This window comes from Herbaspirillum sp. NPDC101396, from assembly GCF_044767365.1.
GTDB lineage: Bacteria > Pseudomonadota > Gammaproteobacteria > Burkholderiales > Burkholderiaceae_D > Herbaspirillum.
The window spans coordinates 962,312-1,015,662 of sequence record NZ_JBIWNT010000002.1; the positions used below are offsets into that span (position 1 = coordinate 962,312).

The window sequence follows — 53,351 nt, forward strand, 5'->3', positions numbered from 1 at the left end:
AGAAAACGCTCGTCCGCGTTCACGCGATTGCTGTTCCCGGAATTCTTGCCGTCCTTGCTGCCGTCCACGCCGGCGGAACCGCAACCGCAGCCCAACGAGCCGTCGCGCCCCGGACCGCGCAAGACGCTGACCTTGCCCAAACAGCGCGAACGCCTGATGCACATCACGGTGACGCGCGAAGAGGTGACGCACTTGCGCGAAGTGGTGATGCAGAGTTGCGGGCATTGCGTCTGCTTCATGCGCATGTCGCCGCTGGACCATGCGCGCCGCATGTGTCTGTGTCTGTGCGTACAGGCGGAGGCGGTGCCGATGGTGATGGATGCGGTGATGTGGGCGTTGCCGCAAGCCGAGTTCGGCTTGCGGCAAGCGTAGGTCATGCAAACCGAGTTCGGCTTGCGGCAAGCTTGAAAATTACGGTCAGTAGACGTCGCGGCGATAGCGGCCCTGGGCGATGAGGTCTTCCAGTGCCGCTTCGCCGAGCAGGTCGGTCAGCGCGGCGTCGACGCCGGCGGCCATGCCTTCCAGGCTGCCGCAGACATACAGCACCGCGCCTTCGTCGAGCCAGGCCTTGAGCGTATCGGCGGCCTGGCGTAACTTGTCCTGCACGTAGACGCGCTCGGCCTGGTCGCGCGAGAACGCGATGTCGACGCGGCTGAGCATGTCGTCCTGCATCCATTGTTCGATCTCTTCGCGATAGAGGAAATCGTGGGCGCGGTGACGTTCGCCGAACAGCAGCCAGTTGCGGCGCTGGCCGCCGGCGATGCGGGCGCGCAGATGGCCGCGCAAACCGGCCAGGCCGGAACCGTTGCCGATGAAGATGGCCGGGGTCGGTTCGGGCGCCAGCGCGAAGTTGCTGTTTTCCAGCAGGCGCATGTCGATGGCGCCGCCCAGCGGCGCGTATTCCGTCAGCCAGCCCGAGGCCAGGCCGAAGCCGTCTTCGTGCGCGACCTGGCGCACCAGCAGGTGGACACGTTCGTCATCCTGCACCGAGGCCACCGAATAGCGTCGCGACGCCAACGGCTGCAGGCTGTCGGCCAGGGCTTGCGGCGTCAGGCCGGGAGCGGATTTTGCAACCGGCAGCACGCTGCACGAGAGCGCTTCGGCCAGCGTGCGCGTGATGTCCTGATGACGAACCACGACGTCGCCGTCGAGGCCGGTGCGGCTGAGGAACAGCGCGACGCGGTCGGACGCATGGCGCGGCAGGATTTCCGCCAGCGCACCGGATTGCCATTGCGCGTTGCTGTCGGCGGGCGCGTCGAATTCCAGGTGATAGATGCCCTGGCCTGCGCTGCCCGGATTGAGCAGCTTGCGTTCGCGCAGGATCCAGCCGGCGTAGGACGCCTCGGCCGGTGCGGGTGCGGCTTCTTCCAGCGGTGCGCCGCCGGTCAGCACTGCGAGTTCACGTTGCCAGGCAGCTAGTGCGGCCGGCGCAGTAGGGGCGCCATCGTCGACTTCGATCATTGGGAAGAACGCCTGCGCGCCCTGGCTGCGGAGCCAGTGATCGAGGCTGTGGCCGAAGCCGCAGAATTTTTCATAATGGCGATCACCCAGCGCCAGCAAGCCGAATTGCACGTGGGCCAGGGCGTTGCCCGGCGGTTGCGCAAGTTGCCGCGCGAAGCGACGTGCGCCGTCGGGCGGTTCGCCTTCGCCGAAGGTGCTCACCACGAACAGTGCACGATGGAAGTGGCGCAGGCGTTCCGGATCGAGCGTGGCCAGCGATTGCACGGTGACGGCGACGCCGGCCTTTTGCAGCGCGGCGGCGGTGTGCAGCGCGATGCGTTCGGCTTGACCCGCTTGCGTGGCGTAGGCCAGCAATATTCCTTCCTTGCTTTCCTTGCTGCCGGCGGTGGCGCCGCCGGGGCTGCTGATGACCGCCTCGCGGCTGCGGTCCAGCAGGGCGCGTTCGGCGCGCACCGCACGCTTCTTGCGGCGGCGGTCGAGGTACAGCATCCAGCCGGTGATGCCGAACAGCGGCATGATCAGCGCGGCAATCGTCATCACGATGCGACCCGGCAGGCCGAAGTAGGTGCCCATGTGCAGCGGATAGATCGCGCCGATGAACAGGCCGCCTGCGTCCTTGTCGGCGAAGCGTTCATTGAGTTTGATGTCGCCGGTCTGCGGCAGCACGTTCAGGCGATTGCGGGCGCGCTCATGCGAGGCGTCGGGCAACAGGTAATTGAACTGGACCGGTTGTGTGGTCTTGTCGGACATGCGGATGTTGACCAGCGTGTATGGACCGGCTTCGCGCAGGAACACGTTCCACGCCAGCGTGAGATCGAGCGGCGCGGCTTCAGTCTTGTCGGCTTTCTCTTTTTCTTTCTCTTTATCCATCCCCATGCCTTTGGGCTTTTCGCGTTTGGCTTGCGGCGCACGCACTTCCTGCCCGGCAAGGCTATTGACGCCTGACTTGAACCAATCGAACGCCCAGTACATTCCGGTAGTCGTGAAGATGACGTACATCACCAGCGCCCAGGTGCCGATCACCGAGTGCAGGTTCCACAGGAAGGAGCGGCCGGAGAGGCCGAAATCGAGCTTGAACCAGGCGCGCCAGTTCAGCGCGCGGCGCGGCCAGCGCATGTACAGGCCCGACAGCGCCAGGATCAGCAGGCACATCGACAGGCTGCCGGCGACGATCTTGCCGGCATCGGTCGGCAGCAGCAGCCAGCGGTGGAAACGTTCGGTGAATTCGAAGAATTCGTTACCGGCCAGCGGCGGCAGCAGCGCGCCGGTGTAAGGATCGGCGTAGCGCATTTCACCGCGGCGCACGCCCGGCGGCGGGGCGAAGTTGATGCGCACGGAGGCGCCCGGTTCGACGGATGCGATCAGCACGGCGACGCGCTCATGCGGAACCTCGGCGCGCAGGCGTTCCAGGATCTGCGGCGGCGTCAGCACTGCTTGTTGGCGCACGGCCACATGGACGATGCCGGGATTGAGCCAGTCGGTAATTTCTTCGCGGAAAGACAGGATGGCGCCGGTCACGCCGATGAACATCAGCACGGTGCCCGCGGTGATGCCGATGAACCAGTGCACCTGGAACCAGATTTTCTTGAACATTGTTTTTCTCTTGTGGGCTGGCGGTCGGCGAGCTGGGCAGCGTGGCTTGTCGACGCCAGCGGGCGGCGTTTTCGCTAAAGCGCTCTATTATAGAGGATTGGAGAATGAGAATTATTCCAAGAAGTATCTCATTGTTGCAATATCAACTCTGCGCAGGCTCATCCTTTTGCAACACCATGCTGGCCAGGATCATCGCCGCCACCAGCAAGGCCACCGGCAGCAGTCCGCGATGCAGCAGGAAGCCGGCGATCTGCGTGCCCAGGCCTGAGAGCGTCAGCGCCAGGAACATCAGGAAACCCGAGGCCAGGCTGGTCAGCGACTTCGGCACCGACAGCGCGCGCGTCACGGTGGACGGTCCGCGCAGGCCGAGGCCGGCGCAGAACAGCATCCAGCACACGATCAGCGGCGCCACGTGGCGCTCATCCAGCACCCCCAGCGTGATCAGTCCCGCCACCGAAATCAACTGAACGATGGCGCCGGCGTTCATCAGCTTGAACGTGCCGCAGCGATGCGCGATGGCGCCCGCGCGCGAGGCCGCGACGATGAAGGACGACACGCCGCAGACCTGCATCAGCGCAAAGGCGCCGGGACCGCGGCCGCTCCATTGTTCGATCAGGTGCGGTGCGCTGGCGACGAAGGTGACCAGCGCACCGAAAGTCAGGCCGTACACGGCGGCGTCGCGCAGGTAAACGCGATTCTTCAGCAGCACCGCGTAGCTGACGGTTTCATCGGCGTCGTGCAAGACCTGCTTGCCCGGCACCAGTTTCAGGATGAACGGCAGCAGCGCCAGCGCGAGGATTGCCACCAGCCAGAAATTGCTGCGCCAGCCCGACACCAGCAGGATGCCCGTGCCGATCACCGGCGCGACGGCGGGGATGACCGATTCGGCGATGCTGACCCAGGAAATTGCGCGCATGGCATCCGCATCGGCGAAGCGCCGCCGCAGCAGCACCGGCACCACCACCGTGGCGGCGCCGGCGCCGATGCCTTGCACGGTGCGGTAAACGATCAGTGCGTCGACATCCGTCGCCAGTGCGCACGCCACACCGGTGGCGGCCAGCAAGGCGACCCCGGCGAGCAGCGTGTTGCGCATGCCGAGCTTGTCGGCCAGCGCCCCCCACAGCAACTGCGACAGCGCCAGCGCAATCATGAAGGAAGAAATCGTCGCCTGCACGGCCGGCACGTCGCTGCCAAGATCGTGGGCGAGATGCGGCAACGCAGGCAGGTAGAGATCGGTGGCCAGCATGCCGACGCCGGTGAGTGCGGCCAACGGGATGATTTGCAGCAGAGGAGGACGGGACATCGATAAAGCGTTTCAGGCAGAGGCAGGCGAGGGCTGAGCGGAATCGTTCAGGTGCGTTCAGATGCGGCCCGATTCCGGAGAGGTGTCATGATAACACCGCGATCTCGGGCGACTTCAGTGCTCCCTTCAGAGGTGCCGGCCTCAGGATTGAATCATGGCGATGAGCGCGCGCGCCAGTTCACCGTTGCCGTCGCCCAGCTGATCGATCACGTCGAGATGATGGCCGCCGGCCGGTTTCACATGCCGTACCGAATTTCCGGCGGTCGTCAGGCGCTGCGCATAGGCCGCGAGCTGGCGATGGAATTCGGCCGACTCGATGCCGCCTGCGGTCAGCACCACCGGGATCGGCGAGGGCGGCAGATGGTGCACGGGGCTGAATTCCCGGACCTGCTTTTCATCCAGCTGCATGGTCTCGTTGAGATAAGACAGCCTGATCGGCTCGAGGTCGTACAGCCCGCTGACGCCGCACAAGCCCTTGATTGGATGCGCCGACAGATTGGCGTCGCGCCAGTCGGTGCCGGCCAGCATCGCCGCCAGATGGCCGCCCGCGGAGTGGCCGGCGACATGGATGCGGCGCGTGTCGAAGCCGAACGCGGACGCTTGCCGGTACAGCCAGGCAAAGCCGGCGCGCACGTCGGCGACGATGTCGTCCATGTCGACTTCGGGCGCCAGGCGGTAATTGAACATGGCCACCGCGATGCCGGCCTGCAGGTAAGGCGCGGCGATGTGGCTGAAGTCGTCCTTGTCCAGCGAACGCCAGTAGCCGCCGTGGATGAATACAAGCAGCGGTGCGTTTTGCACGGCAGCCGGGAAATAGTCGAGCGCCTGCAGGCGATGGTCGCCGTAATGCTGGTTGATCAGCACCTTGTGCTGCCGGCGAAACGCCTCTGCATCGCGGCTCCAGCGATCGAAGATATCCTGGAAGCGCGGGATGCCGGCGCGCGCGTTGTACTGGCGATCAAGTTGTTCACGGTCGTATTGCAGATAGTGCATGCGGCGTCTCCTATTGTCTTAGAGCGGCTGACAAAACGCCGTTGGGGGCGTTGCGTCTCCTAGCCGTATTTTCGTACTGTCTTCGTCGGTGCGCCTTGCCAGCGGCGTTTTGTCAGCCGCTCTTATTGCTCCGCAAAGTGCTCGGCAATGAATCCGCGCAGCCACTGATTGCCTTCGTCCTGGTTAAAGCGGCGATGCCAGAAGATATTGGTCTGCAGCGACGGCAGCCGCAAGGGCGGACGAATGTATTGTAGGTTGAATGGTTGCGCCGCGCTCTCGGCGAGTTTCTGCGGCACCGTCACGATCAGGTCGGTGGTGCTGACGATGTAGGGAACGGCGGTGAAATGCGGCACGCGGAAATTGACGTTGGCGCGGATGCCGGCCTTTTCCAGATTCTGGTTGATGCGGTCGTATGGACTCTCCAGCGACGACACCACCAGATGTTGCGCCGCCAGGAAATCCTTCATCGTCACGGTCTTGCCGCTCAGTGGATGGCCCAGGCGAAACATGCTCACATAATTCTGGCGAAACAGCCGGCGCTGGTACAGCGCACCCGACACATTGTCGAAGGCGCCAATGGCCAGATCGACACGACCCGATTCCATCTCGCTCTTGAGGTCAATGGCGCCGGCGCGCACAGTGCTGATCTGGATGCCGGGCGCGAGGCGGGCGCAGGTTTCGATCAGCAGCGGCATGAAATACACCTCGCCGACGTCGGTCATGGCGATGGTGAAATGGCGCGCGCTGCCGGCCGCGGAAAACGCTTCCTGCCGGTTCAGCGCCTTCGATACGTGCATCAGCGCCGCCACCACCGGGTCCGCCAGTTGCTGTGCGAACGGCGTCGGCTGCATGCCTTGCGCGGTGCGCACGAACAGCTCATCGCCGAAGGTGCGGCGCAGGCGCGCCAGCGCATTGCTGACGGCCGGCTGCGACAGGTTCAGGCGGCGCGCCACCGAGGAAATCTGGCGATCCTGGAACACTTCCTGAAACACCACCAGCAGGTTGAGGTCGATATCTTTGGGTTCGATCATGCTCGCGTCATGTGTTCGTTATTTCTCCGACCACTATTCATAATATCAATGGGCTACATTTACCCATTTATATCGTAAAAGCCGGATCATTGCACCACTCATAAAAAAACGCGGCATCGCCCGACATGTTGTCATGCGGGCAAGTCGCGACCGTCCACAACCAATAAGGAGGAGCAAGGATGCAATCCGATGTCATCAATGTCGACCAGGTCGTCGAGCAGAGCCGTTTCGGCGCCTTTCAATTCGGCCTGCTGCTGCTCTGCGGCCTGTGCCTGATCATCGACGGTTTCGACATCCAGGCCATGGGTTACGTCGCCCCCGCCATCATCGGCGACTGGCACGTCAACAAGGCCAGCCTCGGTCCGGTGTTCGGCGCCGGCCTGTTCGGCATGCTGCTCGGCTCGCTGGTGCTCACGCCCGTGGGCGACAAGTACGGCCGCCGTCCGGTGCTGATCGTCTCCACCTTCTTCTTCGCCATCTGCATGCTGCTGACCACGCGCGTGCAGACCATCGACGAGTTGCTGGTCCTGCGCTTCATCACCGGCTTCGGCCTTGGCAGCATCATGCCCAATGCGATGGCGCTGGTCGGCGAATTCAGCCCGAACAGCTCGCGCGTGACGCGCATGATGCTGGTGTCGTGCGGCTTCACGGTCGGCGCGGCGGTGGGCGGCTTCGTCAGTGCGGCGCTGATCCCGGCCTTCGGCTGGCGTTCGGTGTTCTTGGTCGGCGGCCTGATCCCTGCGGTGCTGGGGGTGGCGATGCTGATCTGGCTGCCGGAGTCGATCCAGTTCCTGGTGCTGCGCAAGCGGCCGATGAAGCAGGTCGCACGCTGGCTCAACAAGGTGCAGCCGGGTTTGCAGGTCAATGAAGGCAGCACCGTAGTGGTCAAGGAAGCGCGCAACGACGGCATGCCGGTGGCGGAACTGTTCCGTGAAGGGCGCGCCGGTGTCACGCTGCTGCTGTGGCTGATCAGCTTCATGAACCTGATCAACCTGTATTTCCTGTCCAACTGGCTGCCGACCCTGATCAAGGATGCCGGCTATTCGACCGGCGCCGCGGTGCTGATCGGCACGTCGCTGCAAGTCGGTGGCATCGTCGGCACGCTGACACTGGGCTGGTTCATCAATCGTTTCGGCTTTACCCGCGTGCTGGGCAGCTGCTTCGTGGTGGCGTGCGTCTTCATCGCGCTGATCGGTCATGTCGCCGCGACGCCGGTGCTGCTGTTCATCTGCGTGGTGGTGGCGGGCTTTTGCGTGGTCGGTGGACAACCGGCGGTCAACGCGCTGGCCGGCACGTTCTATCCGACCCAATTGCGTTCCACCGGCATCGGCTGGGCGCTCGGCATCGGCCGCATCGGCTCGGTGCTGGGGCCGGTCATCGGCGGCCAGCTGATCGCCATGCAATGGGCCAACGGTTCGCTGTTCATGGCTGCTGCGGTGCCTGCGATCATCTCTGCGCTGATGGTGGCGCGCCTGCATTGGTATCGCCCGCAATAGTTTCCAGATTTTGTTTTTTGAGAAGGACGCATCATGAATACGCGTGCAGAATCTTTCATCGCCAAAGCGGCGATCAACACGGTTGGTTACCAGACGGGATTTGGCAACGAGTTCGCGACCGAGGCGTTGCCCGGTGCGTTGCCGGCCAACCAGAACTCTCCGCAGCAAGTTGCCTATGGCTTGTATGCCGAGCAGTTGTCCGGCACGGCCTTCACCGCGCCGCGCGGCCACAACCGTCGCTCGTGGCTGTACCGGATTCGTCCGGCGGCGATGCATGAGCCATTCGAACGCATCGATAATGGACTCGTCGGTCGCTTCGACGACGTCGAGACGCCGCCCAACCAGTTCCGTTGGGATCCCCATCCCATGCCGGACGCGCCCACCGATTTCGTCGCGGGCCTGATCACCATGGCCGGCAACGGTTCGCCCGATGCGCAGACCGGTTGTGCGATTCATCTGTACGCGGCCAACCAGTCGATGACCGACAGCTATTTTTATTCCGCCGACGGCGAATTGCTGATCGTGCCGCAAGTCGGCCGCCTGGAACTGCTGACCGAACTGGGCGCCATGGACATCGAGCCGCAGGAGATTGCGGTGATTCCGCGCGGCGTGCGCTTCCAGGTCAAATTGCCCGACGGCAGCGCGCAGGGTTACGTGTGCGAAAACTTCGGCGCGCTGCTGCGCTTGCCCGACCTTGGTCCGCTCGGCTCCAACGGCCTGGCCAATCCACGCGACTTCCTGACGCCGCATGCCTGGTATGAGGACCGTGAAGGCGACTTCAGGCTGATCGCCAAATTCGGCGGCAACCTGTGGCAGGCCAAGATCGGTCACTCGCCGCTGGACGTGGTGGCGTGGCACGGCAACTACGCGCCGTACAAATACGACCTGCGCCACTTCAATACCATCGGCTCGATCAGCTACGACCATCCCGACCCGTCGATTTTCCTCGTGCTGCAGGCGCAGAGCGATACCCCGGGCGTGGACACGCTGGACTTCGTGATTTTCCCGCCGCGCTGGCTGGCGGCGGAAAACACCTTCCGCCCGCCATGGTTCCATCGCAACGTGGCGAGCGAATTCATGGGCCTGATCCACGGCGTGTACGATGCCAAGGCAGAAGGCTTCCGTCCCGGCGGCGCCAGCCTGCACAATTGCATGACCGGCCACGGCCCCGACGCCGCCACATTCGAGAAGGCCAGCCGCAGCGACACCAGCACGCCGAACAAGGTCGGCGACACCATGGCCTTCATGTTCGAGACGCGCAATATCATCAAGCCGACGCGCCACGCGCTGAGTTCGCCGACGCTGCAAAAGAATTATTACCAGTGCTGGATGGATATCAAAAAGAACTTTGACCCGCACTTCAATCCACAACACCGCCCGGAGCAACAATGAGCATCATCCTGAATGAAACCCACGACGCCGGCCTGCGCAGCTGGGTCGCCCCGGCCAATGCCGCCGGCAGTGATTTCCCGGTCCAGAATTTGCCCTACGGCGTGTTCCGCAGGAAGGGAAGCGACGAAGTTTTCCGCGCCGGCGTCGCCATCGGCGACAGCATCCTCGACTTGCGCGCGGCGTTTGAAAGCGGCGCCTTCGCCGGCTTCGGCGAGACCGTGCACAAGGCAATCGTTGCAGCGACTGCGGGAAGCAATCTGAATCCGCTGATGGAGCTCGACGCTGGGGCGTGGTCGGCCTTGCGCCTGGCCTTGTCGACGCTGCTGCGCGAAGGTTCGGTGCACCAGTCGCAACTGCAAGCGGCGCTGGTGCCGCAGGCCGAAGCCGAACACGCCTTGCCGGCGCAGATCGGCGACTACACCGATTTCTATACCTCGATCCATCACGCCACCGCGATCGGCAAGCTGTTCCGCCCGGACAATCCGCTGCTGCCGAACTACAAGTGGGTGCCGATCGGCTATCACGGCCGCTCTTCCTCGATTGCGGTGTCGGGCCAGCAGTTCCGTCGTCCACTCGGCCAGCTCAAGCCGCCGACGTCCGACGTACCGGTGTTCGGCGCGTGTAAACGCCTCGACTATGAAATGGAAGTCGGCGTGTTCATGGGGCAGGGCAACGCCATCGGCGACGCTATCGGCATCGGTGCCGCCGAGTCGCATGTGTTCGGCCTGTGCCTGTTGAACGACTGGTCGGCGCGCGACGTGCAGGCCTGGGAATACCAGCCGCTCGGTCCTTTCCTGGCGAAGAATTTCGCCTCGACGATTTCGCCGTGGATCGTCACGCTTGAAGCGCTGGCGCCGTATCGCGCCGCGTGGACGCGTGACGCCGAAGATCCGCAGCCGCTGGCTTACCTCGATGCACCGGACTTGCGCGAGCACGGCGCCTTCGATGTGCAACTCGAAGTGCTGTTGCAAACCAAGGCCATGCGTGAAGCAGGGACTGCGCCGCAACGACTGTCGCTGGGTAATTTCCGCGACGCTTACTGGACCGTATCGCAACTGGTGGCGCACCACACCGTCGGCGGCTGCAACCTGCGTGCGGGCGACCTGCTCGGTTCGGGAACGTTGTCGGGACCGACGCCGGAATCGGCCGGTTCGCTGCTGGAGCTGACCGCCGGCGGCAAGCAATCGATCAATCTGGACAATGGCGAAACGCGCATCTTCATCGAAGACGGCGACACCGTCATCATGCGCGGTTGGGCCGGACGCGAGGGTTTGCCGCGCATCGGTTTCGGCGAAGTTGCGGGCACCGTGCTGCCGGCGCGCCAGGTTTAATAAAAACAAAAAGGAGACAGCGACCATGACGATTCATCTCTACAGCTATTTCCGCAGCTCTGCGTCGTATCGCGTGCGGATCGCCCTGCATCTCAAGGGCCAGTCCTACGACACCGTGCCGGTGCATCTGCTCAACAACGGCGGCGAGCAATATGCGCCGGCATTCAGCGCGATGAATCCGCAGTCGCTGGTGCCGGTGATGGAAGAAGAAGGGCGTCACATCACGCAGTCGCTGGCGATCCTGGAATATCTGGAAGAGCGCTTCCCAACGCCGGCATTGCTGCCGCCGGGTTTGCTGGACCGCGCCCACGTGCGCGAGATTTCGCTGGCGATCGCCTGCGACATCCATCCGCTCAACAACCTGCGCGTGCTGCGCATGCTCAAGCAGGAGCTTGGCGTGAGCGAAGAGGTCAAGCAGCAGTGGATACAGCACTGGATCGCGCTCGGCTTCGGAGCGCTGGAGAAGCAACTGGCCGCCAGTGCGCAACGCGGCCGCTTCTGTTTTGGCGAGTCACCGACCATGGCGGACTGCTGCCTGATTCCGCAGATCTTCAACGCCCGCCGTTTCAATGTCGACATGACGCTGTATCCGACGCTGGTCGCGATCGAGGAAGCCTGTAGTGCACTCGAGGCCTTCCAGCTCGCGCAGCCGTCGGCGCAGCCCGACGCCGCCTGAATCTCCCTCAGCCTCGCTGGAGGCGCTGCCGGCGGCGCAGCGCCACCGCCGGCAATTTCCGCTTCCCTGATCCGGTCTTGAAACCTTTCGACGCAAAGCGCTTGCCGGGATTTCAAGTAATGCCTGTTGGAAATTTGCCAAAGTCTGCCCTTTGAGCGTACCGCGCATCCCGGAAATGGCGGTGGTGCGGGAGATTGCCGGTATAATTTTCTGCGCTGCCGATAATAAAAAAAGACGCATCATGTCCGATGGCAAAAAAGCAATATTGCAGGCGCTCGCAGCGCCTGCCCATAAAACGATTCAGTCTGACTCAGGGAATCACGTTGTCGTGATGACGGGGAGCGGGAAATGACATCGACCTGACATGCCGCAGGGCCGCGCCGCACAAGATGGCAGTGGCCGGATGCGCGCAATCAGCAGATGTTCATCACCACGTTCACGCATGCGCGGCGCTGTTTCCGGGGGGCGGTTTTTCTTCGCTGGGGTTCAAGTATGCAAGTGGTCAGCCGACCTTATCGCTGGGCGATTTACGGTTTGCTGGTGGTCGTGATCGCCGCCGGCATCGTGCTGTTTTTCGCGATGGCGCGCACGGCCAAGGATATTCGCGCGTCGACCACGCCGCTGCTGCAGGAAAAAATCCCCACGCTGCGCCACCTGTCCGATTTTGAAAGCGCGCTGCTGCGTTACCAGCTGGCGCTGAACAAATACTATGTGGCGTCGATCGGCCGCGACCGCTTCGACACACTGGAAACCCAGGCCGGCGAAGAAATGGCCGACAACTTCGATTACGTGCGGCGCGACTTGCAGCAGGCGGCCCAGATGGGTAGCCTGCGCAGCAACTATGACGCCGTGCTGGCGATGGGACCGGCGCTCGAGAAGATCATGCTGGCGCCGCCGGTCAACCGGGAAAAGGCGCGCCTGCTGCTGGGCGAACTCAACGTCAAGACCAACAACATCCGTGGCCTGCTCGGCACGGCCAAGCACGACGTCGAAGCCGGGATATATGAAGTGGGCGACCTCGCCAACAGCGGCGTCGACGAGATTACCCGATTGGTGCATATCTACAGTGTCGGTATGCTGCTGACCGCCTTGTTCATGATGTATCACGTGTGGGCGCGCTTCCGTTCGGAGAACGTGCTGGCCTTCCAGGCGGCGCATGATCCTCTGACCGGCCTGGCGCACCGTGGCTCGTTCGAGCGTCGGCTCAAGACCATGGCAGATCAGCCGCATACGGTGGTGCTGGGCATGATCGACCGCTTCGAGCGCGTCGTCGGCGGCCTCGGTCACGCCTTCGGTGATCGTCTGATGCAGGAAATGGCGACCCGCATCAAGCGCGCGGCCGAACGTCACGGCGGTGAAGTGTTCCGCCTCAACGGCGCCAATGTGGCGATCCTGTACAAGTCCAACGGCGACAACCTCAGCTTCCAGGAGGCCCTGTCGAGCCTGCAGGAATACATGCGCCAACCGTTCGAGTTCGGCCAGCATGAGATTTTTTCCAGCATGAGCATGGGCGGCGCCGAGTATCCGCGCGACGGCGCCGAACCGGCGCACCTGCTGCAGAACGCCGACGCGGCGCTGCAGGCCGCGCGCGACGCCGGCGGCGATTGCTTCGTGCAGTATTCGAATGCGCTCAACACGCGCGCGCAAGAACGCTTGGCGCTGGAAGCACAACTGCGCCATGCGATCGAACGCAATGAGCTGGAACTGCATTTCCAGCCGCAGCAAGGGCTGGCGGATGATCGCCTGGTCGGCTTCGAGGCGCTGGTGCGCTGGCGCCGCAACGGCGAGTTGATCTCGCCGGCCGACTTCATTCCGCTGGCCGAAGAGTCCGGCCTGATCGTGCCGATCGGCGACTGGGTGCTGGCCGAAGCATGCCGCCAGGCCAAGATCTGGAGCCTGGAGACGCCGCGCAAATTCGTCATCGCAGTGAACATCTCGCCGCGCCAGTTCCATCATCCATCCTTCCTGCGGCGCGTCACCACGACGCTCGCCGAAAGCATGATCGATCCGTCCTTCATCGAACTGGAAATCACCGAAGGCATCGTCATGCGCGATGTCGAACGCACCATCGAGTTGCTGGAAGACCTGCGCAAGCGCGGCCTGACGCTGGCGATCGATGACTTCGGGACGGGTTATTCATCGCTGGCTTACCTCAAGCGTTTCTCGATCGACAAGCTCAAGATCGACCAGTCCTTCATCCGCCACCTGCGCCCCAACAGCGAAGACGCGGCGATCGTGCAGGCAGTCATCAACCTCGGTCACCATCTCGGCTTGTCGGTGATCGCCGAAGGCGTGGAAACCGTGACCCAGCGCGAATTGCTGCGCGCCTGGGGCTGCGATGAAATCCAGGGCTATTTCTACGGCCGGCCGTTGTCGGCTGACAAGGCCACGCAGTTCATCTTCGACAATTAATAATTAAGCCGGCGGACGGCGCGGCACCAGCAGGTTGCCGGTCATGACCAGCAACGGTTGGTTGTCCTGGTTGAAGGTGGTGACGCGGTGCTTGAGGAAGCCCTGTTGCGGTTTCGATTGAGAGAATTTCAGTTCCAGCACTTCCACCTCGATATGCAAGCGGTCGCCCGGACGGGTAGGGCGCGGCCAGCGGAACTCTTCAAAGCCGGCACCGATGATGCCACCATGGATCGGCAGGGTTTTCACCAGCAGGCGCATGGTCAGCGCCGCGGTATGCCAGCCGCTTGCGGCCAGTCCTCCGAAAAAGCTTTGTGCTGCAGCGGCCTCGTCGAGATGGAAAGGTTGCGGATCGTAGCTGGCGGCGAACGCCTTGATGGCATCGGCGCTCAATGCCTCGTCGGCGGCGTGGCTGAATTTTTGACCCGGCGTAAAGTCTTCCAGATACATCAAATTGACAGACATTGGCGGTCTCCCTTGACTTGTTTTATAATGTAGATTGCAAAATGATAGTTAGTTGTTCATCCGAATGATAGCCAGCCAGATGGGACTTGTCCATGGAACGTAAAAGCTTCGGCAACATGCAGTGCCCGGTAGCCCGCACGCTTGAGCGCGTGGGCGAATGGTGGAGCATCCTGATCCTGCGCGATGCGCTGCACGGGCTGACCCGCTTCGACCAGTTCCAGAAGAGCCTGGACATCGCGCCCAACATGCTCACTCGCCGCCTCAACTCGCTGGTCGAATCCGGCCTGCTGGAGCGCCGCCAGTACAGCGAACGGCCGCCGCGCCACGAATACATCCTGACCGACCTGGGACGTGATTTCCGCTCCATTCTGGTCGCGCTCAACACCTGGGGCAACAAGCATTTTGCGCCGGAAGGCCCGAGCGTGCTGCTGATCGATTCGACCACGGGCGAAGTGGCGGAACCAGTGATGATCGACGGCAAGAGCGGCAAGCGCCTGAATTCACCTGATTTCGTGTTTGCGCCGGGGCCGCAGGCCAACGAAGGCATGAAGGCGCGCATCAACTTTGCCCGCGAACGGGCCGCCGAAGCTGCTGCCAACGATGCGGCAGCGACGCCGGAAGCTGCGCCTCCTGCCAAGCCTGCAAAGGCGCCGCGCAAGAAGGCCGCTGCGCGCAGCGCTTGATTCACCTGTTTCGGTTGTCTCCATGGCGTCGTTGTTGCGACGCCATTTTTTTGTCCGGTTTCAACGCACGCGCTTGACAACCCTCTCTTCGCTCATTAGTATGCATATACATTGATGCATATGCATTTATTTGGATCGTTTAAATAGGCCGGAGCTTCATGTTTAACCAGTGCACCTGTACCCGCCTGCGTCGGCTGACGCGGCGGATCACTTCTATATACGACCGTCATCTGCTGCCGGACGAACTCACCATCAGCCAGTATTCGTTGCTGAGCAGGGTGGGCAAGCACGGCTCGATCGCCAATCTGCGTCTGGCCGCGGAAATGGGCATGGATCGCAGCACCTTGAGCCGCAACATCAAACCGCTGATGACGGCCGGCTGGATCGCCACGATCGACATGCCGCCAGACGAACATGTCGACAAGCGCTCGTTCGGACTCGGCCTCAGTGACGCAGGCAAGGCCAAGCTGGCCAAGGCTCGTCCCAACTGGGTGCAGGCGCAGCTGGAGATTGACGGCCTGCTCGGCGAGGATTTGCATGCAGCCCTGTCCGGCATGATCGACGAGGCTTACGACAAATTGCAGGAAGCCTGATCCCGCCAATCGGGCAGACGGTTTCAATACAGTTTTAATACAAGCACCATCAATGCCTTGCCGCATTGATGGTTTTTTATTCACCATTATTTTGAATGAGCGTCATGAATAAAGTCACTCAAGCCATCGCGCAGCGCACCTCGCACCGTTTCAGTTATGCGTGGGTGGTCGTCGCCGTGATCTTCCTCGTCCTGCTGACCTCGGCCGGCATCCGCGCCACGCCGTCGGTCATGATCCTGCCGCTGGAGCATGAATTCGGCTGGAACCGTTCCACCATCTCGCTGGCGATTTCCTTCAACATCGCCTTGTACGGCCTGATCGGCCCGTTCGCCGCAGCCGCGATGCAACGCTTCGGCATTCGCCCCGTCGTGATGGGTGCACTGGTGCTGCTGTCGATCGGCACTGCACTGAGCACGCTGATGCAGATGCCGTGGCACATGGTGATGACGTGGGGTCTGCTGGTCGGCTCTGGTACCGGGGTCGCCGCCAACACCTTGGGCGCAACGATTGTCAGCCGCTGGTTTGAAATGCGCCGCGGCCTGGCGATGGGCTTGCTGACCGCCAGCGCGGCTACCGGCCAGATGGTGTTCCTGCCGCTGATGGCGTCGATGGTCGAGCATTACGGCTGGCGTTCGGTGGCTTTCCTGGTGGCGATCGTCGCTGCCGTGGCGGTGCCGCTGGTGGCGTTGTTCCTGCCGGAGCGTCCATCCGACGTCGGTCTGCGTCGTTACGGCCAGGCGGCCGATGCGCCGGACGATGCTGCGGTGAAGCAACGCAATCCGCTGGCGATCGCGTTCGACGCGTTGCGCCAGGCGATGAAGGTGCGCGATTTCTGGCTGCTGTTCTTCAGCTTCTTCGTCTGTGGCATGAGCACCAACGGCTACATCGGTACGCAGTTCATCGCGATGTGCAACGACTACGGCATTTCCGAAGTCGGCGGCGCCAGCATCCTGGCGGCGATGGGCATGCTCGATCTGGTCGGCACGACCTTGTCCGGCTGGCTGTCGGATCGCTTCAATCCGCGCGTGCTGCTGTTCTGGTACTACGGCTTGCGCGGCATTGCGCTGATCTTTCTGCCGTATGCGTTCGGCCTCGATTATTTCGGCCTGACCGTGTTCGCGATCTTCTACGGTCTTGACTGGATCGCCACCGTGCCGCCGACCGTGCGTCTGGCCAATGATGTATTCGGCCGTCTGGCTGCACCGATCGTGTTCGGCTGGATCGTTGCCGGTCACCAGCTCGGCGCCGCTGCCGCCACCACGATATCGGGCTTCATGCGCGCCAACCTCGGCGACTACACGGCCTCGTCGATGCTGATGGGAGTCGCTTGCCTGGTTGGTGCGGTGATGGTGTTGCGCATCAAGGGGCACCAGCATGACAAGCCGGTGGCGGTTCCTGCATAAACCGCTTTTTCCGTTTCACGCAAAAACGCCCGCTTCACGTTGATGAAGCGGGCGTTTTTGTTTCAGCGATGCTGCCCCATTATTTGGACAGCGCCTTGCGCAGGCTGGAGGTTGCGAGATCGACGGCACTCTTCGCCGCAGGGGTATCACCCAGCGCATTGAGCATGACGAAGTCGTGGATGGTGCCGAGGTAGCGCACCTGCGTCACCGGCACGCCGGCCTTGGCCAGCTTGGCGGCATAGGCTTCGCCTTCGTCGCGCAGCACGTCGTTTTCATCGGTGATGACCAGTGCCGGCGGCAGATCCTTCAACTGTTCCAGCGTCGCGTTCAGTGGTGCGATATGCGGATCCTTGCGGTTGGCGCCGGCCGGCAGGTAGGCGTTCCAGAACCACTTCATCGCTTCCTTGGTCAGCCATGGGCCGTTGGCAAACTGGTTGTACGAACCGTTTTCAAAATTGGTGTCGGTCACTGGATAGAACAGCACCTGGTACTTGATCGCCGGACCCTTGCGTTCCTTGGCCAGCAGGCTCACGACCGCAGTCATGTTGCCGCCCACGCTGTCGCCGGCAATCGCCAGGCGGTTCGCATCGACGTTGAATTCCGCAGCATGTTCGGCGACGTATTTGGTCGCGGCGTAGTCCTGTTCGATGGCGATCGGATAGCGCGCTTCCGGCGAGCGGTCGTAGTCGACGAAGACCACGGCAACCTTGGCGCCGTCGACTATCTGGCGCACCAGGCGATCGTGCGTGTTGACGTCGCCCATCACCCAGCCGGCGCCGTGGAAGTACATCACTACCGGCAGCGTTTCCTTGTTGCCTTGCGGACGCAGGATGCGGATGCGGGTGCTGCCGGTCGGCCCGACCGGGATCACGCGGTCTTCGATGTCGGCAGCCGGCTTGGCGACCTTGCCGGACTGTGCGCCGGCCAGCAGGTTGCGTGCTTGTTCAGGTGTCAGCGTGTAGATCGGAGGACCGCCGGCGGCGGCCAGCGCGTCGAGGAAACCCTGGGTTTGCGGTTCGACGGAGGCGGCCGATGCAGATTGGGCGGCCGAAGCGGCGGCGAGTGCGATGGTGCTGAGGGCAAGCAGTTGTTTGATCGATTTCATGATGTTTCCTTTCGGGGGCGGGGTTTTGTATTCGAGCAATTAAATTGTGTGCAATATATTTGATGCTTTGGCAAATGAAACAAGTCATGCATGCGCTTGCCTCGTTGGGGTGAGGAGCAGTGCATGGAACGAATAATAGATTGATGAAAATTAAATTGCAAGCAATTTAAAATAAAAAATTCCAGAGCGTCGTTTTTGCCGGGCCGGGAATGGGAGGAGGCTTGCGCCACGCAGGCGCAAGCAATGCGTCAAGTCAGCATCAATCCCACTGCGGCGCAAAGTCCGGATTGGCAAGGCGCTCACCCTTGTCCAGCCTTGCGATGGCGGCCATCTCGGCGTCGCTGAGGCGGATGTTTTGCGCTGCCAGGTTGCTTTCCAGATTGACTCGTTTAGTCGACGACGGAATCGTCGCAAAGCCTTGTTGCAGCGACCAGGCCAGTGCAATCTGGGCCGGGTTGGCCTGGTGCGCCTTGGCGATCCCGATGATAGTCGGGTCCGTCATGACCTTCCCGTAAGCTAGCGGCATGTAGGCCGTCAGGTGGATGCCCTGGCTGCGCGCGAAGTCGACCACCTTGCGGTTTTGCAGGAAGGGATGGATCTCGATCTGCAGCGTGGCGATTTCTGCAGCCCCTACGGCGTCAATGGCTTGCTGCAGATGCGCGATGGTGAAGTTCGACACGCCGATCAGCCGGGTCAATCCCTGCGCCTTGGCTTCGGCCAACGCTTCCATGTAGGTCGCGACGGCGATGCTGTCGTTGGGCGCGGGCCAGTGGATCAGCGTCAGGTCGAGCTGGTCCATCTGCAGTTTGGCCAGGCTTTCCTTCAGGCTGGGGATCAATTTGTCCTTGCCGAGGTTGTCGGTCCAGATCTTCGTGGTGACGAACAAGTCCTTGCGCGCAACGCCGGCGGCGGCGATGGCTTGGCCGACCTCGGCTTCGTTGCCGTAGATCTGCGCGGTGTCGATGTGGCGATAACCGAGTTCGAGGCCGTTGGTAACGGAGTCGATGACTTGCTGGTCTTTCAGGCGGAAGGTGCCGAGGCCGAATGCGGGAATGGTGCTCATGGAATTCCTTGGTAAGTGAGATGGGCGCGCGACATGGCCGGCGCGCAAGGGAGGGAGGCTTGCGGTGCTTACTCCATGGACAGCAGTATGCGGGCAAAGTGCTGTTGCAAAAATACGGTGCAAGGCAAAGCTTTATTGCGCCTGAGGCAAATATCGACGGCCCTGAACGCCTCTGTTTCTATTTTCGAATATTTCGATGATTGACTGTCATTCTTTCCGTTTTTCTTTCCCGCATCGTTCGCCCATACTTCGCTCCATGGTGAACGGCACAGACAAAGACGGACACCAACGAAGCACTCACCCTTATCGAATTAATCGTCAATAACCTCAGGAGAACATCATGGCAATCGCAAAAGCACAACCAGGCAAGACACTGTTGAACCCAACCAACCACACGCTGATCATGATCGACCATCAGTCGCAAATGTCGTTTGCGACCCATTCGATCGACATGGTCACGCTGCGCAACAATGTCGCACTGGTCGCCAAGGCCGCCAAGGAATTCAAGGTGTCGACGATTTTGACCACCGTTGCCGAAAAATCCTTCTCCGGCCCGATGTTTGATGAAATCAAATCGGTGTTCCCGAACGAAGAAGTGATCGACCGCACCAGCATGAACACCTGGGAAGACCCGCGCATCGCCGACCGCGTCAACGCCATCGGCAAGGAAAAGATCGTGCTGGCCGGCCTGTGGACCTCGGTATGCATCGTCGGACCTGCGCTGTCGGCGCTGGACCAGGGCTTTGAAGTCTATGTGATCACCGACGCCAGCGGCGACGTGTCGAATGAAGCGCATCAACGCGCCGTCGAACGCATGATCCAGTTGGGCGCACGTCCGATGACGTCGCTGCAATACCTGCTCGAACTGCAACGTGACTGGGCCCGCACCGAGACCTACAATGAAACCGTCACCACCGCGATCGCCAACGGCGGCGCCTACGGCCTCGGCCTGATCTACGCCAAGACCATGTTCAACGCTTCCGAAGGCCATTAATTCTTCGGCACGTATTTCCGGGATCCCGCTTCCCCCACGAACGGGATCCCGTAGTTTTAGACCTCCCCTGACAACACAACGCCAACGAACAATCCCAGGAGTGAACATGAGCGCCGACCTGATTCTGCTGAACGGAAATTTCCACACCATCGACAAAGCACAACCGCTGGCAAGCGCCGTGGCGATCAAGGACGGCAAGTTCCTGGCCGTCGGCGACGCCGAAGCCGCCATGCGCCATCGCGGCAACGCCACCAAAGTGGTGGACCTGAACGGCCGCAGCGTCGTGCCGGGCCTGAACGATTCGCACATCCACCTGATTCGCGGCGGCCTCAACTACAACCTGGAACTGCGCTGGGAAGGCGTGCCTTCGCTGGCCGATGCCTTGCGCATGCTGCGCGAGCAAGCCTTGCGCACACCGCATCCGCAGTGGGTGCGCGTGGTAGGCGGCTGGACCGAGTTCCAGTTTGCCGAGCGCCGCATGCCGACGCTGGAAGAAATCAACGCCGCCGCCCCCGACACCCCGGTGTTCATCCTGCACCTGTACGACCGCGCCTTGCTCAACCAGGCTGCGCTGCGCGCCGTCGGTTACACCAAGGACACCCCGAATCCGCCGGGCGGCGAGATCCAGCGCGACGCCGCCGGCAATCCGACCGGCATGTTGATCGCCCGTCCCAACGCCATGATTCTGTACGCGACGCTGGCCAAGGGCCCGTCGCTGCCGCTCGACCAGCAAGTCAATTCGACGCGCCAGTTCATGCGCGAACTCAATCGCCTCGGCGTCACCAGTGTGATCGACGCCGGCGGCGGCTTCCAGAATTATCCGGAAGACTACGCCATCATCGACCAGCTGGCGCGCGAGCAGCAGCTGACGGTCCGCATCGCCTACAACCTGTTCACGCAGAACAAGGGCAAGGAGCTGGGCGACTTCCAGCGCTGGACCGACATGATCAAGCCGGGGCAGGGCGACGACTTCTATCGCCACAACGGCGCCGGCGAAATGCTGGTGTTCTCGGCGGCCGACTTTGAAGACTTTCTCGAGCCGCGTCCCGAACTCGCCGCAGGCATGGAAGACGAACTCGAAAAAGTCGTGCGCCATCTGGTGTCCAACCGCTGGCCGTTCCGCCTGCATGCGACTTATGACGAATCGATCAGCCGCATGCTCGACGTCTTCGAAAAAGTGAATCGCGACATTCCGTTCAACGGCCTGCACTGGATCTTCGATCATGCTGAAACCATCTCGCCGCGCAACATCGAGCGCGTGCGCGAACTCGGCGGAGGCCTGGCGATCCAGCACCGCATGGCGTTCCAGGGTGAATATTTCGTCGACCGCTACGGCAAGGAAGCCGCCAAGGCGACGCCGCCGGTGGCGCGCATGCTGGACATGGGCGTGCCGGTCGGCGCCGGTACCGACGCCACCCGCGTCGCCAGCTACAACCCGTGGACCGCGCTGTACTGGCTGGTCTCGGGCAAGACCGTGGGCGGTCTGCAACTGGCCGAAGCCGGCTTGCCGCGTGAAACCGCGCTGGAACTGTGGACCGCAGGCAGTGCCTGGTTCTCCAATGAACAAGACAAGAAGGGCCGCATCAAGGCAGGCCAATTGGCTGACCTGGTGGTGTTGTCGGCCGACTTCTTCAGTGTCGCCGAAGAAGATATCAAGGCCATCGAATCGGTCATGACCGTGGTCGGCGGCAAGATCGTCTACGGCGCCGATGAGTTCGACCCGCTGGCGCCGCCGGCCATCCCGGTGCTGCCGGACTGGTCGCCGGTGAAGAACGTGCCGGGCCACTACAGTGCACGCAAGTCGGGCACGCAGAGCCAGCAACAACAACGCCGTTCGATTCTGCCGCATCAATGCGCAGGCGCTTGCAACGTGCATGCACACTCGCACGATGTCGCGCGCCGCTCGTCGGTGCCGGCGTCGAATTTCTCAGGCTTCTGGGGCGCGCTCGGTTGCAGCTGCTTCGCGTTCTGATCGGAGAATGAACATGACTTATTCCAAAATCATCTGGGGCCTGTTGCTCTCTTTCGTGGTCGGCTTCTGCTGCCACCTTGCACAAATCCCGGTGCCGTCGCCGCCGGTTCTCAGCGGCGCCTTGCTGGTGTTCATGATGAGCAGCGGCTACTGGCTGGTGGATCGTTACCTGGCCGCCAAGGATGCGAAAGCAAAGCAAGCTGAGGTGCAAGCATGAGCGCGCTGTTCACGGGCGCCGTGCTGGGCACGCTGATCGGCGCCGTCTGCCGCTGGTTCGGCTTGCCGTCGCCGACGCCGCCGACACCGGTCGGTGCTTCGCTGGTGGTGGCAATGACATTGGGTTACGTGCTTGCCGGCTATGTGCTGGCAGGACATTTCTGATCAAGGAGAATCGACATGCAAACAGTTCACACTGCATCAACCGTAAAAGAAAATTTGTTCCTGCGCCTGCTGTGGGCGCCGGCCCAGGACCTCGGCCTGCTGTTCCTGCGCCTGAGCGGCGCCTTGCTGCTGCTGTACGTGCACGGCCTGCCGAAGATCATCAACTTCGCCGGCGAGCTGGCGCACATCGACGATCCGCTGCACGTCGGCCGCGCCTTCACGCTCGGCTTCGCCATCTTTGCCGAAGTCCTGTGCCCGGTGCTGATCGTGCCCGGCATCCTGACGCGGCTGGCCAGCGCAGCGGTGCTGGTGCTGCTGGGCGTATCGATGTTCCTGGTGCATCCCGACTGGAGCGTGGCGGAAGGCCAGTTCGGCTGGTTGCTGATGATCGTGTTCGGCAGCATCGCCTTGATGGGCGCCGGCCGTTATTCGATTGACGCTGCTCTCGCACAAAAAATCGAGGATTGATATGGCTGCGCTGAATAGTCCCGTCCGCCCCGCCGGATTGCGTTATCTGAATCGCGCCACCTGCCAGGGCATCGCCATGAGTTTCCTGGCGGGCTATGTGGATACGTTGGGCTTCGTCGCCTTGTTCGGATTGTTCACCGCCCACGTCACCGGCAACTTCGTGCTGATCGGCAGTGAACTGGCGAATCCCTCGCACGGCGTGTTGATCAAGTTTCTGGCTTTTCCCGCCTTCATTCTGTCGGTGGTCATGACGCGGCTGGTAGTGATTGCGCTGGAGCGCAGCGGCAAGCCGGCCTTGCCCTGGGTGCTGATGCTGCAACTGATGTTCCTGCTGGCGTTCATGGGCTTCGGCCAGAGCATTGCGCCGGTCGGGGTGGCCGATGCCCGCGCCACCGCCGCCTTGCTGGCAGGCATGTTCGGCGCCGCTGCCATGGGCATCCAGAACGCCGCTGCCCGCTTGATTTTGCCGCAGGCGGCGCCAACTACCGTCATGACCGGCAACGTCACGCAACTGGTCATCGACGTGACCGATATTGTGCGCGGTGCCGCGGATGACGCTGTACGCCAGCGCTGCATCAAGTTCTTTTGGCCTATCGTGGCGTTCGGCGTGGGGGCGATCGGCGGTGCCTTTGCTTATCGCCAGGCATTGTTCTTCGCGCTGTTATTGCCGGTTGCTATCCTGATGGCGATGATCGTGGCTGAATTCAGGGCGACATCTGCCACGCAGGCAGGCAAGGCCTGAAGCCTGCTCCGATTCGCTTCGACCCGCTTCGACCTATAATGTGCGCTTGGGGTAATTCGAACGATAAAAACAGCAGCAAGCAGGGCAGGCCGACAAGGCGAAAGGCAGTGGAACAGCGATGAGCTATTTGTATCACCTGATTGAACAGTACGGTCTGATCATCGTATTCCTGAACGTGCTGACCGAGCAGCTGGGCGCGCCGATTCCTGCTTATCCGACGCTGGTGATCACCGGGGCGCTGGCCTGGCGCGGGCAGTATCCCATCGTCTTGCTGCTGCTGGTGGCGGTGGTCGCCGCGCTGATCGCCGACTATGTCTGGTATATGGCCGGTCGCCGTTACGGTCGCCGCATCATGTCGACACTGTGCCGCATTTCCCTTTCCCCTGATTCCTGCGTACGCCAGACCGAATCGATCTATTCGCGCTGGGGCGCACGTTCGCTGCTGGTCGCCAAATTCATTCCCGGTTTCGCTTCGATCGCCAGTGCGCTGGCCGGCACCGTCGGCACCTCGCGCGGCAAATTCCTGTTGTACGACGGCGTCGGTGCAGCCTTGTGGTCGGGGCTGGCAATCTTTCTCGGTGCACTGTTCAACACCGCCATTGACGATGTACTGAGCGTACTGGCCGAACTCGGTCAATACGGCATGATGCTGGTGCTGATCGGCTTCGCCGTCTTCGTCGCCAGCAAATGGTGGCAGCGCCGCCGCTTCCGCAAGTCGCTGGAAATGGCGCGCATCTCGGTCAGCGAGCTCGATGGCCTGCTCAAGAGCGGAGTGCGTCCGACCATCGTCGACGTGCGCTCGCCGGCCTCGCAGCAGATCGGCCGCATCCCCGGCGCGCTGACGATTTCCAACCAGGAGATCCAGACCTTCGCGTTCGAGGCGCCGATGGAAGATGAGGTCATCGTCTATTGCGCCTGCCCCAACGAAGCCTCGGCCGCACTGGTCGCCAAAGCACTCATGCGGCGCGGCTACAAGCGCGTGCGCCCGCTCACCGGCGGCATCGACGCCTGGGTGGCGGCGGGTTATTCGATCGAAGCCTGAGCGGCGTTCGCTCTCTCTTTTCTGCGGAAATAATCCATGTTCAGAATCAGTCTCGATGCCCTGTTGATTCTCGATGCGATCGACCGGCGCGGTTCGTTTTCCGCCGCCGGGCTGGAGCTGCATCGGGTGCCGTCGACGATTTCCTATACGGTGTCGAAGCTGGAGCAGGACCTCGGCGTGCAGGTATTCGACCGGCAGGGACCCAAGGTCGTGCTCACACGCGCCGGTGAAGAATTGCTGAAGGAGGGCCGCTACTTGCTCAAGGCGGCGGAAGACCTCGAGCATCGCGTGCGCCGCGTCGCCTCCGGGTGGGAAACCGAATTCACCATCGGCCTCGATTCGCTCTACTCGGCGGCATCGCTGGAGTCTGACATCGTGGCGTTTTATCAGGTGGCTGATCGTACGCGCCTGCGCATTGCGCGCGAGTCGCTGGCCGGCACCTGGGAAGCCTTGCTCGATCGCCGCGTCGACCTGCTGATTGCCGCGCCCGGTGAAGGACCGGCAGGCGGCGGCTATGTGGCGGAGCAGATCGGTACGGTAAAGTTTGTCTTCGTGGTGGCGCCGCATCATCCGCTGGCGAAGATGGACAAGGTCCTGAGCAAGGCCGACCTGCATCCTTACCGCGCCATCAGCGTTGCCGACTCGGCGCGCAAGATGCCGCCGCGCACCGTCGGCCTGCTGTTCGGACAGGACACCCTGACGGTGCCGGACATGCGCAGCAAATATGCCTTGCAGCTGGCCGGCGTGGGTTTCGGATTCTTGCCGGAGCCGTGCGTGCAGAAGTCCATCGCCTCCGGTGCGTTGATCGCGAAGGAAGTCGAACAGCCGCGCGCGGAAGAAACCTTCTCGCTGGCCTGGCGCGTCGGCGAAGACGGCGCTGCGCTGACCTGGTGGCTCAAGCGCATGCGCGAGACCGGAGTCCTCAATCGCATGCTGTCGCAGATCGCCGACGGCGGTCTGTAGATCTTGCGGACGTAAAAAAAGCGCGACGGCTTGTGGCCGTCGCGCTTTTTTATTGGACCGGCAGTTTATGCCGCGACCAGGGTACCGATGGTTTCGCGAGTTTGTGCGATGGCTTTTTCAACAGCCGCTTCACCCATGCCCAGGCCTTCGCTGTGGACGAAGGTGATGTCGGACATGCCGATAAAACCCAGCACGGCGCGCAGATAGGTTTCATGGAAGTCCATCACCTTGGCCGGACCTTCGCTGTAGACGCCGCCGCGCGAAGTGAACACGTAAACCTTCTTGCCCTGGATCAGGCCGACCGGACCGGATTCGGTGTACTTGAAGGTCACGCCGGCACGCGCCACGTGGTCGATCCAGGTCTTCAGCGTGGAGGTGATCGAGAAGTTGTACATCGGTGCGCCGATGACGATGATGTCGGCGGCATTGACTTCCGCGATCAGTTCTTCGGAGACCTTGACCAGTGCTTGCTGCTCGGCGCTGCGTTTGTCGGCCGGCGTGAAGAAGGCGCCCAGTTTTTGTTCATCCAAATGCGGGATAGGATTGGCGGCGACGTCGCGTTCGACAACTACGCTGCCAGGTTGCGAAGCCTGGAGCTTGGCGACGAATTCGCCTGCGACCTGACGCGAGATCGAACCGCTGTTGCGGGCGCTGCTATTGATGAACAGAATGTTTGCCATGATGTTTTCCTTGTATGGGTACGGTAAGACAACGCGCTGCAGGGAGTGCAGCGCGTCGGTGTTTCTGTGGTTTTAGTAAGGCAGATCGAACAGCAGGAATTCCGCTGCTTCGGCCTTTTCAAACGTGATCAGGCTTTCTGCGCTGATCTTCAGCGCGTCGCCGCCCGACAGCTGGGTGCCGTTGACGGTCAGCTGACCGCGGATCAGGTGGACATAACCCAGACGCTTGGCGCCCAATGCATGTTCCAGCTTGGCGTCGCCGTTCAGGATCGAGGCGAAGATCGAAGCGTCCTGATGGATCAGCACCGAGTTGTCGCGACCGTCGGACGAAGCGATCAGGCGCAGTTGGCCCTGCTTTTGCTCCGGAGTGAAATTCTTCTCTTCGTAGCTTGGCGGGATACCCTTCACGTTCGGCTGAATCCAGATCTGCAGGAAGTGCACCGGCTCCGTCTTGGAGTGGTTGAACTCGCTGTGACGCACGCCGCTGCCGGCGCTCATGCGCTGGACGTCGCCGTAGTGCAGGACCGAACCTGTGCCCATGCTGTCCTTGTGTTCGAGCGCGCCGTCGAGGACATAGGAGATGATTTCCATGTCGCTGTGGCCGTGCGTGCCGAAGCCCATGCCGGGCGTGACGCGGTCTTCATTGATCACTTGCAGCGGACCGAAGCCCAGTTGTTGCGGATCGTAATAATGACCGAACGAAAATGTATGGTGCGAATTCAACCAACCGTGATCGGCGACACCGCGTTCGTTGCTTTTGCGAATTTGAAGCATGTTTTTCTCCGTCGGTTAGTGCAGGCAAGGGCGTTTTCCACCTTGGAAAACTGCCTTCTTGTTTGCATGATTAAGTGGACAGAACGGAGTATGCGCGGGGCAAAATGAAAAGAAAAACGGAAAGATTGGCGTACTATCATCGAATTATTCGATGATAAGTATAAGTTGTTGATAAATAACGATTTATTTGTTTTTATTGCTTCGTTTTATCGCCGGTTTTAGATAATTTTTGACGATTTATTTCAATAAATATCGAAAATTCGCTGTGCCGAAGTCTTATATAAAAGCCGTGCGTATCGGCGTGCCTTCGCGCAGGGTCTTGGTGACCGGCGTCTTCTCGCAGATTTCACCGAGGCGCGTGAGCTGCTCCGGCGTCAGCGTATTGCCGAAGGTGACGGTGCGCTCGATGTTTTCCAGGCCGCAGTCATCGCGTGAAAAGCGCGCATCAATGTGGATGGTGCCCAGGTCCCAGCCCTTGCGATCGGCGTACATGCGCAAGGTCAGCGAGGTGCACGCGGCCAGCGCGGCCAGCAGCAATTCGTAAGGCGCCGCGCCGGTGTCGGTGCCGCCGTTGCTGGCGGGTTCGTCCGCCTGCAACTGATGGGTGCGGGCGCGGATGCGTTGCGCGTAGCCGGCGTCGTTGTGCAGATGAATGGTGGCCATGATGTTCTCCCTGATTGACGTTGCGGCGCCGGTCGGCGATTTACCCTTCAGGCGGCATAAGTCCTATTCCCGCAGCCTGCATAATCCCTCGAAAGTCCGATCCTATAATCAATTCTCGACAATTGAGGAGATCACCATGTTAATGGAAGCGACAAAAAATAAGTCAGTTTATCAACCGCGACAGGAAGGCCTTATTTTCCCCAAGGAGCCTGTTTTTGCATCGAAGGCCGACGAGCGTCAGCACCGCAAGGAACGCCTCGCCGCCGCTTGCCGCCTGTTTGCACTGCATGGCTTCAGCTTTGGCTTCGGCGGCCACCTGACGGTGCGCGATCCGGAGTTTCCGGATCTGTTCTGGACTAACCCGGTCTGCGTGCCGTTTTCCATGGTGAAAGCATCGATGCTGGTGCAAGTCGATCATCGCGGCAAAGTCGTTCAGGGTGACTATGCGATCAACCATGCCGGATATATCCTCCATTCCGCCATCCATGAAGAGAATCCCGATATCGTCGCGTCCTGCCATGCGCATACCGTGCACGGGGGCGCATGGGCATCGATGGGACGCGCGCTCGATCCGATCACACAGGACGCTTGTATGTTCTACGGCGACCATGCCGTGCTGACCGACGGCGCCGGCAAGGTGCCGGTATCGGAAGAATCCGGTAATCCTGTCGCCAAGGCGTTCGCCAAGAATAAGGCTGTCATCCACCAGAACCATGGTTTGTTGACGGCCAGCAGGCACAGCATCGATGATGCTTGCTGGCATTTCATTGCTCTCGACCATGTCTGCCGCATGCAATTGCTGACCGAGGCTGCACCGATCCGGCCGAAATTCATCGCGCCGGAAAACGCCGAATACTCGCGCAAGCATCTGGGCAATGAATTCATCGGCTGGTTGCATTTCCAGACGCTGTTTGCGGAAGTCTCACACACGCAGCCGGACCTGTTTGATTAAGGCATCGCAGGCTGAAATCTGTGCTGAATTACCCGCCGTCGCGGCATGCAGCGACGGTGGGACTATAAGACAGGGCGCGAAGATAAGCGCCCGTAAAAATCATCTGGAGACCACATGACAACCGCTTACACCGGCGCCGCCCTGGCGCAGGCCGATCTCGCCGGCAACGTCTATCGCAAAGCTTACTGGCGGATGCTGCCGCTGATCCTGCTGTGCTACCTCGTCGCCTATCTGGATCGCGTCAACGTCGGCTTCGCCAAGCTGCAGATGCTCGATTCCCTCAAGTTCGACGATGCTATTTATGGTCTGGGATCGGGTATTTTTTTCATCGGCTATCTGATTTTCGAAGTGCCGAGCAACATGATCCTGCGCAAGGTGGGCGCGCGCATCTGGATCGCCCGCATCATGATTACCTGGGGCATCATCTCGGCCTGCATGCTGCTGGTCAAGACGCCGATGCAGTTCTATATCGCACGCTTCCTGCTGGGCGTGGCGGAGGCCGGTTTTGCGCCGGGCATCATGTACTTGCTGACGCTGTGGTTTCCGGCGCGGCGGCGAGGGCGCGCCATGGCGATCTACGTGATGGGCGCGCCGCTGGCGTTCATCATCGGCGGCCCGGTGTCGGGCTGGATCCTCAGCGCTTTCCAGCACGTGGCGCCATTTGAGGCGTGGCAATGGCTGTTCTTGGTGGAAGCGATTCCTGCGTTGATCCTGGGCGTCGCGGTGTACTTTTTTCTGATCGACGATTTCCGCAAGGCGCCCTGGCTGAACCAGCAGGAGAAGGATCAGATCGACGCCGACCTGCGTGCCGACAACGCCACCAAGATCGATCACGGCAGCGTCCGCGCCTTTCTCGGGAATGCGCAGCTGTGGGTGTTCGTGCTGATCTACTTCTGCCTGATCATGGGACTGTATGCCGTGGGCTTCTGGATGCCTTCGCTGATCAAGCGCTCGGGTGTGCTTGATCCGTTCTGGATCGGCATTTACTCGGCGATACCCAACATCGTTGCCGCCGCATGTCTGTACCTGTCGTGTCGCAGCGCCGATCTGACGGGCAAGCGCCGCGCACATTTTGCCGCCTTCATGTTGCTGGCAGCAGTAGGTCTGGCGCTGGCCATGGTGCTCAACGGCGGACCGGCGACGACCTTGTTCTGTCTGTCGTTGGCCGCCGCCGGGGTGTACTCGTGCATCAGCCTGTTCTGGGCATTGCCGACCAGCGTGTTCGTCGGCGCTTCGGTAGCGGCGGCGCTGGCCTTCATCAACTCCTTCGGCAACATCGCGGGATTCGTCTCCCCTTACCTGGTGGGATGGCTGAACGTGGCGCTGGGACGCACCGAGGTCGGCATGTACGTCATCGGCGTCTTCCTGGTGGCTGGCAGCATCATCACCATGTGTCTGCCCAAGAGTCTCGATAAATAGGGCAGGCCGGCAACATTGTGCGAGGGCGCTCCGAATCCGGAGCGCCCTTTTTTATGGCGCTTTCCAGGGCGGTTGCTTGAATTTTTCCAGCAGATAGTTGACGAAGGTGCGCACGCGTGGATGGACGTGGCGTTCCTTGGCGTAGACCGCGTAAATGGCGGTATCGTCAGGCGCCTGGAAATCGGTCAGCAACGGCACCAGCAGATTCTTACGGATGGCGGGAATGGCGAAGTGTTCCGCCATCCGCGTCAGGCCGACCCCGGCCAGACAAAGTTCGACCGATGTCATGCCGGTGCTGAACTGGAAATTGCCTTGAATTTCGACGTGGGTGCGTTCACCGTCGATCATGAACGGCCAATGATTCAGATGATCCATCGGCGCTTCCCAGCGCAGGCAGTTGTGGCGGTGCAAGTCTTCCGGGCGGGTTGGCGTGCCGTGCCGGGCGAGATAGGACGGCGCTGCCACGACGATGCGTTGCAGGTGGCAGAGTTTCCGACTCAGCAACATGGAGTCCTGCAATTGCCCCATGCGGATGGCGACGTCGAAGCCGCTGCCGATGAGGTCCACCAGCGTGTCTGACAAGGCCAGCCGGATACGGATGCCCGGATAGGTCTGCATGAACTCGGGCAGCAGCGGCACGATCTGGTCCATGCCGAACGAGGTTGCGGTGGTGACCCGCAAGTCGCCCGCCGGTGCTGCGCCGGTGGCCGACACCAGGCCTTCGGCTTGCTCAATCTCGGCGATGATCTTGTTGCAGGCGGTGAGGAAACCCTGGCCTTCTTCGGTCAGGTGGATGCGGCGCGTGGAGCGCCGCAACAGGGCCACGCCGAGGCGCTGCTCGAGGTTGTTCATGGTCTTGCTGACGAAGGGCTGGCTGGCGTCGAGGGCCAGCGCGGCAGCCGTAAAGCCGCCATGCTCGGCTACCGCCTTGAAGATCTTCATTTCGACCAGCCTGTCGTCTTTCATCTTGTTTGCCCCTGGCAGTTGCGCCTGCGTATTCATTGTATGCATTAAAAAAGCCTGCACGCTGGCAGGCTTTTTCACATGCGAAAACCGAGTTTTCTTATGCGAAATTCTTCGCCACGAAATCCCAGTTCACGATGCCCCAGAATGCTTCGGCATACTTCGCGCGTGCATTGCGGTAGTCGATGTAGTAAGCGTGTTCCCAGACGTCGATGGTCAGCAGCGCCTTGCTGTCGGTGGTCAGCGGTGTGCCGGCGCCGGTGGTGTTGACGATGTCCAGTGTACCGTCGGCTTTCTTGACCAGCCATGTCCAGCCGGAACCGAAGTTGGCCAGGCCTTGCTTGGTGAACTCGGCCTTGAAGGCGTCGAAGGTACCCCACTTGGCGTTGATGGCGTCAGCCAGTGCACCGCTTGGAGCGCCGGCGCCCTTTGGCGTCAGGCCGTTCCAGTAGAACGTGTGGTTCCAGATTTGCGCTGCGTTGTTGAACACGCCGCCGGAGGACTTCTTGATGATCTCTTCGAGGGAGAGGTTTTCGAATTCTGTACCTGGGATCAGGTTGTTCAGATTGGTGACGTAGGTCTGATGATGCTTGCCGTAGTGGTACTCGAGCGTTTCTTTTGAAATGGTTGGCGCCAGTGCGTCCAGTTCATAAGGCAGTGCCGGGAGGGTATGTGCCATGGTGAATCCTTTCGGGTATCGGTGATTGAAACGAATTTTTTATTCTGAGTTTGTGATTCTAAAGCGGATAGCGATTCTTTGCATCCTCGCGACAGGCTTTTGCGGGTGTCGGACGCCTTAAATTGACGTAGGAAATTCAGGCGTTGGCCATGTCAATAGGGATGATTCTCAATACGCCTTGAATTCCGTGTCAGTCCAGTGTCGGCTGCACGCTGGCGATGCCGACTTCGGCGCTGCCGTCGGCCAGTCGCAGCGTGACGTTGCTGCGCGGTTGCAGTTCGGAGGGGGCGCGCAGGACCTTGCCTTTGGCGTCGGTGACGATGGCGTAGCCGCGTTCGAGCGTGCGCTGCGGATTGAGCAATTCAAGCTGGGACGATTGTGCCGCGAGAGTTTGTCGCTGCCGTTGCACCAGCAGCGCGACGGCATTGCCGATGCGGCGTTGATGACCGCCCACCAGCAGACGCGCAGCGCGGGTGTCGGGCAGGCGATTTTGCAGGCGTGTCTGCAGATGCTGCAACTGGTAGCGCGCACGCGTGACCGGCGTGCGTGTGGCGTGTTCGAGGCGGGCCTGCAGCGCGCGCAGCTTGACGCGTTCGTGTGTGATGTAGGAAGCAGGGCTGACCAGCCGGCGCGACATCCAGTCGACGGTCTGTCCATGCTCGGCGAGACGACGCTTGAGTGCGCGCGTGAGGTCGGCGGCATGATTGTGTACCTGCGCCAGCCACTCGGCGCGCGGCGTCGCGCACAACTCGGCGGCGGCGGTCGGGGTCGGCGCGCGCAGGTCGGCGGCGAAGTCGGCGATCGTGAAATCGGTCTCGTGGCCGACACCGGAAATCACCGGCACCGGGCACGCCGCAATTGCGCGGGCCACGGCTTCGTCATTGAAGGCCCACAGATCTTCCATGCTGCCGCCACCGCGACCGACCAGCAGCACGTCGCACTCTGCGCGTTGGGACGCGATCTGGATGGCGCGCGCGATCTTCGCGCCGGCGCCTTCTCCCTGCACCGGCGTCGGATACAGGATCACGCGCACGTGCGGCGCACGGCGGCGCAATGCGGTCAATATGTCGTGCAGCGCCGCGGCTTGCGGGCTCGTGACGATACCGACGCAGCGCGGGAAGACGGGCAGGGGACGTTTGCGATCGGGATGGAACAGGCCTTCGTTCTCGAGTTTTTCCTTCAGGCGCAGGAAGGCTTCATACAAATTGCCGACGCCGGCACGGCGGATCGCTTCGACGTTGAGCTGGTAGTCGCCGCGTGGCGCATACAGCGTGACCAGCGTGCGCACTTCGACCTTGTCGCCTTCGCGCGGCGAAAAGCCGGCATGCTGGGCGCGGCCCTTGAACATCACCGCACGCACCTGGGCGGCATCGTCTTTCAGGGTGAAATACCAATGGCCGGACGCCGCGCGGGTAAAATTGGATATTTCGCCGGATACCCAGACCAGAGGAAAGGTCCGCTCCAGCACACGCGCGACCGCCTGGTTGAGCGCCGATACGGCGAGCACGGGCGGGCCGGACGGCGGGGCGGAAGGGGAGGGGCTGGAAAAATCGTCGTGGTTCATTGGCTGGCGTAAGGTCAGTGCACGGTTTCTGTACAGAATGGAAAAAAGCTTTGAAATCAAGGGGCTTGCATCATTGCAAAGCGCTTGTTCACAAAGTTATGCACAGGAAATGTGGGTAAAGTGCACAGGATTTTAAATCGGTTCCGCTGCGGCGTCCGGCGAAACCTTTGCAACCGCTGTATCTTGGCCTTGCCCGGCGGGTTGCAACGCGTTACATTCTGCACCGGAAAATGAAGCAGGGTTTAACCCGGTAGCATTCGTCATTACATCATTGTATTAAAGGAGTCTCTCTTGTTCGCAATCATCCAGGCCGCAGGCTGGCCGATCTGGCCGTTGTTGATCGCCTCCATCATCGGCCTCGCGCTGATCATCGAACGACTCCTGTACCTGCGCCGCTCGCGCGTGCTGCCGGCCGACCTGCTGCCGGAAGTGGTGCGCGTCTATGAAAGCGGCCGCGTCAACGACGACGTGATCGACAAGCTGGAGCAGAATTCGCCGCTGGGCCAGGTGCTCGCCGCCGGCCTGCGCAACGTCGACGCGCCGCGTGAAGTCATGAAGGAAGCCATCGAAGAAGCCGGCCAGGCCGCCGCCCACCGCCTCGAGCGCTATCTCACCACGCTCGGCACCATTGCTTCGCTGGCGCCGCTGATGGGCTTGTTCGGCACGGTCATCGGCATGATCGAAATCTTCGCCTCGCAAAACGCCGCCGGCACCAATCCGGCCCAGCTCGCGCACGGTATTTCGATCGCACTGTACAACACCGGATTCGGCCTGGCGATCGCGATGCCGTCGCTGGTGTTCTACCGCCACTTCCGCGCGCTGGTGGACAGCTTCGTGGTCGACATGGAGCAGCAGGCCGTCAAGTTCGTTGACGTCGTGCACGGCTCGCGCCAGTAAAAAGGAAGTCTCATGAATTTTCGCAAAGGCCGCGCGCGGGAAGAGTTGGAGATCAACCTGATCCCGTTCATCGACGTCCTGCTGGTGATCGTCATCTTCCTGATGGTCACGACGACGTACAGCAAGTTCACCGCCTTGCAGATTACCCTGCCCACCGCTAACGCCGAGAAGGCGCTGGAGCAGCCGTTCGAACTGAACGTCGCAGTCGACGCGCAAGGACGCTACGCCATCAACAACGTCCAGATCGCTGCACGCGACGCGGCCGGACTGGCGCGCGAATTGCAGAGCGCCGTACAGGCTAACGCTGCCAATACCGATACCAGCGGCGGCAAGCCCGATCCGGTGGTGATCATCAATGCCGACGCACTGGCTGCGCACCAGACCGTGATCAACGTGCTGGAAGCAGCTCGCACGGCCGGTTTCGCCAAGGTCACGTTCGCTGCGCAGACCGGCGGCAAGTAAGCCGCACGCGCGCCTCTACCTTTGTCCGCACCTTCCTCCCTCGAATCGACGCTGACGCGCGCCTGGCTGCGGCGCGGCTGGCTCGCGTGCCTGCTGTGGCCGCTGTCGCTGCTGTTCGGCGCCGTCGCGCTGACGCGGCGCGCGCTGTACCGAGTTGGCCTGAAACAGGCGACGCGCCTGGATGTGCCGGTGGTGGTGGTGGGCAATGTTTTCGTCGGTGGCACCGGCAAGACCCCGCTGGCCATCTGGCTGGTGCAGGCCTTGCGCCAGGCCGGTCATACGCCTGGCGTGATTTCGCGTGGGTATGGTTCTGCGCAGGCTGAAGCGCGTCCCGTTACTTCAGGTTCGAAGGCCGCAGAGGTCGGCGACGAACCGCTGCTGATCGCCGAGCGCGCCGGTTGCCCCGTGATGGTCGGCCGCAGCCGGGTGGCGGTGGGGCAGGCTTTGCTGGCGGCGCATCCTGAAGTCGACGTGATCGTTTCGGACGATGGCTTGCAACACTACGCACTGGCGCGCGATATTGAAATCGTGCTGTCCGATGCACGCGGCAACGGCAACGGCTGGTTGCTGCCGGCGGGGCCGCTGCGTGAACCGGCCTCGCGCCGGCGCGACTTTACGGTATGCAATGTCGGTACCGCCGGCGAAGCACCGGCCGGCGCGTTCGCGATGCGCCTTGAAACCGATCAGGTCGAGCTGCTGAAAGACCGCACCTGCCGCCAGCCGCTTGCGTCGCTCAGCGCTGCCGAAGGTGTGGCCGCAGTGGCGGGTATCGGCAATCCGGCGCGTTTTTTTACGACACTGAAGCAGGCCGGCCTGAACTTCGAGCGGGTGGCATTGCCCGACCATTACGATTTTGCCCACAACCCCTTCGCCGCGATGTCGGCGGCGGTGATCCTGATCACCGAGAAGGATGCAGTAAAATGCAGGGCTATAAAGGCCATCAAAAACGATCCCCGCATCTGGGTCGTGCCTGTGACGGCGCGCATAGACGGCGCGCTGGCTGAACACATTGTGGAGAAACTCCGTGAACGCCCGACTGCTTGATATCCTCGTGTGCCCTGTTTGCAAGGGCCCGCTCGAGTACGACAAAAAAGCCCAGGAACTGATTTGCAACGGCGACAAACTGGCTTATCCGATCCGCGACGGCATTCCGATCATGTGGGCTGACGAAGCGCGCGATCTGGGCGCCGCGCCTGCCGGCCTTGCTGCGGTCGAACCGGCTGCTGAATAAAGAACAAGTTTCTGCAGTTTCTGCAGTTTCCGCAGTTTCTGTTGTCGTACGTTTGATTGCTGATTGATTCCTGCCATGTCCTTTACCGTCATCATCCCCGCACGCCTCGCCTCCACCCGTCTGCCGAACAAGCCGCTGGCCGACCTCGGCGGCAAGCCGATGATCGTGCGTGTGGCCGAGCGGGCGGCATTGTCGGGCGCGACGCGCATCGTGGTCGCGACCGATCATCGCGATATCTACGCCGCGTGTGAACAGCACGGCATCGACGTCGCCATGACGCGTGCCGATCATCCCTCGGGCACCGATCGCATCGCTGAAGTCGCGGCGGCGCTCGACCTGGCCGAAGATGCCGTGGTGGTCAACGTGCAGGGCGACGAACCGCTGATCGATCCCGGCCTGATCGCCGCCACCGCCGGCCACATCAAGGCCGACGTGCCGATGGCGACGGCCGCGCATGCGATCGAATTGCTGCCGGAGATGTTCAATCCGAATGTCGTCAAGGTGGTGCTGGACAAGGAAGGGCGCGCCATGTATTTCTCGCGCGCGGCGATTCCATGGCATCGCGACGGTTTTGCGCAGTCCAAGGACAGCCTGTCCGACCTGCACAGCCATGAGTTCGCACCGTTGCGCCACATCGGCCTGTACGCCTACACCAACAAATTCCTGCAAGTCTATCCGACGCTGACGGCGTCGCCGATCGAGCGCATTGAAGCGCTCGAGCAATTGCGCGTGCTCTGGCACGGCTATTCGATCGCGGTGCATGTGACTTCTCTGCTCCCGGAAGCCGGCGTCGACACGCCCGAAGACTTGGAGCGCGTGCGCAAGCATTTCGAAGCGCCTCCCGACAGTCCGCTGGTGGCGGCTATTTCCGCGCTGTAACGTCCATAGCTTATCGGCGAGACAATTCGTCTCGCCGATAAGTCGCTGCCGGCGCGGTTTTGTAAGTCTCCTGTCATTCTCCATGGTGATAATTGCGGTTGGCGAGCTGCCTAAAAAATAGGCGTTTGTCATGATTCAGTAAGATTTTGTGGTAAGTTTCGTTCAGAGCAAGATGCAAGCGGCGTCACAGAGACAATCGCCTTCGATGGCAACAGTTGCACTGATTGCCATCGCAATAGAATTCAAAACTTCAATTTAGGAAAACATATGCGCCTCATCCTTCTAGGAGCGCCTGGTGCCGGTAAAGGTACGCAAGCCACTTTTATCAAGGAAAAGTACAACATTCCTCAGATTTCGACGGGCGACATGCTGCGCGCCGCCGTTGCTGCCGGCACGGAACTCGGCGTCGCCGCCAAGAAGGTCATGGACGCAGGTGGTCTGGTTTCCGATGACATCATCATCGGCCTGGTCAAGGACCGCCTGAAGCAGCCTGACTGCGCTAACGGTTACCTGTTCGACGGCTTTCCGCGTACCACGCCGCAAGCCGACGCCATGAAGGATGCCGGCGTCAAGATCGACTACGTGCTGGAAATCGACGTGCCCGACAGCGCCATCGTCGAGCGCATGAGCGGTCGCCGCGTGCATCAGCCTTCGGGCCGCACCTACCACGTCAAATTCAATCCGCCGAAAGTCGAAGGCAAGGACGATGTCACCGGCGAAGCGCTGATCCAGCGCGACGACGACAAGGAAGAAACCGTCCTGAAGCGCCTGTCGGTGTACCACGAGCAGACCGAAGTGCTGGTCGGTTACTACGGCAAGTGGGCCGAATCGGGCCAGCCTGGCGCACCGCAGTATCGCAAGATCGCCGGCGTCGGACCGGTGGAGCAAATCAGAGAGAGTGCATTTGCCGCTCTGGCGTCATAAAATGAAGCGGACCATGTGTCCGCTTTTTTTATGTCCGTAGCAGATACCGCGGATGCAGCAGTTTAGTGATAGACAGACTGAAAACAGGGGAGTCAGACGTAAGCGATACGGTGTAACCAGGGGCGGCCCATCAAATCCATAAAAGAGGCCACGTAAAGTATTGCAGTGCGCAGTGTCCGCCATGACGTCCAAGAGACGTTGCTGCGGAAGGTCGTGATTGTTGACTTTGTCGTGAAAAAACAAGGAGGAGACATGATGGCAGGAGCCCTATGGTTTGCCGTGGCATGCGGCGTGGTCGCAGTGATCTACGGTCTTATTTCCCGCAGTTGGATTCTCAAGCAGGACCCCGGCAACCAGCGCATGCAAGACATCGCGACTGCCATTCAACAAGGTGCGGCAGCCTATCTCGCGCGCCAGTACCGCACCATCGCGCTGGTCGGCGTGGTGCTCTTCATCGTCATTGCATTGATCCCCGGCCTGGGCTGGATTACCGCGATCGGTTTCCTGATAGGCGCGGTGCTGTCGGGCGCCTGCGGCTTCATCGGCATGAACGTGTCGGTGCGGGCCAACGTGCGCACCGCGCAGGCAGCCACCAAGGGCATGAACGAGGCGCTCAACGTGGCGTTTCGCGGCGGCGCGATCACCGGCATGCTGGTGGTCGGGCTTGGCTTGCTCGGTGTGGCGCTGTTTTTCTGGTGGTTGTTCCTGCATGGCGAAGGGCGTGCGGCGTCCTTGCATGATGCCTTGCGGCCGATGATCGGGCTGGCGTTTGGCGCATCGCTGATTTCCATCTTCGCCCGGCTCGGCGGCGGCATCTTCACCAAGGGCGCCGACGTCGGCGCCGATCTGGTGGGCAAGGTCGAGGCCGGCATCCCCGAAGACGATCCGCGCAATCCGGCGGTGATTGCCGATAACGTCGGCGACAACGTCGGCGACTGCGCCGGCATGGCGGCCGACCTGTTCGAGACCTATGTGGTGACGCTGATCGCCACCATGCTGCTCGGCAGCCTGGTGATCAAGGGCGGTGAAGTGCTGGCGGTGCTGTATCCGCTGGCCCTGGGCGGCGTCTCGATCCTGGCGTCGATCGTCGGCTGCATGATGGTCAAGGTTGCGCCCGGCAAGAAGATCATGTCGGCGCTCTACACCGGTTTGTGGTGGGCGGCGATCCTCAGCCTGATCGGCTTCGCGGTGGTCACCTGGACCATGGTGCCGCCCGAGCTGCGCGTGCCGCTGATGGGTTCGGCGGTGATCGGGATCGTCCTGACCGGCCTGATGGTCTACATCACCGAGTACTACACAGGCACCGATTTCAAGCCGGTCAAGCATATCGCGCAAGCCTCGACCACCGGTCACGGCACCAACATCATCGCCGGCCTGGGCGTGTCAATGAAGTCGACTGCCTATCCGGTGCTGGCTGTATGTGCGGCGATCCTGGCGTCGTACTGGCTGGCCGGGCTGTACGGCATCGCGATTGCGGCGACATCGATGCTGTCGATGGCAGGCATCATCGTGGCGCTGGATGCCTACGGTCCGATCACCGACAACGCCGGCGGCATTGCCGAGATGTCGGGCATGCCGGAATCGGTGCGCGCCATCACCGATCCGCTCGACGCCGTCGGCAACACCACCAAGGCCGTCACCAAGGGCTATGCCATCGGTTCGGCCGGGCTGGCCGCGCTGGTGCTGTTCGCCGACTACACGCATGCGCTGGACGCGGTCGGCAAGAGCACTTCGTTTGACCTGTCCAATCCGATGGTGATCGTCGGCCTGTTCATCGGCGGCCTGATTCCCTACCTGTTCGGCGCGATGGCGATGGAAGCGGTGGGCCGCGCGGCCGGCGCCGTGGTGGTCGAAGTGCGCCGTCAGTTCAGCGAGATCAAGGGCATCATGGACGGCAGCGGCAAGCCGGAATACGACAAGGCGGTCGACATGCTGACCTCGTCGGCGATCAGGGAAATGATCGTGCCCTCGTTGTTGCCGGTGATCGTGCCGATCATCGTCGGCCTGTTGCTGGGACCGGCGGCGCTGGGCGGATTGCTGATGGGAACCATCGTCACCGGCCTGTTCGTGGCGATTTCGATGACCACCGGCGGCGGCGCCTGGGACAACGCCAAGAAGTACATTGAAGACGGCCATCACGGCGGCAAGGGTTCCGATGCGCACAAGGCGGCCGTCACCGGCGACACCGTGGGCGATCCGTACAAGGACACCGCCGGCCCGGCGGTCAATCCGCTGATCAAGATCATCAACATCGTCGCGCTGCTGCTGGTGCCCTTGCTGCCGGCACCCGCCTTGACGGCTGCCACTGCGGCCGCAGCGGTTCCGGCTGCGGTGACGACAACCACAACGACAACGGAATCTGTCGTGATCGCCGTACCCGTGGGAAAATAGAAGTCCACATCCCATCAGGATGACTAAAAAACGACCGGCATGGGTACTCCATGCCGGTCTTTATTATTGGAGAAGAGACATGCAGATTGCGGGACAGGTATTTGTGGTGACGGGCGCGGCATCGGGTTTGGGGGCGGCGACCGCGCGCATGCTGGCGGAGAACGGCGGCAAGGTGGTGCTGGCCGATTTGCAGGAAGAGGCCGGGCAAAAGCTGGCGGCCGAACTGCAGGGTGAATTTGTGCGCTGCGACGTCACCACGGAAGAGGACGGCCTGAAGGCGATCGCGACGGCGCAGCAACTGGGCAGCCTGCGCGGCCTGGTCAATTGCGCGGGCATTGCGCCGGGCGCCAAGCTGATCGGCAAGGACGGCCCGCATACCATGGCCTTGTTCCAGAAGACACTCAACATCAACCTGGTCGGCACCTTCAACATGGCCCGCCTGGCGGCAGACGCCATGAGCAAACAGGAGCCGCTGGAGCAGGGCGAACGCGGCGTGATCATCAATACCGCCTCGGTGGCGGCGTTCGACGGCCAGATCGGCCAGACCGCATATTCCGCTTCCAAGGCGGCGATCGTCGGCATGACGCTGCCGATGGCACGTGACCTGGCGCGCAGCGGGATCCGTGTGATGACCATTGCGCCGGGGATTTTCGAGACGCCGATGATGATGTCGATGCCGCAGGAAGTGCTGGATTCGCTGGGCGGCGCCGTGCCGTTTCCACCGCGTTTGGGCAAGGCGGTCGAGTATGCGCACCTGGCCAAGACCATCATCGAGAACCTGATGCTCAACGGCGAGACCATCCGTCTCGACGGCGCTATTCGCATGCCGCCGAAATAGAATAGTTACGTAATTATTCCATGCGTATTTTTAGCAACATGTGGAATTTTTGCAAATCAACATGTGCCGCAAGCGCGTGTGCCCTGCTAAGCTGTTGGCATGGAGTCAACAGATAAAAAAACAGGACTGATCCTGACCGGCGGCGGTGCACGTGCGGCTTACCAAGTCGGTGTTCTCAACGCCGTGTCCATGATTTTGCTGGAGTCCGGCTGGCCGGGGCATCAGAATCCTTTCAAGATCATTTGCGGCACCTCGGCCGGGGCGATCAACGCGACCGCGCTGGCGTGCCGCGCCGACGATTTCGGCGAAGGTGTGCGCGAGCTCGTCAACGTCTGGTCGAATTTCGAGGTAGAGCAGGTCTATCGCGCCGACTCGCTCGGCGTGATCCGCTCCGGAGCGCGCTGGCTGTCGCTGTTCTCTTTCGGCTGGCTGCTGCGCAAGTGGCGCGCCAATCCGCCCAACTCCCTGCTCGACAACACCCCGCTGGTGACCATGCTGCACCGCCTGCTGGATTTGCCGCGTCTCGATGACGCGCTGGCCAGTGGCAACTTGCATGCGCTGGCGGTGACGGCCTCGTCCTATACCGGCGGCCAGCATCTGACGTTTTATCAGTCGATGCAGGAAATCGAACCATGGCGACGCACCCAGCGCGGCGCCATCCGTGACCAGATCGGCGTCGAGCATCTGCTGGCGTCGTCGGCGATTCCGTTCATCTTTCCTGCGATTCCGATTTTCTACGAAGGCCGGCGCGAGTATTTTGGCGACGGCTCCATGCGCCAGGTTGCGCCGATTTCCCCGGCGATTCACCTCGGCGCCAGCAAGATCCTGGTGATCGGCGCCGGCCGCATGGGCGAGCGTTCCGAAGCGCCAACCCAACTGGCGCAATATCCCAGCCTGGCGCAAGTAGCCGGCCACGCGTTGTCGAGCATCTTCCTTGACGGACTCGCGGCAGACATCGAGCGCACCAACCGCGTCAACCAGACTTTGTCGATGCTGACGCCGGAGCAGCGCGCCAAGACCCCGCTCAAGCCGATCGAGGTGTTGGTGATTTCGCCGTCCGAGCGTATCGACGAGATCGCCAGCCGCCACGTCAACAGCCTGCCGCGGCCGGTGCGCGTGATGCTGGGCGGCATCGGCGCGACCGAAGTGCGCGGCGCTGCGCTGGCCTCCTATCTGTTGTTCGAGCGCAGCTTCACGCAGGAGCTGATCAGCCTCGGCGAACGCGATACCTACGCCATGCGCGACCAGGTTCTTGCATTTTTTGAACCAGATCGGATCGCCGCGCTCCAAGCGTGAGCCCGCTGCCGGGCACGTTCATCCGAAGATTCGGGTTGCTTGGTTTGAAGCAAAACGTTACTCTACGCAATGGTATTGCGAATAATTAATACTTCTGCAACATAAAATGCGAGCCTGCTCTTGAAGACATCATTTCTGAAACAGTGGTCTGTTTTCCTTGCTGCGCTGCTGTTATCTTGCTCCGTATTCGCAAAAGGCCCCGCTTCCCTGGGCGTCGACGACGTTGCACTCAGCCAGTTGCCGCCCGAGGCGCAACAGACGCTGGTCCTGATCAAGCAGGGCGGACCTTATCCCTATGCGAAGGACGGCGTGGTTTTTGGCAACTACGAAGGGGTTTTACCGAGGCAGAAGCGCGGGTATTATCACGAATTCACCGTGAAAACGCCCAAGGCACGCAATCGCGGCGCGCGCCGGATCATCTCCGGCGGCAATCCGCAAACGTCCGGTGAGTACTATTACACCAAGGATCATTACCAGACATTCCAACGTATCAGGGAATGAAGGAGGCGATCCTGGTTGCAGCATTCATTGCAAAATCTGAGGGAGAAATGAGTTTATTTAAAACGGTGCCGCCAAATGTTGTGCAGTCTATCCGCGCTTTCCGCGTGACCGACTTGCAGGAAGAGGCTGCTCGTCTTGGGCAACACTTTCTGTACGCCTATTGCGCCGAAGCGACGACCAAGCAGCAGGTCCTCGCAATTATTGCCGGCGCCTTTCATTTTCCCCGCCATTTTGGCAAGAATTTCGACGCCCTCGGCGACTGCCTGACCGACCTGACGCACAAGGCCGGCCAGCAACCGGGATTCATTGTTGTCATCGAGCAATTGCCGAACACACAGAAATTCGACAAAGAAGCCCGCGAAACCTTGCTGGACGTGTTCCGCGACGCTGCCGACTTCTGGGCCGACAAGAAAGTCGCATTCCGCGTTTTTTATTCATTCCAGTAATTTTTCCACTTCCCGCTGTCGCGCCGGCGCCAATTTTTGGCAATCCGGCCTCGGGCAGCGGTTACAATGCCGACCATGAGAAGCATTGTTATCCTGATTTCCGGCCGTGGCAGCAACATGGAAGCCATCGTCCGGGCCGCCCAGGCTGAAAAATGGCCAGTTTCCATCGCAGCAGTCATCAGCAACCGCACCGACTCGGCAGGACTTGAGTTTGCCCGCCGGCATGGCATTGCCACCGCAGTCGTCGCCAACAAGGACTATCCCACGCGCGAGCAGTTCGATACCGCCCTGCGCGCCGCGATTGACGTGTTTGCGCCTGATCTGGTGGTGCTGGCCGGTTTCATGCGTATCCTGACTACACCGTTTGTCGAGCACTATGCCGGCCGGATGCTGAACATCCATCCGTCGCTGTTGCCGTCCTTTCCGGGACTGGCCACGCACCGGCAAGCGTTGGCGGCGGGCGTCAGGCTGCATGGCGCTACCGTGCATTTCGTCACGCCCGACCTCGACCACGGCCCGATCGTGGCGCAGGTCGCCGTGCCGGTGCGCGGCGCGGACAGCGAAGAAACGCTGGGTGAGCGCGTGCTGGAACAGGAACATCTTATTTACCCGCGCGCTGTGCGCTGGTTCGTCGAAGGCAAGCTCAGCCTGGACGGCAATCGCGTCCGTCTCGATCCGTCCGCCGAGCAAGTCTGAACCACATTTTTTGAAGGAAGCAGTATGAGATTGCCACCCGCAATCGTTCCCCACACGGAAGAAGTCTTGCGTGAAATTTTGCGTTTCACCGGCCCCGCCGATGTCACGTTGTCGCGCTACTTCCGCGAGAATCCCAAGCTCGGCGGCCGCGAACGCGGCGTCATCGCCGAAGCGGTGTACGGCCTCTTGCGCAACAAGTCGGTCTTCACCAATTTCGCCGAATCCGGCGTTGGCCCGATGATGCGCCGCATGGCGCTGCTCGGCCTGGTCGACACGGTCAGCATCGAATCGATCGCCGGCCTGTCGCCGGAAGAAGTCGAGTGGCTTACACGCACCGCCCAGATCGACCGCAATAAATTGCCGCTGGCAATGCGCGCCAACATGCCGCCATGGCTGCTCGACAAGCTGATCGCACGCGACGGCGAAGCCGCCGCCATGGAAATGGCGGAGGCATTGAACCAGCAAGCTCCGCTGGACTTGCGCGTCAACGCCATCAAGGCCAACCGCGAAGACGTCATGGCGGCATTGGCTGCGGCGCCGATCCTCTGCGAGGCGACACCGTATTCGCCGCTGGGTCTGCGCGTGATCAAAAAGCCGGCACTGCAGAACCTGCCGCTGTTCAAGGACGGCGCCATTGAAGTGCAGGATGAAGGCAGCCAGCTGCTGGCCCAGATCGTCGGCGTCAAGCGCGGCGAGATGGTGGTCGATTTCTGCGCCGGCGCGGGCGGCAAGACGCTGGCGCTGGGCGCAGCCATGCGCAATACCGGTCGCCTGTATGCCTTCGACATCTCGGAAAAACGCCTGGCCAAGCTCAAGCCGCGCCTCGCGCGCAGCGGCCTGTCCAATGTGCATCCGGTCATGATCGCCCACGAGAATGACGCCAAGGTCAAGCGCCTGGCCGGCAAGATCGACCGCGTGCTGGTCGACGCGCCCTGTAGCGGCCTCGGCACGCTGCGCCGCAATCCTGACATGAAATGGCGCCAGACCGTCGAGACCGTCGCCGAAATGAACGTCAAGCAGATCAGCATTCTCACCAGCGCGTCACGCCTGGTGAAAGCCGGCGGTCGCCTGGTCTACGGCACCTGCAGTTTCCTCAATGAAGAAAACGAAGACATCGTCGCCCAGTTCCTGCAAGCCAATCCGGACTTCACGCTGGTGCCGATGAACACGGTGCTGGCCGAACAGAAGATCGACCTGGACACCGGCGAATACCTCAAGATGCTGCCGCAGGTGCATCACACCGACGGTTTCTTCGCAGCCGTACTGGAACGCAAGAAGTAATGCTGCGGATGTTGCGGGTCATGGCCATGCTGCCGGGTCTGTCCGGGTTGTCCTGTCTGCGGCCACATGCAAGCCATCTCGCCGCGTTCGCTCTGGTCGCCTGCGCATGCCTTCCCGCTGCACAGGCTTTCGATGCGGGCGGGCAAGCGCTGCCCGCGCAAGGCACGCTTGAAACCGCCTTCACGCCGGGCGACGACATCGAAGGTTTGCTGACCGATGCCGTCGCCAAGGCGCGCCGGCAAGTGCTGGTGCAAGCCTACATCCTGACCAGCAAGCCGCTCACGAATGCGTTGATCGCCGCCCGCAAGCGCGGTATCGACGTGCGCGTGCTGGTCGACGCCGGCCAGCTCAACAAGCTCGGCCACGAACGCATCGCCGCCATGCTCGCCGCCGGCGTTACGGTGAGGGAAGAGACCAAATATAAAAGTGCGCACAACAAGGTCATCGTCATCGATGCCGCCGGCGCCGACGCCACCGTGATCACCGGTAGTTATAATTTCACCTGGTCGGCACAAAACAAGAATGCTGAAAACATCCTGATCGCGCGCAAGAATCCGCCGCTGGCGGCAAAGTACGTCGCCAACTGGACGCGCCATTTCGAGGAAGCCGAAGCCTACAGGCCGGACCACTAGCCGCCAGCGCCACGGCCTTCCACCGCCAAGAAAGATCATGTCAACTTTGCTGACCGATTTCTATGACTACCTGTTCGGCGAGCTGCCGCCGACGGAGCTGTTGCGCCAACTCGCGGTCATTGCCTTGTGCGTGGCCTGCGGCTGGGGTTTGTCGCGCGGGCTGCGCAAACTGTTCACGCTGTCCGGTGGCGACGAGCAGAGCGTGGTGCACATCGGCATCAAGAGTTTCATGCGCGTGCTGTCGCCGCTGCTGATCCTGATCCTGCTGGTGCTGGCGCGACTGGTGCTGATTCGCCTGAAGCTGCCGGTGACGCTGTGGCACGTGATGATCCCGCTGATGATTTCGCAAGTGGCGATGCGCTTCGTGTTCTATGTGCTGCGTCGCATCTTCGTCAAGGAAACCACCGCCGGCGCCTTCCTCCAGCTGTTCGAAAAAGTATTCGCCACGCTGGTCTGGATCTGCGTGCTGCTCTACATTACCGGCCTGTGGCCGGATCTGGTCGATTACCTCGACACCACCATGCTGCCGCTGGGCCGCCACAAGACCTCGCTGCTGACCATCCTGCAGGCCACCGCCTCGGTGCTGGTGACGCTGATCATCGCGCTGTGGGCCGGCGCCATGCTGGAAGACCGCATGATGAAGATCAGCACCATGCACTTGTCCCTGCGCACGGTGGTGGCGCGGATGGTGCGGGCGGTCCTGATCCTGGTGGCGATCCTGGTCAGCCTGTCGGCGGTCGGCATCGACCTGACAGTGCTGTCGGTATTCGGCGGCGCGCTGGGCGTCGGTCTGGGTCTGGGCCTGCAAAAGATCGCCAGCAGCTATGTATCAGGCTTTGTGATCCTGCTTGAACGCAGCCTGGCGATCGGTGATATGGTGAATGTGGACCGCTATTTCGGAAAGGTGACGCAAATCAACACGCGTTACACCATTCTCGAAGGGCTGGACGGCATTGAATCCGTGTTGCCCAACGAAATGTTCATGTCGACCCCGGTCCAGAACTACTCGCTGAACCGAAAAATTATACGTTTGGCAACACAAGTTACGATCTTGTATCAGGACGATATCGAAACGGTGTTGTCTATGCTGGAGAAGGCCGCATTTGCAGTGGAGCGGGTATCCGACCAGATCCTGCCGCAAGCCTTGCTGCTCAAAATCGGCGAGGACGGTTTGCAGCTGGAAATAGGTTTTTGGATCACGGATCCAGAAAACGGTCGTCTGAATGTGCTTTCGGACGTTAACAGGGCTATCTGGAGGGTGTTCAAGACCCATGGCATCCAGGTGGCGCATCCAAAACGCGACATTCGGTTGATGGATGAGCGCAGTTTTGAACAAAGCGTTGCCGGTTCGGCATCTTCAGTGCACAAGGATGCACAATCAGGGTACAATGCCGGAAAATAAAAGAATATAAGTGCTAGATGGTGGCAACTTCACTCGGCAAGTTGCTTAGCAAGCTGTATTGGGCAAGCCCGTTGGCAAACTCATTTGCCGTGAAGTTTTTCTTTTTTGGAGTGGTAATGACAGTAGATTCGATCCTGGACTTTCTTTCGAACGGCTTGCTGCACGCAACCGGTTGGCAGATTTTCTTTTACACCCTGATTGTGACCCACATCACGATCGCGGGCGTCACCATTTATCTGCATCGCTGCCAGGCGCACCGTGCGCTGGATCTGCACGCCATTCCAAGTCACTTCTTCCGCTTCTGGCTGTGGATTACCACGGGCATGGTCACCAAGGAGTGGGCCGCGATTCACCGCAAGCATCACGCCAAGTGCGAAACTGAAGAAGATCCGCACAGCCCGCAAGTACGCGGCATCAAGAAGGTGCTGCTGGAAGGCGCCGAGCTGTATCGCACTGAATCCAAGAACGCCGAAACCATGGAAAAGTATGGCCATGGCACGCCGGATGACTGGGTCGAGCGCAACGTCTATACCCGTTTCGGCTGGCAAGGCGTCGGTCTGATGCTGATCATCGACGTCATGCTGTTCGGCGTTATCGGTCTGACGGTCTGGGCTGTCCAGATGCTGTGGATCCCGATCACCGCCGCCGGCATCATCAACGGTATCGGTCACTTCTGGGGCTATCGCAACTACGACTGCAACGACGCTGCGACCAACGTGTTCCCATGGGGCATCATCATCGGCGGCGAAGAACTGCACAACAACCATCATACTTTCGGCACGTCGGCCAAACTGTCGTCGAAGTGGTATGAGTTCGACATTGGCTGGATGTATATCCGTATTCTGGAGATGATGGGCCTGGCCAAGGTCAAGAAGGTTGCGCCGGCGCCGAAGTTCGATCGTCAGAAACTGGTCGCCGATTTCGATACGCTGCAATCCGTGATCGCCAACCGCTACGACGTCATGTCCAAGTACGCCAAGTCGCTCAAGCGCGCCTGGGCTGACGAAATCGAACACCTGGCGGAAAAGGCCAAGCTGGAATCGCGTTTCCTGAAGTCGTCCAAGAAGCTGCTGCAACGTGAACCGGCCAAGCTGGAAGACGGTCAGAAGCAACAATTGTCCGAGTTGTTCACGCACAGCAAGGCGCTGCAGACCATGCACGAAATGCGCGTGGAACTGGGCGCGATCTGGGGCCGTTCCAATTCGACCCGCGAACAGTTGCTGCAGCAGTTGCAAGACTGGTGCGTGCGTGCTGAAGCCTCGGGCATCCATGCTCTGCGTGACTTCGCATTGCGCCTGCGTAGCTACGCTTGATTTGTATCGATCGGCTGTGAGTAAAGTTCTTCCTGCAATTTTGCTCGCAGCCGTCGCCGCTTCGGCGGCGCTTCCCGGCGCAACGCTGGCGAAGACTACTCTTCCCAGTTTCACTCTTCCCGACGTCAAGATCCAGAGCCAGCAACGGCTGATTTATCGTTGCGCCGGCGATGTGCGTTTACCGGTGCGCTATCTCAATACCAGCGCAGGCGCCTTCGCCTATTTGCCGGTGGCGGGTAAGCGTCAGCTGTTCGTCAGTGTGATTGCGGCTTCGGGCGTGAGATACGTTGCCGGACGCTATGTCTGGTGGAACAAGGGGAACGAGGGATTCCTGTCTGATGAAACGCTGGGCGAAGATGCCGAGCACATCCTCAAGGATTGCAAACAAATTGAAAATTGGTGAGAGCAGGGCAGCAGGTTTTCCCTGTTATCAGTTTCACCAGACGCTGCGCATTCCTCAGGAATGCGCCGGCAATAAAAAAGCCCCGGATGCAAATCGCGGGGCTTTTTTTACGACAAGAGAAAAATCAATTACTTGATCTTGGTCTCTTTGTATTCAACGTGCTTGCGAACCTTGGGATCGAACTTCATGATCGCCAGTTTTTCAGGTGTCGTACGCTTGTTCTTTGTCGTGGTGTAGAAGTGACCTGTACCTGCGGTCGACTCCAACTTGATTTTGTCGCGGCCGGATTTAGCCATGATAGATTTCCTTTACTCTGCTAGTTAGACTTTTTCGCCGCGAGCACGCATATCGACCAAAACGGCATCAATGCCGACTTTGTCGATCACGCGCAGGCCGGCGTTGGACAAGCGCAGGGAAACCCAACGGTTTTCCGACTCGACGAAAATGCGGCGGTTTTGCAGGTTAGGCAAAAAGCGGCGCTTGGTCTTGTTGTTCGCATGGGAGACGTTGTTGCCGACCATCGGCCCCTTCCCGGTGACTTGGCATACACGTGCCATGGAGTGCTCCTTAAAAATTCCAGAAATTGGAAAAAAAGAGAGTATAGCCAAAAAACATTGATTATTCAATGACTTGCGAAAAACAATTGTGTCGTTGTTTTGAATTAAATTTAACAATTGTCGGTCCGTCCTGAAACGCTGGTTCTCAGAGCTGCCCATGCTCCGCAAACGAATGCGTACGCCGCCCGGCCACCACGATGTGATCCAGCACACGCACGTCGACCAGGCCCAGCGCCTGTTGCAGCGTCTGCGTCAGGAGCAGGTCAGCGCTGCTAGGCTGGGGCTCGCCGGACGGGTGATTATGGGCCAGGATCACGCCCGCAGCGTTGCGCGCCAGCGCTGCCTTGACGATTTCACGCGGATAAACGCTGGCTTGGGTCAGCGTGCCGCGAAACATTTCCTCCGCCTCGATCAGGCGATTCTTGACGTCGAGAAACAGCACCACGAAGCTTTCATGGGCCTTGCCGTGGAACAGCAGCTGCAGATAGTTGGCTACCGCCTGCGGTGAACTGAGTGCTGTCCCGGACGTCAATTCTTCAGCCAATGCACGCCGGGCCAGCTCCAGCACAGCCTGCAACTGGGCGTATTTGGCAGGTCCCAGGCCGTTGATGCCGCAAAAATCGGCCAGCCGGGCGGCAAACAGTCCCTGCAGCGAGCCGAAATGTCCGACCATGTCGCGCCCGAGGTCAACCGCGCTTTTGCCGGTCACGCCTACACGCAGGAACACCGCCAGCAATTCGGCGTCAGACAGGGATTGCGGGCCTTGCCGGATCAGGCGCTCGCGCGGGCGCTGGTCTTCCGGCCAATCGGTGATTGCCATGGGGGCCTTTTAAAACACTCGAAAGTCGAGGGGTTTTTTACGGAGCTTCGCAACGTGGCTTACAATAGCGGGCTGTCGCATCAACTGATGTTGTATCGATCCGGCACGCCACTTTGTCACGTTTATTGAAGATTGTTCATGTCCAACGCATCTGTCCCGGTCGTCACCGAAACCGCTTATCTCACCCTGCATTACCGCCTCGCTTCGCTGACCGGTGAAAACATCGTCAGCACCTTCGAGGAAAAGCCGGCCACACTGCAATTCGGCCAGGGTCAACTGGCGCCGTTCCTGGAGGCTTGCCTGCTGGGATTGCCGGAGGGCGTTCATCAGACTTTCGAGCTGGCGCCGGAGCAGGCTTTTGGACCGCGCAACCCGGAATTGATTCAGCGCATCTCGCGCGCCACGCTGGAAGAAAACTCGTCGATGGACGCAGATTATCGCGTCGGCGACCTGGTCGATTTCGCGGCGCCGGGCGGCGGCCGCTTTGCAGGCGTGTTGCGCGAGATTGATGCGCAAGGCGCGCTGTTCGATTTCAATCATCCGCTGGCCGGGCAAACACTGAAATTTGAAGTAAAAATCATCGGGATTCTGTAAGGTGCTCGATATGGACAAGCAAGAATCTGAAATTTTATTGGCTCAGCCGCGCGGTTTCTGCGCCGGCGTCGATCGTGCCATCGAAATCGTCGAGCGTGCGTTGACGCAATTCGGCGCACCGATCTACGTGCGCCATGAAATTGTCCACAACGCCTACGTTGTCGCCGACCTGCGCAACAAGGGCGCGATCTTCATCGAAGAGCTGGCCGACGTGCCGGCCGGGAACACCGTCATCTTTTCCGCGCATGGTGTCTCCAAGGCGGTGCAGGCTGAAGCCCAGGAACGCGGCCTGACCGTATTCGACGCCACTTGCCCGCTGGTCACCAAGGTCCACATGGAAGTCGCCAAGATGCGCCGCGAAGGTCGCGAGATCATCATGATCGGCCACCAGGGCCATCCTGAAGTCGAGGGCACCATGGGCCAGACCGAAGCCGGCATGTATCTCGTGGAAACCGTCGACGACGTCCTCAAGCTGCAGGTCACCGATCCTGATCTGCTGGCCTATGTGTCGCAAACCACTTTGTCGGTGGACGACACCACCGACATCATCGCCGCGCTCAAGCAACGCTTCCCGAATATCGCCGAGCCGAAAAAAGGCGACATCTGCTACGCCACCACCAACCGCCAGGAAGCGGTCAAGTTCATGGCGCCGCAGGTCGACGTCGTGATCGTGGTCGGCAGCCCCAACAGTTCCAACTCCAACCGCCTGCGTGAAGTTGCGGAAAAGAAGGGCGTGCCCGCCTACATGGTCGACAACGCCGAGCTGATCAAGCAGGAATGGCTGGACGGCAAGCGTCGCGTCGGCGTCACCGCCGGCGCCTCGGCGCCTGAAGTACTGGTGCAGGCCGTCATCGATCGGATCAAGGAAGGCTCGTTGCGCAGCGTGCGCATCCTTGAGGGCATCGAGGAGCATGTCACATTCCCGATGCCCAAAGGTCTGGGCGGTGGTCGTTCGGTAACCGGCAACAGCTGAACAAGGAATTTCCCGGTTTGCTCCGGGCTTCAAAAGAGCGCACCCCGGTGCGCTTTTTTTATGTCGTGAATCACGCGGATCAACAGGCCGGGCGGGCACTTGCGCGGTTTTTCGTGTTGTAGCCTGCGCTTAGGTATAATCCCGCTCCAACCGCGAGGCCCCACAAGGCGCACTCGCTTTTTTGATCGTCCCAATACCTTTCGACAAAGAAGGAGCGTCCCTGATCATGACCATCCGCATGAGCATCCCCGTGAATTTGCCCCAGCTTGTCCTTGCACGCTCCATCTTGACGCGTTCCTCCCCCAATTCCCGTTTGACCTCGTAAGGCCACAGCGCCGATGGCGGCCGCCATGGCCGTCTCCGGCAGCTTGCAAGCGCTTGCGACATTCGGCCGATCGGGAACGCTTTTTGCTCTATCGCTCGCATGCCTGGGCCCGAGCCCGGCTTTGCCCTCGCAGGCATTTCATTGATTCGTTACACATAGTTAGGAAGCATCCATGGACATATTCATCCAGCAAATCATCAACGGCCTGGTCTTGGGGAGCATGTACGCCCTGATCGCCCTGGGCTACACGATGGTGTACGGCGTGCTGAACCTGATCAATTTTGCGCACGGCGACGTGCTCATGATCGGCGCGATGGCAGGCTTGAGCATCTTGAAGCTGGTGCAGCACGTGGCGCCGGACTTGCCGGGCATCGTCAAGCTGATCATCGCCATCATCGGCGCGATTCCCGTGTGCGTGATCGTGAGCATGATCATCGAGCGGGTGGCTTACCGTCCGCTGCGCAATGCGCCGCGCCTGGCGCCGCTCATTACCGCCATTGGCGTGTCGATCCTGCTGCAGACGCTGGCCATGATGATCTGGGGCCGCAGCCCGCTGCCGTTCCCGCAGATCATGCCGTCGGATCCGGTGCACATCGCCGGCGCGCTGATTTCGCCCACGCAGATCATGCTCTTGCTGCTGGCACTGGCCGCGATGATCGGCCTGGTCCTCATCGTTGAGAAGACCAAGATGGGCCGCGCCATGCGCGCCACGGCGGAGAACCCGCGCATTGCGGGGTTGATGGGCGTGGACTCGAATCGCGTGATCGTGGTCACCTTCATCATCGGCGCGGCGCTGGCGGCCATTGCCGGCGTCATGTGGGCGGCGAATTACTCCACCGCGCAATTCGCCATGGGCTTCGTGCCGGGCCTGAAGGCCTTCTCGGCAGCGGTGCTGGGCGGCATCGGCAACATCTACGGCGCCATGCTGGGCGGCATTCTGCTGGGCCTGATCGAGAGCCTGGGCGCCGGTTACATCGGCGACCTGACGGGCGACTTCCTGGGCAGTAACTACCAGGACATCTTCGCCTTCATCGTGCTGATCATTGTGCTCACCTTGCGTCCTTCGGGGATCATGGGTGAACGTGTAGCCGATCGTGCTTAAGCTGCGCTTAAGCTAAACAAAATATCAAAGAGAGACCGACATGGCCTTCCTCACCTTCGACAAGAAACGCAACCCGCGCCAGGCCAACATCAGCCTGGTGGCGCTGTTGATCCTCATGATCGCCTTCCCCTTCAT

General features: G+C 61.0%; 55 protein-coding genes (1 of these 55 cut by a window edge). 39 read left to right on the top strand and 16 right to left on the bottom strand.

All coding sequences use genetic code 11. The features are described 5' to 3' along the window. On the top strand, nucleotides 1-372 hold the 3' portion of the coding sequence (locus tag ACIROY_RS09440) for a hypothetical protein (RefSeq protein ID WP_402341353.1). 18 nt of this gene lie to the left of the window's left edge; only the last 372 of its 390 coding nucleotides appear in the window; its start codon lies off the left edge, out of view; it ends in the stop codon at nucleotides 370-372. Nucleotides 373-417: 45 nt separating this feature from the next. On the opposite strand, the gene ACIROY_RS09445 is transcribed toward ACIROY_RS09440, so the two are convergent. The 4 genes from ACIROY_RS09445 to ACIROY_RS09460 all read right to left on the bottom strand — a co-directional run bounded on the left by ACIROY_RS09445 (nucleotide 418) and on the right by ACIROY_RS09460 (nucleotide 6,381). After that, nucleotides 418-3,054: a PepSY domain-containing protein gene (locus ACIROY_RS09445; RefSeq protein ID WP_402341355.1), complete on the bottom strand. Its 2,637-nt coding sequence runs from the start codon at nucleotides 3,052-3,054 to the stop codon at nucleotides 418-420. A 142-nt stretch (nucleotides 3,055-3,196) separates the two neighbouring features. Then, a complete protein-coding gene (locus ACIROY_RS09450) occupies nucleotides 3,197-4,357 on the bottom strand; it encodes an MFS transporter (protein ID WP_402341356.1) in 1,161 nt (386 codons plus the stop codon). A 141-nt stretch (nucleotides 4,358-4,498) separates the two neighbouring features. Next, a complete protein-coding gene (locus ACIROY_RS09455) occupies nucleotides 4,499-5,350 on the bottom strand; it encodes an alpha/beta hydrolase (protein WP_402341358.1) in 852 nt (283 codons plus the stop codon). Between the two features lie 122 nt (nucleotides 5,351-5,472). Next, on the bottom strand, nucleotides 5,473-6,381 hold the full coding sequence (locus ACIROY_RS09460; protein ID WP_402341360.1) for a LysR family transcriptional regulator: 909 nt from the start codon (nucleotides 6,379-6,381) through the stop codon (nucleotides 5,473-5,475). 179 nt (nucleotides 6,382-6,560) lie between these two features. Here ACIROY_RS09460 and ACIROY_RS09465 point away from each other — a divergent pair, with 179 nt between their 5' ends. The 5 genes from ACIROY_RS09465 to ACIROY_RS09485 all read left to right on the top strand — a co-directional run bounded on the left by ACIROY_RS09465 (nucleotide 6,561) and on the right by ACIROY_RS09485 (nucleotide 13,688). Beyond that, nucleotides 6,561-7,877: an MFS transporter gene (locus tag ACIROY_RS09465; protein WP_402274848.1), complete on the top strand. Its 1,317-nt coding sequence runs from the start codon at nucleotides 6,561-6,563 to the stop codon at nucleotides 7,875-7,877. A 33-nt stretch (nucleotides 7,878-7,910) separates the two neighbouring features. After that, nucleotides 7,911-9,269 (top strand): homogentisate 1,2-dioxygenase, encoded by a 1,359-nt coding sequence (gene hmgA, locus ACIROY_RS09470; RefSeq protein WP_402341362.1) that lies wholly within the window; start codon nucleotides 7,911-7,913, stop codon nucleotides 9,267-9,269. Continuing rightward, a complete protein-coding gene (gene fahA, locus ACIROY_RS09475; protein ID WP_402341364.1) occupies nucleotides 9,266-10,600 on the top strand; it encodes a fumarylacetoacetase in 1,335 nt (444 codons plus the stop codon). The genes hmgA and fahA overlap by 4 nt, the downstream gene beginning before the upstream one ends. Before the next feature lie 25 nt (nucleotides 10,601-10,625). Continuing rightward, a complete protein-coding gene (maiA, locus tag ACIROY_RS09480; RefSeq protein ID WP_402274854.1) occupies nucleotides 10,626-11,276 on the top strand; it encodes a maleylacetoacetate isomerase in 651 nt (216 codons plus the stop codon). A gap of 492 nt (nucleotides 11,277-11,768) precedes the next feature. Beyond that, nucleotides 11,769-13,688: a putative bifunctional diguanylate cyclase/phosphodiesterase gene (locus ACIROY_RS09485; protein ID WP_402274859.1), complete on the top strand. Its 1,920-nt coding sequence runs from the start codon at nucleotides 11,769-11,771 to the stop codon at nucleotides 13,686-13,688. Between the two features lie 3 nt (nucleotides 13,689-13,691). On the opposite strand, the gene ACIROY_RS09490 is transcribed toward ACIROY_RS09485, so the two are convergent. Next, entirely contained in the window at nucleotides 13,692-14,150 is a 459-nt protein-coding gene (locus ACIROY_RS09490) for a MaoC family dehydratase (RefSeq protein WP_402341366.1), read from the bottom strand. A gap of 92 nt (nucleotides 14,151-14,242) precedes the next feature. On the opposite strand from ACIROY_RS09490, the gene ACIROY_RS09495 reads away from it, so the two are divergent. The 3 genes from ACIROY_RS09495 to ACIROY_RS09505 all read left to right on the top strand — a co-directional run bounded on the left by ACIROY_RS09495 (nucleotide 14,243) and on the right by ACIROY_RS09505 (nucleotide 16,829). Continuing rightward, a complete protein-coding gene (locus tag ACIROY_RS09495) occupies nucleotides 14,243-14,833 on the top strand; it encodes a winged helix-turn-helix transcriptional regulator (protein WP_402274864.1) in 591 nt (196 codons plus the stop codon). Nucleotides 14,834-14,991: 158 nt separating this feature from the next. Next, nucleotides 14,992-15,426 carry a MarR family winged helix-turn-helix transcriptional regulator gene (locus tag ACIROY_RS09500; RefSeq protein WP_402274867.1) on the top strand — a complete coding sequence of 145 codons (435 nt, stop codon included), beginning with the start codon at nucleotides 14,992-14,994 and terminating at the stop codon, nucleotides 15,424-15,426. Nucleotides 15,427-15,530: 104 nt separating this feature from the next. After that, nucleotides 15,531-16,829, top strand: coding sequence for an MFS transporter (locus ACIROY_RS09505; protein WP_402274869.1), 1,299 nt, complete (start codon nucleotides 15,531-15,533; stop codon nucleotides 16,827-16,829). A 79-nt stretch (nucleotides 16,830-16,908) separates the two neighbouring features. Here ACIROY_RS09505 and ACIROY_RS09510 read toward each other — a convergent pair whose 3' ends face one another. Together ACIROY_RS09510 and dkgB are read right to left on the bottom strand one after the other, a co-directional pair. Continuing rightward, nucleotides 16,909-17,934, bottom strand: a complete 1,026-nt coding sequence (locus tag ACIROY_RS09510; protein WP_402274872.1) for an alpha/beta hydrolase fold domain-containing protein — start codon at nucleotides 17,932-17,934, stop codon at nucleotides 16,909-16,911. Between the two features lie 259 nt (nucleotides 17,935-18,193). Beyond that, nucleotides 18,194-18,997 (bottom strand): 2,5-didehydrogluconate reductase DkgB, encoded by an 804-nt coding sequence (gene dkgB / locus ACIROY_RS09515; protein ID WP_402274875.1) that lies wholly within the window; start codon nucleotides 18,995-18,997, stop codon nucleotides 18,194-18,196. A 340-nt stretch (nucleotides 18,998-19,337) separates the two neighbouring features. Between dkgB and ACIROY_RS09520 the strand changes: the two genes are divergently transcribed. The 8 genes from ACIROY_RS09520 to ACIROY_RS09555 all read left to right on the top strand — a co-directional run bounded on the left by ACIROY_RS09520 (nucleotide 19,338) and on the right by ACIROY_RS09555 (nucleotide 25,559). Then, a complete protein-coding gene (locus ACIROY_RS09520; RefSeq protein WP_402274877.1) occupies nucleotides 19,338-19,991 on the top strand; it encodes a hydrolase in 654 nt (217 codons plus the stop codon). A gap of 106 nt (nucleotides 19,992-20,097) precedes the next feature. Further along, entirely contained in the window at nucleotides 20,098-21,963 is a 1,866-nt protein-coding gene (locus ACIROY_RS09525) for an amidohydrolase (protein ID WP_402274879.1), read from the top strand. 13 nt (nucleotides 21,964-21,976) lie between these two features. Beyond that, complete coding sequence (locus ACIROY_RS09530) at nucleotides 21,977-22,180, top strand: DUF1427 family protein (RefSeq protein ID WP_402274881.1); 204 nt, start codon at nucleotides 21,977-21,979, stop codon at nucleotides 22,178-22,180. After that, a complete protein-coding gene (locus ACIROY_RS09535) occupies nucleotides 22,177-22,344 on the top strand; it encodes a DUF1427 family protein (protein ID WP_016836256.1) in 168 nt (55 codons plus the stop codon). The genes ACIROY_RS09530 and ACIROY_RS09535 overlap by 4 nt, the downstream gene beginning before the upstream one ends. 15 nt (nucleotides 22,345-22,359) lie before the next feature. Beyond that, nucleotides 22,360-22,812, top strand: coding sequence for a DoxX family protein (locus ACIROY_RS09540; protein WP_402274883.1), 453 nt, complete (start codon nucleotides 22,360-22,362; stop codon nucleotides 22,810-22,812). A gap of 1 nt (nucleotide 22,813) precedes the next feature. Further along, nucleotides 22,814-23,554 carry a YoaK family protein gene (locus tag ACIROY_RS09545; RefSeq protein WP_402274885.1) on the top strand — a complete coding sequence of 247 codons (741 nt, stop codon included), beginning with the start codon at nucleotides 22,814-22,816 and terminating at the stop codon, nucleotides 23,552-23,554. 118 nt (nucleotides 23,555-23,672) lie between these two features. Further along, nucleotides 23,673-24,596: a rhodanese-like domain-containing protein gene (locus ACIROY_RS09550; RefSeq protein WP_402274887.1), complete on the top strand. Its 924-nt coding sequence runs from the start codon at nucleotides 23,673-23,675 to the stop codon at nucleotides 24,594-24,596. A gap of 36 nt (nucleotides 24,597-24,632) precedes the next feature. Then, nucleotides 24,633-25,559 carry a LysR substrate-binding domain-containing protein gene (locus tag ACIROY_RS09555; RefSeq protein WP_402274890.1) on the top strand — a complete coding sequence of 309 codons (927 nt, stop codon included), beginning with the start codon at nucleotides 24,633-24,635 and terminating at the stop codon, nucleotides 25,557-25,559. A gap of 65 nt (nucleotides 25,560-25,624) precedes the next feature. Here ACIROY_RS09555 and ACIROY_RS09560 read toward each other — a convergent pair whose 3' ends face one another. From ACIROY_RS09560 to ACIROY_RS09570, 3 genes are all read right to left on the bottom strand, one after another. Next, entirely contained in the window at nucleotides 25,625-26,239 is a 615-nt protein-coding gene (locus ACIROY_RS09560) for an FMN-dependent NADH-azoreductase (protein ID WP_402274893.1), read from the bottom strand. A gap of 72 nt (nucleotides 26,240-26,311) precedes the next feature. Beyond that, nucleotides 26,312-27,013 carry a pirin family protein gene (locus tag ACIROY_RS09565; RefSeq protein WP_116436677.1) on the bottom strand — a complete coding sequence of 234 codons (702 nt, stop codon included), beginning with the start codon at nucleotides 27,011-27,013 and terminating at the stop codon, nucleotides 26,312-26,314. Between the two features lie 276 nt (nucleotides 27,014-27,289). Next, a complete protein-coding gene (locus ACIROY_RS09570) occupies nucleotides 27,290-27,676 on the bottom strand; it encodes an OsmC family protein (protein WP_402274897.1) in 387 nt (128 codons plus the stop codon). 136 nt (nucleotides 27,677-27,812) lie between these two features. Here ACIROY_RS09570 and ACIROY_RS09575 point away from each other — a divergent pair, with 136 nt between their 5' ends. Beyond that, nucleotides 27,813-28,628 carry a class II aldolase/adducin family protein gene (locus ACIROY_RS09575; RefSeq protein ID WP_402274900.1) on the top strand — a complete coding sequence of 272 codons (816 nt, stop codon included), beginning with the start codon at nucleotides 27,813-27,815 and terminating at the stop codon, nucleotides 28,626-28,628. A gap of 114 nt (nucleotides 28,629-28,742) precedes the next feature. Further along, a complete protein-coding gene (locus ACIROY_RS09580) occupies nucleotides 28,743-30,047 on the top strand; it encodes an MFS transporter (protein ID WP_402274902.1) in 1,305 nt (434 codons plus the stop codon). A gap of 51 nt (nucleotides 30,048-30,098) precedes the next feature. Here ACIROY_RS09580 and ACIROY_RS09585 read toward each other — a convergent pair whose 3' ends face one another. The 3 genes from ACIROY_RS09585 to xseA all read right to left on the bottom strand — a co-directional run bounded on the left by ACIROY_RS09585 (nucleotide 30,099) and on the right by xseA (nucleotide 33,253). After that, a complete protein-coding gene (locus ACIROY_RS09585) occupies nucleotides 30,099-31,013 on the bottom strand; it encodes a LysR family transcriptional regulator (RefSeq protein ID WP_402274904.1) in 915 nt (304 codons plus the stop codon). Between the two features lie 97 nt (nucleotides 31,014-31,110). After that, on the bottom strand, nucleotides 31,111-31,689 hold the full coding sequence (gene sodB / locus ACIROY_RS09590; RefSeq protein ID WP_053196434.1) for a superoxide dismutase [Fe]: 579 nt from the start codon (nucleotides 31,687-31,689) through the stop codon (nucleotides 31,111-31,113). 190 nt (nucleotides 31,690-31,879) lie between these two features. Continuing rightward, nucleotides 31,880-33,253 carry an exodeoxyribonuclease VII large subunit gene (xseA, locus tag ACIROY_RS09595; RefSeq protein ID WP_402341368.1) on the bottom strand — a complete coding sequence of 458 codons (1,374 nt, stop codon included), beginning with the start codon at nucleotides 33,251-33,253 and terminating at the stop codon, nucleotides 31,880-31,882. Nucleotides 33,254-33,544: 291 nt separating this feature from the next. Between xseA and ACIROY_RS09600 the strand changes: the two genes are divergently transcribed. From ACIROY_RS09600 to ACIROY_RS09680, 17 genes are all read left to right on the top strand, one after another. Next, complete coding sequence (locus tag ACIROY_RS09600; protein ID WP_402274909.1) at nucleotides 33,545-34,150, top strand: MotA/TolQ/ExbB proton channel family protein; 606 nt, start codon at nucleotides 33,545-33,547, stop codon at nucleotides 34,148-34,150. 12 nt (nucleotides 34,151-34,162) lie between these two features. Further along, nucleotides 34,163-34,612, top strand: a complete 450-nt coding sequence (locus tag ACIROY_RS09605) for an ExbD/TolR family protein (protein ID WP_402341370.1) — start codon at nucleotides 34,163-34,165, stop codon at nucleotides 34,610-34,612. A gap of 21 nt (nucleotides 34,613-34,633) precedes the next feature. Continuing rightward, the gene (gene lpxK, locus ACIROY_RS09610) at nucleotides 34,634-35,656 is read left to right on the top strand and encodes a tetraacyldisaccharide 4'-kinase (RefSeq protein WP_402274914.1); all 1,023 of its coding nucleotides are present in this window, start codon (nucleotides 34,634-34,636) and stop codon (nucleotides 35,654-35,656) included. Further along, nucleotides 35,637-35,843 (top strand): Trm112 family protein, encoded by a 207-nt coding sequence (locus tag ACIROY_RS09615; RefSeq protein WP_402274916.1) that lies wholly within the window; start codon nucleotides 35,637-35,639, stop codon nucleotides 35,841-35,843. The genes lpxK and ACIROY_RS09615 overlap by 20 nt, the downstream gene beginning before the upstream one ends. A gap of 75 nt (nucleotides 35,844-35,918) precedes the next feature. Continuing rightward, a complete protein-coding gene (gene kdsB / locus ACIROY_RS09620) occupies nucleotides 35,919-36,722 on the top strand; it encodes a 3-deoxy-manno-octulosonate cytidylyltransferase (protein ID WP_402274918.1) in 804 nt (267 codons plus the stop codon). 267 nt (nucleotides 36,723-36,989) lie between these two features. Beyond that, nucleotides 36,990-37,646: an adenylate kinase gene (adk, locus tag ACIROY_RS09625; RefSeq protein WP_116436670.1), complete on the top strand. Its 657-nt coding sequence runs from the start codon at nucleotides 36,990-36,992 to the stop codon at nucleotides 37,644-37,646. Between the two features lie 255 nt (nucleotides 37,647-37,901). After that, complete coding sequence (locus tag ACIROY_RS09630) at nucleotides 37,902-40,037, top strand: sodium-translocating pyrophosphatase (protein WP_402274982.1); 2,136 nt, start codon at nucleotides 37,902-37,904, stop codon at nucleotides 40,035-40,037. A gap of 79 nt (nucleotides 40,038-40,116) precedes the next feature. Continuing rightward, nucleotides 40,117-40,875: a 3-hydroxyacyl-CoA dehydrogenase gene (locus ACIROY_RS09635; protein WP_402274920.1), complete on the top strand. Its 759-nt coding sequence runs from the start codon at nucleotides 40,117-40,119 to the stop codon at nucleotides 40,873-40,875. A gap of 99 nt (nucleotides 40,876-40,974) precedes the next feature. Further along, complete coding sequence (locus ACIROY_RS09640; protein ID WP_402274922.1) at nucleotides 40,975-42,171, top strand: patatin-like phospholipase family protein; 1,197 nt, start codon at nucleotides 40,975-40,977, stop codon at nucleotides 42,169-42,171. Between the two features lie 120 nt (nucleotides 42,172-42,291). Then, nucleotides 42,292-42,672, top strand: coding sequence for a ribonuclease domain-containing protein (locus tag ACIROY_RS09645; protein WP_402274924.1), 381 nt, complete (start codon nucleotides 42,292-42,294; stop codon nucleotides 42,670-42,672). Next, the gene (locus ACIROY_RS09650; RefSeq protein WP_402274985.1) at nucleotides 42,651-43,118 is read left to right on the top strand and encodes a barstar family protein; all 468 of its coding nucleotides are present in this window, start codon (nucleotides 42,651-42,653) and stop codon (nucleotides 43,116-43,118) included. The genes ACIROY_RS09645 and ACIROY_RS09650 overlap by 22 nt, the downstream gene beginning before the upstream one ends. Before the next feature lie 66 nt (nucleotides 43,119-43,184). After that, a complete protein-coding gene (purN, locus tag ACIROY_RS09655) occupies nucleotides 43,185-43,814 on the top strand; it encodes a phosphoribosylglycinamide formyltransferase (protein ID WP_402274927.1) in 630 nt (209 codons plus the stop codon). A 24-nt stretch (nucleotides 43,815-43,838) separates the two neighbouring features. After that, on the top strand, nucleotides 43,839-45,095 hold the full coding sequence (locus tag ACIROY_RS09660; protein WP_402274929.1) for an RsmB/NOP family class I SAM-dependent RNA methyltransferase: 1,257 nt from the start codon (nucleotides 43,839-43,841) through the stop codon (nucleotides 45,093-45,095). Beyond that, nucleotides 45,095-45,727, top strand: a complete 633-nt coding sequence (locus ACIROY_RS09665) for a phospholipase D family protein (RefSeq protein ID WP_402341372.1) — start codon at nucleotides 45,095-45,097, stop codon at nucleotides 45,725-45,727. The genes ACIROY_RS09660 and ACIROY_RS09665 overlap by 1 nt, the downstream gene beginning before the upstream one ends. 37 nt (nucleotides 45,728-45,764) lie before the next feature. Next, nucleotides 45,765-47,129 (top strand): mechanosensitive ion channel family protein, encoded by a 1,365-nt coding sequence (locus ACIROY_RS09670; RefSeq protein WP_402274933.1) that lies wholly within the window; start codon nucleotides 45,765-45,767, stop codon nucleotides 47,127-47,129. Nucleotides 47,130-47,245: 116 nt separating this feature from the next. Beyond that, on the top strand, nucleotides 47,246-48,442 hold the full coding sequence (locus ACIROY_RS09675) for a fatty acid desaturase (protein WP_402274935.1): 1,197 nt from the start codon (nucleotides 47,246-47,248) through the stop codon (nucleotides 48,440-48,442). Nucleotides 48,443-48,458: 16 nt separating this feature from the next. Continuing rightward, nucleotides 48,459-48,845: an MliC family protein gene (locus ACIROY_RS09680; protein ID WP_402341374.1), complete on the top strand. Its 387-nt coding sequence runs from the start codon at nucleotides 48,459-48,461 to the stop codon at nucleotides 48,843-48,845. A gap of 128 nt (nucleotides 48,846-48,973) precedes the next feature. Here ACIROY_RS09680 and rpmG read toward each other — a convergent pair whose 3' ends face one another. From rpmG to radC, 3 genes are all read right to left on the bottom strand, one after another. Next, a complete protein-coding gene (gene rpmG / locus ACIROY_RS09685) occupies nucleotides 48,974-49,141 on the bottom strand; it encodes a 50S ribosomal protein L33 (RefSeq protein WP_016833197.1) in 168 nt (55 codons plus the stop codon). A gap of 24 nt (nucleotides 49,142-49,165) precedes the next feature. Next, the gene (rpmB, locus tag ACIROY_RS09690; protein WP_054264245.1) at nucleotides 49,166-49,402 is read right to left on the bottom strand and encodes a 50S ribosomal protein L28; all 237 of its coding nucleotides are present in this window, start codon (nucleotides 49,400-49,402) and stop codon (nucleotides 49,166-49,168) included. Nucleotides 49,403-49,547: 145 nt separating this feature from the next. Next, the gene (gene radC / locus ACIROY_RS09695; RefSeq protein ID WP_402341376.1) at nucleotides 49,548-50,222 is read right to left on the bottom strand and encodes a DNA repair protein RadC; all 675 of its coding nucleotides are present in this window, start codon (nucleotides 50,220-50,222) and stop codon (nucleotides 49,548-49,550) included. Nucleotides 50,223-50,360: 138 nt separating this feature from the next. Here radC and ACIROY_RS09700 point away from each other — a divergent pair, with 138 nt between their 5' ends. The 3 genes from ACIROY_RS09700 (at nucleotide 50,361) to ACIROY_RS09710 (ending at nucleotide 53,216) form a co-directional block, all read left to right on the top strand. Continuing rightward, nucleotides 50,361-50,816, top strand: a complete 456-nt coding sequence (locus tag ACIROY_RS09700; RefSeq protein WP_116436660.1) for a peptidylprolyl isomerase — start codon at nucleotides 50,361-50,363, stop codon at nucleotides 50,814-50,816. 10 nt (nucleotides 50,817-50,826) lie between these two features. Next, nucleotides 50,827-51,789: a 4-hydroxy-3-methylbut-2-enyl diphosphate reductase gene (gene ispH, locus ACIROY_RS09705; RefSeq protein WP_402341378.1), complete on the top strand. Its 963-nt coding sequence runs from the start codon at nucleotides 50,827-50,829 to the stop codon at nucleotides 51,787-51,789. 497 nt (nucleotides 51,790-52,286) lie between these two features. Beyond that, nucleotides 52,287-53,216: a branched-chain amino acid ABC transporter permease gene (locus ACIROY_RS09710; RefSeq protein WP_053196745.1), complete on the top strand. Its 930-nt coding sequence runs from the start codon at nucleotides 52,287-52,289 to the stop codon at nucleotides 53,214-53,216. Nucleotides 53,217-53,351: the final 135 nt, after the last annotated feature.

Bases quoted from the DNA above. Each gene is read 5' to 3' on its own strand.
- ACIROY_RS09575 (WP_402274900.1), top strand. From the start codon at position 27,813: ATGTTAATGGAAGCGACAAAAAATAAGTCAGTTTATCAACCGCGACAG.
- ACIROY_RS09660 (WP_402274929.1), top strand. From the start codon at position 43,839: ATGAGATTGCCACCCGCAATCGTTCCCCACACGGAAGAAGTCTTGCGT.
- ACIROY_RS09510 (WP_402274872.1), bottom strand. From the start codon at position 17,934: ATGAAATCGATCAAACAACTGCTTGCCCTCAGCACCATCGCACTCGCC.
- ACIROY_RS09670 (WP_402274933.1), top strand. From the start codon at position 45,765: ATGTCAACTTTGCTGACCGATTTCTATGACTACCTGTTCGGCGAGCTG.
- ACIROY_RS09605 (WP_402341370.1), top strand. From the start codon at position 34,163: ATGAATTTTCGCAAAGGCCGCGCGCGGGAAGAGTTGGAGATCAACCTG.
- ACIROY_RS09500 (WP_402274867.1), top strand. From the start codon at position 14,992: ATGTTTAACCAGTGCACCTGTACCCGCCTGCGTCGGCTGACGCGGCGG.
- ACIROY_RS09445 (WP_402341355.1), bottom strand. From the start codon at position 3,054: ATGTTCAAGAAAATCTGGTTCCAGGTGCACTGGTTCATCGGCATCACC.
- sodB (WP_053196434.1), bottom strand. From the start codon at position 31,689: ATGGCACATACCCTCCCGGCACTGCCTTATGAACTGGACGCACTGGCG.
- ACIROY_RS09485 (WP_402274859.1), top strand. From the start codon at position 11,769: ATGCAAGTGGTCAGCCGACCTTATCGCTGGGCGATTTACGGTTTGCTG.
- ACIROY_RS09465 (WP_402274848.1), top strand. From the start codon at position 6,561: ATGCAATCCGATGTCATCAATGTCGACCAGGTCGTCGAGCAGAGCCGT.
- ispH (WP_402341378.1), top strand. From the start codon at position 50,827: ATGGACAAGCAAGAATCTGAAATTTTATTGGCTCAGCCGCGCGGTTTC.
- ACIROY_RS09630 (WP_402274982.1), top strand. From the start codon at position 37,902: ATGGCAGGAGCCCTATGGTTTGCCGTGGCATGCGGCGTGGTCGCAGTG.
- ACIROY_RS09555 (WP_402274890.1), top strand. From the start codon at position 24,633: ATGTTCAGAATCAGTCTCGATGCCCTGTTGATTCTCGATGCGATCGAC.
- rpmB (WP_054264245.1), bottom strand. From the start codon at position 49,402: ATGGCACGTGTATGCCAAGTCACCGGGAAGGGGCCGATGGTCGGCAAC.
- ACIROY_RS09460 (WP_402341360.1), bottom strand. From the start codon at position 6,381: ATGATCGAACCCAAAGATATCGACCTCAACCTGCTGGTGGTGTTTCAG.
- ACIROY_RS09585 (WP_402274904.1), bottom strand. From the start codon at position 31,013: ATGAAAGACGACAGGCTGGTCGAAATGAAGATCTTCAAGGCGGTAGCC.
- ACIROY_RS09700 (WP_116436660.1), top strand. From the start codon at position 50,361: ATGTCCAACGCATCTGTCCCGGTCGTCACCGAAACCGCTTATCTCACC.
- ACIROY_RS09640 (WP_402274922.1), top strand. From the start codon at position 40,975: ATGGAGTCAACAGATAAAAAAACAGGACTGATCCTGACCGGCGGCGGT.
- ACIROY_RS09535 (WP_016836256.1), top strand. From the start codon at position 22,177: ATGAGCGCGCTGTTCACGGGCGCCGTGCTGGGCACGCTGATCGGCGCC.
- fahA (WP_402341364.1), top strand. From the start codon at position 9,266: ATGAGCATCATCCTGAATGAAACCCACGACGCCGGCCTGCGCAGCTGG.
- purN (WP_402274927.1), top strand. From the start codon at position 43,185: ATGCCGACCATGAGAAGCATTGTTATCCTGATTTCCGGCCGTGGCAGC.
- ACIROY_RS09450 (WP_402341356.1), bottom strand. From the start codon at position 4,357: ATGTCCCGTCCTCCTCTGCTGCAAATCATCCCGTTGGCCGCACTCACC.
- ACIROY_RS09550 (WP_402274887.1), top strand. From the start codon at position 23,673: ATGAGCTATTTGTATCACCTGATTGAACAGTACGGTCTGATCATCGTA.
- ACIROY_RS09525 (WP_402274879.1), top strand. From the start codon at position 20,098: ATGAGCGCCGACCTGATTCTGCTGAACGGAAATTTCCACACCATCGAC.
- ACIROY_RS09570 (WP_402274897.1), bottom strand. From the start codon at position 27,676: ATGGCCACCATTCATCTGCACAACGACGCCGGCTACGCGCAACGCATC.
- ACIROY_RS09540 (WP_402274883.1), top strand. From the start codon at position 22,360: ATGCAAACAGTTCACACTGCATCAACCGTAAAAGAAAATTTGTTCCTG.
- ACIROY_RS09565 (WP_116436677.1), bottom strand. From the start codon at position 27,013: ATGCTTCAAATTCGCAAAAGCAACGAACGCGGTGTCGCCGATCACGGT.
- ACIROY_RS09505 (WP_402274869.1), top strand. From the start codon at position 15,531: ATGAATAAAGTCACTCAAGCCATCGCGCAGCGCACCTCGCACCGTTTC.
- ACIROY_RS09520 (WP_402274877.1), top strand. From the start codon at position 19,338: ATGGCAATCGCAAAAGCACAACCAGGCAAGACACTGTTGAACCCAACC.
- ACIROY_RS09545 (WP_402274885.1), top strand. From the start codon at position 22,814: ATGGCTGCGCTGAATAGTCCCGTCCGCCCCGCCGGATTGCGTTATCTG.
- ACIROY_RS09455 (WP_402341358.1), bottom strand. From the start codon at position 5,350: ATGCACTATCTGCAATACGACCGTGAACAACTTGATCGCCAGTACAAC.
- ACIROY_RS09675 (WP_402274935.1), top strand. From the start codon at position 47,246: ATGACAGTAGATTCGATCCTGGACTTTCTTTCGAACGGCTTGCTGCAC.
- hmgA (WP_402341362.1), top strand. From the start codon at position 7,911: ATGAATACGCGTGCAGAATCTTTCATCGCCAAAGCGGCGATCAACACG.
- xseA (WP_402341368.1), bottom strand. From the start codon at position 33,253: ATGAACCACGACGATTTTTCCAGCCCCTCCCCTTCCGCCCCGCCGTCC.
- ACIROY_RS09665 (WP_402341372.1), top strand. From the start codon at position 45,095: ATGCTGCGGATGTTGCGGGTCATGGCCATGCTGCCGGGTCTGTCCGGG.
- ACIROY_RS09530 (WP_402274881.1), top strand. From the start codon at position 21,977: ATGACTTATTCCAAAATCATCTGGGGCCTGTTGCTCTCTTTCGTGGTC.
- ACIROY_RS09710 (WP_053196745.1), top strand. From the start codon at position 52,287: ATGGACATATTCATCCAGCAAATCATCAACGGCCTGGTCTTGGGGAGC.
- ACIROY_RS09490 (WP_402341366.1), bottom strand. From the start codon at position 14,150: ATGTCTGTCAATTTGATGTATCTGGAAGACTTTACGCCGGGTCAAAAA.
- adk (WP_116436670.1), top strand. From the start codon at position 36,990: ATGCGCCTCATCCTTCTAGGAGCGCCTGGTGCCGGTAAAGGTACGCAA.
- ACIROY_RS09580 (WP_402274902.1), top strand. From the start codon at position 28,743: ATGACAACCGCTTACACCGGCGCCGCCCTGGCGCAGGCCGATCTCGCC.
- rpmG (WP_016833197.1), bottom strand. From the start codon at position 49,141: ATGGCTAAATCCGGCCGCGACAAAATCAAGTTGGAGTCGACCGCAGGT.
- radC (WP_402341376.1), bottom strand. From the start codon at position 50,222: ATGGCAATCACCGATTGGCCGGAAGACCAGCGCCCGCGCGAGCGCCTG.
- dkgB (WP_402274875.1), bottom strand. From the start codon at position 18,997: ATGAGCACCATTCCCGCATTCGGCCTCGGCACCTTCCGCCTGAAAGAC.
- maiA (WP_402274854.1), top strand. From the start codon at position 10,626: ATGACGATTCATCTCTACAGCTATTTCCGCAGCTCTGCGTCGTATCGC.
- kdsB (WP_402274918.1), top strand. From the start codon at position 35,919: ATGTCCTTTACCGTCATCATCCCCGCACGCCTCGCCTCCACCCGTCTG.
- ACIROY_RS09560 (WP_402274893.1), bottom strand. From the start codon at position 26,239: ATGGCAAACATTCTGTTCATCAATAGCAGCGCCCGCAACAGCGGTTCG.
- ACIROY_RS09495 (WP_402274864.1), top strand. From the start codon at position 14,243: ATGGAACGTAAAAGCTTCGGCAACATGCAGTGCCCGGTAGCCCGCACG.
- ACIROY_RS09635 (WP_402274920.1), top strand. From the start codon at position 40,117: ATGCAGATTGCGGGACAGGTATTTGTGGTGACGGGCGCGGCATCGGGT.